53 protein-coding genes, 1 tRNA gene and 1 riboswitch (1 of these 55 cut by a window edge) are annotated in these 56,644 nt (G+C 68.0%); of the genes, 25 read left to right on the top strand and 29 right to left on the bottom strand.

What is annotated here, in order from left to right; all coding sequences use genetic code 11:
- A protein-coding gene (hppD, locus tag C4B30_RS31350; protein WP_027783289.1) for a 4-hydroxyphenylpyruvate dioxygenase crosses the window boundary here: on the top strand, positions 1-17 show its 3' portion. The gene continues 1,081 nt to the left of window position 1, outside the view; 17 of the gene's 1,098 nt are visible here — the last part of the coding sequence; its start codon lies off the left edge, out of view; the stop codon is at positions 15-17.
- Positions 18-153: 136 nt separating this feature from the next.
- Here the strand turns inward: hppD and C4B30_RS31345 are convergent, their stop codons facing one another.
- Positions 154-348 (bottom strand): hypothetical protein, encoded by a 195-nt coding sequence (locus C4B30_RS31345; RefSeq protein ID WP_027783288.1) that lies wholly within the window; start codon positions 346-348, stop codon positions 154-156.
- 330 nt (positions 349-678) lie between these two features.
- Between C4B30_RS31345 and C4B30_RS31340 the strand changes: the two genes are divergently transcribed.
- A complete protein-coding gene (locus tag C4B30_RS31340) occupies positions 679-4,269 on the top strand; it encodes an indolepyruvate ferredoxin oxidoreductase family protein (protein ID WP_027783287.1) in 3,591 nt (1,196 codons plus the stop codon).
- 152 nt (positions 4,270-4,421) lie between these two features.
- Here C4B30_RS31340 and C4B30_RS31335 read toward each other — a convergent pair whose 3' ends face one another.
- Complete coding sequence (locus C4B30_RS31335; RefSeq protein WP_027783286.1) at positions 4,422-6,692, bottom strand: NADP-dependent malic enzyme; 2,271 nt, start codon at positions 6,690-6,692, stop codon at positions 4,422-4,424.
- Between the two features lie 459 nt (positions 6,693-7,151).
- On the opposite strand from C4B30_RS31335, the gene C4B30_RS31330 reads away from it, so the two are divergent.
- The 7 genes from C4B30_RS31330 to C4B30_RS31300 all read left to right on the top strand — a co-directional run bounded on the left by C4B30_RS31330 (position 7,152) and on the right by C4B30_RS31300 (position 14,700).
- Positions 7,152-7,838 carry an orotate phosphoribosyltransferase gene (locus C4B30_RS31330; RefSeq protein ID WP_011546659.1) on the top strand — a complete coding sequence of 229 codons (687 nt, stop codon included), beginning with the start codon at positions 7,152-7,154 and terminating at the stop codon, positions 7,836-7,838.
- Between the two features lie 241 nt (positions 7,839-8,079).
- Positions 8,080-8,676, top strand: a complete 597-nt coding sequence (locus C4B30_RS31325; RefSeq protein ID WP_105133406.1) for a YbhB/YbcL family Raf kinase inhibitor-like protein — start codon at positions 8,080-8,082, stop codon at positions 8,674-8,676.
- A gap of 217 nt (positions 8,677-8,893) precedes the next feature.
- Positions 8,894-9,466 (top strand): flavodoxin family protein, encoded by a 573-nt coding sequence (locus C4B30_RS31320; protein ID WP_105133405.1) that lies wholly within the window; start codon positions 8,894-8,896, stop codon positions 9,464-9,466.
- 185 nt (positions 9,467-9,651) lie between these two features.
- Positions 9,652-10,602: an N-acetyl-gamma-glutamyl-phosphate reductase gene (gene argC / locus C4B30_RS31315; protein WP_105133404.1), complete on the top strand. Its 951-nt coding sequence runs from the start codon at positions 9,652-9,654 to the stop codon at positions 10,600-10,602.
- A gap of 434 nt (positions 10,603-11,036) precedes the next feature.
- Positions 11,037-12,458, top strand: a complete 1,422-nt coding sequence (locus tag C4B30_RS31310; protein ID WP_105133403.1) for a DUF2957 domain-containing protein — start codon at positions 11,037-11,039, stop codon at positions 12,456-12,458.
- Positions 12,459-12,603: 145 nt separating this feature from the next.
- Positions 12,604-13,845: a DUF2957 domain-containing protein gene (locus C4B30_RS31305; RefSeq protein ID WP_089499445.1), complete on the top strand. Its 1,242-nt coding sequence runs from the start codon at positions 12,604-12,606 to the stop codon at positions 13,843-13,845.
- A gap of 18 nt (positions 13,846-13,863) precedes the next feature.
- Positions 13,864-14,700, top strand: coding sequence for an OmpW/AlkL family protein (locus C4B30_RS31300; protein WP_105133402.1), 837 nt, complete (start codon positions 13,864-13,866; stop codon positions 14,698-14,700).
- Positions 14,701-14,884: 184 nt separating this feature from the next.
- Here the strand turns inward: C4B30_RS31300 and C4B30_RS31295 are convergent, their stop codons facing one another.
- Complete coding sequence (locus tag C4B30_RS31295) at positions 14,885-15,814, bottom strand: LysR family transcriptional regulator (RefSeq protein ID WP_105133401.1); 930 nt, start codon at positions 15,812-15,814, stop codon at positions 14,885-14,887.
- A 97-nt stretch (positions 15,815-15,911) separates the two neighbouring features.
- Here C4B30_RS31295 and C4B30_RS31290 point away from each other — a divergent pair, with 97 nt between their 5' ends.
- Positions 15,912-17,195, top strand: coding sequence for an MFS transporter (locus C4B30_RS31290; RefSeq protein ID WP_105133400.1), 1,284 nt, complete (start codon positions 15,912-15,914; stop codon positions 17,193-17,195).
- A 94-nt stretch (positions 17,196-17,289) separates the two neighbouring features.
- Here the strand turns inward: C4B30_RS31290 and C4B30_RS31285 are convergent, their stop codons facing one another.
- Positions 17,290-17,925: a LysE family translocator gene (locus C4B30_RS31285; RefSeq protein ID WP_027783277.1), complete on the bottom strand. Its 636-nt coding sequence runs from the start codon at positions 17,923-17,925 to the stop codon at positions 17,290-17,292.
- Between the two features lie 76 nt (positions 17,926-18,001).
- A complete protein-coding gene (locus C4B30_RS31280; protein WP_267896662.1) occupies positions 18,002-19,078 on the bottom strand; it encodes an NAD(P)-dependent oxidoreductase in 1,077 nt (358 codons plus the stop codon).
- Here C4B30_RS31280 and C4B30_RS31275 point away from each other — a divergent pair.
- Entirely contained in the window at positions 18,968-19,738 is a 771-nt protein-coding gene (locus C4B30_RS31275; RefSeq protein WP_105133399.1) for a Mut7-C RNAse domain-containing protein, read from the top strand. The two genes, C4B30_RS31280 and C4B30_RS31275, sit on opposite strands and share 111 nt — an antisense overlap.
- A gap of 79 nt (positions 19,739-19,817) precedes the next feature.
- Here the strand turns inward: C4B30_RS31275 and C4B30_RS31270 are convergent, their stop codons facing one another.
- On the bottom strand, positions 19,818-20,054 hold the full coding sequence (locus tag C4B30_RS31270) for a hypothetical protein (protein WP_027783274.1): 237 nt from the start codon (positions 20,052-20,054) through the stop codon (positions 19,818-19,820).
- A gap of 358 nt (positions 20,055-20,412) precedes the next feature.
- On the opposite strand from C4B30_RS31270, the gene C4B30_RS31265 reads away from it, so the two are divergent.
- The 4 genes from C4B30_RS31265 to C4B30_RS31250 are packed head-to-tail and all read left to right on the top strand — an operon-like array spanning position 20,413 to position 24,673.
- A complete protein-coding gene (locus tag C4B30_RS31265; RefSeq protein ID WP_105133398.1) occupies positions 20,413-21,618 on the top strand; it encodes an efflux RND transporter periplasmic adaptor subunit in 1,206 nt (401 codons plus the stop codon).
- A 5-nt stretch (positions 21,619-21,623) separates the two neighbouring features.
- Positions 21,624-22,322 carry an ABC transporter ATP-binding protein gene (locus C4B30_RS31260; protein ID WP_105133397.1) on the top strand — a complete coding sequence of 233 codons (699 nt, stop codon included), beginning with the start codon at positions 21,624-21,626 and terminating at the stop codon, positions 22,320-22,322.
- A 21-nt stretch (positions 22,323-22,343) separates the two neighbouring features.
- Positions 22,344-23,498, top strand: a complete 1,155-nt coding sequence (locus C4B30_RS31255; protein ID WP_105133396.1) for an ABC transporter permease — start codon at positions 22,344-22,346, stop codon at positions 23,496-23,498.
- Positions 23,499-23,506: 8 nt separating this feature from the next.
- The gene (locus C4B30_RS31250; RefSeq protein ID WP_089499437.1) at positions 23,507-24,673 is read left to right on the top strand and encodes an ABC transporter permease; all 1,167 of its coding nucleotides are present in this window, start codon (positions 23,507-23,509) and stop codon (positions 24,671-24,673) included.
- Positions 24,674-24,689: 16 nt separating this feature from the next.
- Here the strand turns inward: C4B30_RS31250 and C4B30_RS31245 are convergent, their stop codons facing one another.
- The 3 genes from C4B30_RS31245 to C4B30_RS35980 are packed head-to-tail and all read right to left on the bottom strand — an operon-like array spanning position 24,690 to position 26,918.
- Positions 24,690-26,021 (bottom strand): carotenoid oxygenase family protein, encoded by a 1,332-nt coding sequence (locus C4B30_RS31245; protein WP_105133395.1) that lies wholly within the window; start codon positions 26,019-26,021, stop codon positions 24,690-24,692.
- Positions 26,022-26,036: 15 nt separating this feature from the next.
- On the bottom strand, positions 26,037-26,663 hold the full coding sequence (locus C4B30_RS31240; RefSeq protein WP_105133394.1) for a DUF2239 family protein: 627 nt from the start codon (positions 26,661-26,663) through the stop codon (positions 26,037-26,039).
- 39 nt (positions 26,664-26,702) lie between these two features.
- On the bottom strand, positions 26,703-26,918 hold the full coding sequence (locus C4B30_RS35980) for a hypothetical protein (RefSeq protein WP_234015473.1): 216 nt from the start codon (positions 26,916-26,918) through the stop codon (positions 26,703-26,705).
- A gap of 334 nt (positions 26,919-27,252) precedes the next feature.
- On the opposite strand from C4B30_RS35980, the gene C4B30_RS31230 reads away from it, so the two are divergent.
- Together C4B30_RS31230 and C4B30_RS31225 are read left to right on the top strand one after the other, a co-directional pair.
- Positions 27,253-28,593, top strand: a complete 1,341-nt coding sequence (locus C4B30_RS31230) for an MFS transporter (protein ID WP_105133393.1) — start codon at positions 27,253-27,255, stop codon at positions 28,591-28,593.
- 62 nt (positions 28,594-28,655) lie between these two features.
- Positions 28,656-30,047 carry an enolase C-terminal domain-like protein gene (locus C4B30_RS31225; RefSeq protein ID WP_105133411.1) on the top strand — a complete coding sequence of 464 codons (1,392 nt, stop codon included), beginning with the start codon at positions 28,656-28,658 and terminating at the stop codon, positions 30,045-30,047.
- 278 nt (positions 30,048-30,325) lie between these two features.
- On the opposite strand, the gene C4B30_RS35450 is transcribed toward C4B30_RS31225, so the two are convergent.
- The 6 genes from C4B30_RS35450 to C4B30_RS31195 form a co-directional block, all read right to left on the bottom strand.
- On the bottom strand, positions 30,326-30,508 hold the full coding sequence (locus C4B30_RS35450; RefSeq protein ID WP_158683552.1) for a hypothetical protein: 183 nt from the start codon (positions 30,506-30,508) through the stop codon (positions 30,326-30,328).
- Between the two features lie 105 nt (positions 30,509-30,613).
- Positions 30,614-30,689: transfer RNA gene (locus C4B30_RS31215), tRNA-Ala, on the bottom strand.
- A 64-nt stretch (positions 30,690-30,753) separates the two neighbouring features.
- On the bottom strand, positions 30,754-31,116 hold the full coding sequence (locus C4B30_RS31210) for a c-type cytochrome (protein ID WP_105133392.1): 363 nt from the start codon (positions 31,114-31,116) through the stop codon (positions 30,754-30,756).
- Positions 31,113-31,913, bottom strand: coding sequence for a BON domain-containing protein (locus C4B30_RS31205; protein ID WP_105133410.1), 801 nt, complete (start codon positions 31,911-31,913; stop codon positions 31,113-31,115). The genes C4B30_RS31210 and C4B30_RS31205 overlap by 4 nt, the downstream gene beginning before the upstream one ends.
- 17 nt (positions 31,914-31,930) lie before the next feature.
- On the bottom strand, positions 31,931-32,512 hold the full coding sequence (locus C4B30_RS31200) for an SIS domain-containing protein (RefSeq protein ID WP_105133391.1): 582 nt from the start codon (positions 32,510-32,512) through the stop codon (positions 31,931-31,933).
- A gap of 126 nt (positions 32,513-32,638) precedes the next feature.
- The gene (locus tag C4B30_RS31195) at positions 32,639-33,067 is read right to left on the bottom strand and encodes a YraN family protein (protein ID WP_199779098.1); all 429 of its coding nucleotides are present in this window, start codon (positions 33,065-33,067) and stop codon (positions 32,639-32,641) included.
- Between the two features lie 46 nt (positions 33,068-33,113).
- On the opposite strand from C4B30_RS31195, the gene rsmI reads away from it, so the two are divergent.
- On the top strand, positions 33,114-33,992 hold the full coding sequence (gene rsmI / locus C4B30_RS31190) for a 16S rRNA (cytidine(1402)-2'-O)-methyltransferase (RefSeq protein WP_105133389.1): 879 nt from the start codon (positions 33,114-33,116) through the stop codon (positions 33,990-33,992).
- Between the two features lie 78 nt (positions 33,993-34,070).
- Here rsmI and C4B30_RS31185 read toward each other — a convergent pair whose 3' ends face one another.
- Positions 34,071-34,682 (bottom strand): septal ring lytic transglycosylase RlpA family protein, encoded by a 612-nt coding sequence (locus C4B30_RS31185; protein ID WP_027783259.1) that lies wholly within the window; start codon positions 34,680-34,682, stop codon positions 34,071-34,073.
- Between the two features lie 655 nt (positions 34,683-35,337).
- Here C4B30_RS31185 and C4B30_RS31175 point away from each other — a divergent pair.
- From C4B30_RS31175 to C4B30_RS31165, 3 genes are all read left to right on the top strand, one after another.
- A complete protein-coding gene (locus C4B30_RS31175; RefSeq protein WP_027783258.1) occupies positions 35,338-35,982 on the top strand; it encodes an MBL fold metallo-hydrolase in 645 nt (214 codons plus the stop codon).
- Positions 35,979-36,638, top strand: coding sequence for an exonuclease (locus tag C4B30_RS31170; protein WP_027783257.1), 660 nt, complete (start codon positions 35,979-35,981; stop codon positions 36,636-36,638). The genes C4B30_RS31175 and C4B30_RS31170 overlap by 4 nt, the downstream gene beginning before the upstream one ends.
- A 79-nt stretch (positions 36,639-36,717) precedes the next feature.
- Positions 36,718-37,188, top strand: a complete 471-nt coding sequence (locus C4B30_RS31165; RefSeq protein WP_006477376.1) for an Lrp/AsnC family transcriptional regulator — start codon at positions 36,718-36,720, stop codon at positions 37,186-37,188.
- A 59-nt stretch (positions 37,189-37,247) separates the two neighbouring features.
- Here C4B30_RS31165 and C4B30_RS31160 read toward each other — a convergent pair whose 3' ends face one another.
- The 3 genes from C4B30_RS31160 to C4B30_RS31150 form a co-directional block, all read right to left on the bottom strand.
- A complete protein-coding gene (locus C4B30_RS31160) occupies positions 37,248-38,405 on the bottom strand; it encodes a cation diffusion facilitator family transporter (protein ID WP_027783256.1) in 1,158 nt (385 codons plus the stop codon).
- A gap of 242 nt (positions 38,406-38,647) precedes the next feature.
- A complete protein-coding gene (locus C4B30_RS31155; protein WP_006491875.1) occupies positions 38,648-38,941 on the bottom strand; it encodes an H-NS histone family protein in 294 nt (97 codons plus the stop codon).
- A 358-nt stretch (positions 38,942-39,299) separates the two neighbouring features.
- On the bottom strand, positions 39,300-39,959 hold the full coding sequence (locus tag C4B30_RS31150; RefSeq protein ID WP_105133387.1) for a HugZ family pyridoxamine 5'-phosphate oxidase: 660 nt from the start codon (positions 39,957-39,959) through the stop codon (positions 39,300-39,302).
- Positions 39,960-40,139: 180 nt separating this feature from the next.
- On the opposite strand from C4B30_RS31150, the gene C4B30_RS31145 reads away from it, so the two are divergent.
- A complete protein-coding gene (locus C4B30_RS31145; RefSeq protein ID WP_105133386.1) occupies positions 40,140-41,357 on the top strand; it encodes an MFS transporter in 1,218 nt (405 codons plus the stop codon).
- Between the two features lie 88 nt (positions 41,358-41,445).
- Here C4B30_RS31145 and C4B30_RS31140 read toward each other — a convergent pair whose 3' ends face one another.
- Complete coding sequence (locus tag C4B30_RS31140; RefSeq protein ID WP_027783253.1) at positions 41,446-42,588, bottom strand: branched-chain amino acid ABC transporter substrate-binding protein; 1,143 nt, start codon at positions 42,586-42,588, stop codon at positions 41,446-41,448.
- A gap of 437 nt (positions 42,589-43,025) precedes the next feature.
- Positions 43,026-44,105, bottom strand: a complete 1,080-nt coding sequence (locus C4B30_RS31135; protein ID WP_027783252.1) for an NAD(P)H-dependent flavin oxidoreductase — start codon at positions 44,103-44,105, stop codon at positions 43,026-43,028.
- A gap of 223 nt (positions 44,106-44,328) precedes the next feature.
- Between C4B30_RS31135 and C4B30_RS31130 the strand changes: the two genes are divergently transcribed.
- Positions 44,329-45,021 (top strand): dienelactone hydrolase family protein, encoded by a 693-nt coding sequence (locus C4B30_RS31130; RefSeq protein WP_027783251.1) that lies wholly within the window; start codon positions 44,329-44,331, stop codon positions 45,019-45,021.
- An 80-nt stretch (positions 45,022-45,101) separates the two neighbouring features.
- A complete protein-coding gene (locus tag C4B30_RS31125) occupies positions 45,102-46,580 on the top strand; it encodes an amidase (protein ID WP_105133409.1) in 1,479 nt (492 codons plus the stop codon).
- A 97-nt stretch (positions 46,581-46,677) separates the two neighbouring features.
- Here C4B30_RS31125 and metF read toward each other — a convergent pair whose 3' ends face one another.
- From metF to flhB, 8 genes are all read right to left on the bottom strand, one after another.
- Entirely contained in the window at positions 46,678-47,508 is an 831-nt protein-coding gene (metF, locus tag C4B30_RS31120) for a methylenetetrahydrofolate reductase [NAD(P)H] (protein WP_027783249.1), read from the bottom strand.
- 34 nt (positions 47,509-47,542) lie between these two features.
- The gene (locus C4B30_RS31115) at positions 47,543-47,896 is read right to left on the bottom strand and encodes a phage holin family protein (RefSeq protein WP_027783248.1); all 354 of its coding nucleotides are present in this window, start codon (positions 47,894-47,896) and stop codon (positions 47,543-47,545) included.
- 96 nt (positions 47,897-47,992) lie between these two features.
- On the bottom strand, positions 47,993-49,411 hold the full coding sequence (gene ahcY / locus C4B30_RS31110) for an adenosylhomocysteinase (protein ID WP_027783247.1): 1,419 nt from the start codon (positions 49,409-49,411) through the stop codon (positions 47,993-47,995).
- A gap of 32 nt (positions 49,412-49,443) precedes the next feature.
- Positions 49,444-49,562, bottom strand: a riboswitch (S-adenosyl-L-homocysteine riboswitch).
- 97 nt (positions 49,563-49,659) lie between these two features.
- A complete protein-coding gene (locus tag C4B30_RS31105) occupies positions 49,660-50,394 on the bottom strand; it encodes an RNA polymerase sigma factor FliA (protein WP_027783246.1) in 735 nt (244 codons plus the stop codon).
- A gap of 22 nt (positions 50,395-50,416) precedes the next feature.
- Positions 50,417-51,235 carry a nucleotide-binding protein gene (locus tag C4B30_RS31100; RefSeq protein ID WP_027783245.1) on the bottom strand — a complete coding sequence of 273 codons (819 nt, stop codon included), beginning with the start codon at positions 51,233-51,235 and terminating at the stop codon, positions 50,417-50,419.
- On the bottom strand, positions 51,228-53,012 hold the full coding sequence (gene flhF, locus C4B30_RS31095) for a flagellar biosynthesis protein FlhF (protein ID WP_027783244.1): 1,785 nt from the start codon (positions 53,010-53,012) through the stop codon (positions 51,228-51,230). The genes C4B30_RS31100 and flhF overlap by 8 nt, the downstream gene beginning before the upstream one ends.
- Positions 53,009-55,108 (bottom strand): flagellar biosynthesis protein FlhA, encoded by a 2,100-nt coding sequence (flhA, locus tag C4B30_RS31090; RefSeq protein ID WP_027783243.1) that lies wholly within the window; start codon positions 55,106-55,108, stop codon positions 53,009-53,011. Before flhA ends, flhF begins: the two co-directional genes overlap by 4 nt.
- On the bottom strand, positions 55,105-56,313 hold the full coding sequence (gene flhB / locus C4B30_RS31085) for a flagellar biosynthesis protein FlhB (RefSeq protein ID WP_105133385.1): 1,209 nt from the start codon (positions 56,311-56,313) through the stop codon (positions 55,105-55,107). Before flhB ends, flhA begins: the two co-directional genes overlap by 4 nt.
- Before the next feature lie 54 nt (positions 56,314-56,367).
- Here flhB and C4B30_RS35975 point away from each other — a divergent pair.
- Positions 56,368-56,644, top strand: a 277-nt coding sequence (locus C4B30_RS35975) for a hypothetical protein (protein WP_234015472.1), incomplete at its 3' end; no start/stop codon positions are given.

Below are 56,644 nucleotides of genomic sequence, written 5' to 3'. Positions count from 1 at the left end.
TGCAGGACAAGGCCTGACGCTTGCGCCGCGCGGCGGTAGCCCCGGGCAATCGGGGTGGCCGCGCGATCCGGCGGCACAAAGAAAAAGGGCGGGAATCCTCTGATTCCCGCCCTTTTTGTATTCTGGCGCAGCCTGCGAGGCCGCGCGATCGCGTCAACGCACGTTCGCCTTCGATACGGCGGCGCGCTCGGCCGACGGCTGTGCCGCGGCGTCCGGGGCCGGCACGATCTGACGCATCTGCGCGCCGGCTGCCGCCAGTGCGCTCGCGCCTTGCGCGCGCACCGGGCCGGTCATCGCGAAAAACGCGGCGGACACGATCAGGAAACTCTGGATATGACGTGTGTTCATTGCACCTCCTGTAAAACTGCCGGCGCCTCCCCGACTGCGTCGGAACGAACCCACGCGGCCGGGCACCTCCGGCAGGCCGACAAGATTAACGGCATTTGCCCGCAGATCAACACGGCTTTACATGCTTTTACATGATGTAACGCATGGTCTCGCCCTGTTTCGTGGCGCGCCGCCCGCCGTTCCCCCGCGTTGCGGCCGATGGGCGGCGGGTTTGCCCCAGTGCTACCATCCCTTAAAACCGGCGAACATGCCGGCCACTGCAGACGCATCCAAAAGATGCCGACGCAACCGAAGTTTTGGTGATCCCAGACCGGGTGGAGGAGACAGTTAATGAATGCCCCGCTAGACGCAGGCCAACGCGCGTCGCTAGAAGCCGCGCTGAAGTCCGTCACGCTTGACGACAAATACACGCTGGAACGCGGCCGCGCGTACATGAGCGGCATCCAGGCCCTCGTGCGCCTGCCGATGCTCCAGCAGGAACGCGACCGCGCCGCCGGTCTCAATACGGCCGGCTTCATTTCCGGCTACCGCGGCTCGCCGCTCGGCGGCCTCGATCTGTCGCTCTGGAAAGCCAAGCAGCACCTGGCCGCCCACCAGATCGTCTTCCAGCCCGGCCTCAACGAAGATCTCGCCGCCACCGCCGTGTGGGGCTCCCAGCAGGTGAACCTGTACCCCGGCGCGAAGCACGACGGCGTGTTCGGCATGTGGTACGGCAAGGGACCGGGCGTCGATCGCACCGGCGACGTCTTCAAGCACGCGAACTCGGCCGGCTCGTCGCGGCACGGCGGCGTGCTGGTGCTGGCCGGCGACGACCACGCGGCGAAATCGTCGACGCTCGCGCACCAGTCCGAGCACATCTTCAAGGCCTGCGGGCTGCCGGTGCTGTTCCCGTCCAACGTGCAGGAATATCTCGATTTCGGCCTGCACGGCTGGGCGATGAGCCGTTACTCGGGCCTGTGGGTCGCGCTCAAGTGCGTGACGGACGTCGTCGAATCGTCGGCATCGGTCGACATCGACCCGCATCGCACCGAGATCGTGCTGCCGACCGATTTCATCCTGCCGGAAGGCGGGCTGAACATCCGCTGGCCCGATCCGCCGCTCGTGCAGGAAGCGCGGCTGCTCGACTACAAGTGGTACGCGGCGCTTGCCTACGTCCGGGCGAACAAGCTCGACCGGATCGAGATCGATTCGCCGCATGCGCGCTTCGGGATCATGACCGGCGGCAAGGCGTACCTCGACGTGCGCCAGGCGCTGGTCGACCTCGGTCTCGACGACGAAACCTGCGCGCGGATCGGCATCCGGCTCTACAAGGTCGGCTGCGTGTGGCCGCTCGAAGCGCAGGGCGCGCAGGCGTTCGCGCGCGGCCTCGACGAAATCCTGGTCGTCGAGGAAAAGCGCCAGATCCTCGAATACGCGATCAAGGAAGAGCTGTACAACTGGCCCGATGCGCAGCGTCCGCGCGTATTCGGCAAGTTCGACGAGAAGGACGGCGCCGGCGGCGAATGGTCGGTGCCGATGGGCAACTGGCTGCTGCCCGCGCACTACGAGCTGTCGCCGGCGATCATCGCGAAGGCGATCGCGACGCGGCTCGAGAAGTTCGAATTGCCGTCCGACGTGCGCGCGCGCATCGCCGCGCGGCTCGCGGTGATCAACGCGAAGGAAATGGCGCTCGCGAAGCCGCACGTGCAGACCGAGCGCAAGCCGTGGTTCTGCTCGGGCTGCCCGCACAACACGTCGACCACCGTGCCGGAAGGATCGCGCGCGATCGCCGGGATCGGCTGCCACTACATGACCGTGTGGATGGACCGCAGCACGAGCACCTTCAGCCAGATGGGCGGCGAAGGCGTGCCGTGGATCGGCCAGGCGCCGTTCACGGACGAAAAGCACGTGTTCGCGAACCTCGGCGACGGCACCTATTTCCATTCGGGCCTGCTCGCGGTGCGCGCGGCGATCTCGTCGAAGGCGAACATCACCTACAAGATCCTCTACAACGACGCGGTGGCGATGACGGGCGGCCAGCCGGTCGACGGCGTGCTGACGGTGCCGCAGATCACGCACCAGCTCGCATCCGAAGGCGCGAAGAAGATCGTGATCGTCACCGACGAGCCGGAGAAGTACGACAGCCAGAAGGCGCTGCTCGCACCGGGCGTGACGATCCATCACCGCGACCAGCTCGACGACGTGCAGCGCGAGCTGCGCGAGATCGAAGGCACGACGATCCTGATCTACGACCAGACCTGCGCGACCGAGAAGCGCCGCCGTCGCAAACGCGGCACATATCCGGACCCGGCCAAGCGCGTCGTGATCAACGAAGCGGTGTGCGAAGGCTGCGGCGACTGCTCGGTGCAGTCGAACTGCCTGTCGGTCGAGCCGCTGGAAACCGAATTCGGTACGAAGCGCCAGATCAACCAGTCGAGCTGCAACAAGGACTTTTCGTGCGTGAAGGGCTTCTGCCCGAGCTTCGTCACGGTCGAGGGCGGCCAGTTGAAGAAGCCGAAGGCCGTGTCGGTCGACGGCAGCGCATTGCCGCCGATCCCCGAGCCGACGCTGCCCGACATCGACCGCGCGTACGGCGTGCTCGTCACCGGCGTGGGCGGCACGGGCGTCGTCACGATCGGCGCGCTGCTCGGGATGGCCGCGCACCTGGAAAACAAGGGGGTGACCGTGCTCGACGTCACCGGCCTCGCGCAGAAAGGCGGCGCCGTGATGAGCCACGTGCAGATCTCGCACGCGCCGACCGACATCCACGCCACGCGGATCGCGATGGGCGAAGCCGACCTCGTGATCGGCTGCGATGCGATCGTCACGGCCGGCGACGAATGCACGTCGCGGATGCGGCACGACACGACGCGGGTCGTCGTCAACAGTGCGCAGACGCCGACCGCCGAGTTCATCAAGAACCCGAACTGGGCGTTCCCCGGCGTGTCGGCCGAGAACGACATCCGCGCGGCGGCCGGGGAAGCGGTCGACTTCATCGACGCGAACCGCTTCGCGGTCGCGCTGCTCGGCGACGCGATCTACACGAACCCGTTCGTGCTCGGCTACGCATGGCAGAAGGGCTGGCTGCCGCTGACGCTCGCGTCGCTCGAACGCGCGATCGAGCTGAACGCGGTGTCGGTCGAGAAGAACCGCGCGGCGTTCGACTGGGGTCGCCGCGCCGCGTACGACCTGGCGAGCGTGAAGCAGGCCGCGGCCGGCGACGCCCGCCCCGCGCAAGGCGCCACGGTGATCTCGCTGCACACGAAGAAGGCGGTCGACGCGCTGATCGCGAAGCGCGTGGAATTCCTCACCGCGTACCAGAACGCCGCGTACGCGTCGCGTTATGCGGCCTTCGTCGACAAGGTGCGTGCCAGCGAGCGTGCGCTGGCGGACGGCGACACCGTGCAGGAGCCGCTGACCGAAGCGGTCGCGCGCAACCTGTTCAAGCTGATGGCGTACAAGGACGAATACGAGGTCGCGCGACTGCAGTCCGATCCTGCGTTCCTCGCGCGCCTGACCGCGCAGTTCGAAGGCGACTGGAAGCTGAAATTCCACCTCGCGCCGCCGCTGTTCGCGAAGACGGATGCGCACGGCCATCTCGTGAAGAAGGCGTACGGCCCGTGGATGATGTCGGCGTTCCGGCTGCTCGCGAAGGCGAAGTTCCTGCGCGGCACGGGGCTCGATCCGTTCGGCCGCACCGCGGAGCGCCGCACCGAGCGCGCGCTGATCGGCGAGTACGAAGCGCTGATCGACGAGGTGCTGGCCAAGCTGAACGCGGCCAACCGCCCGCTCGCGCTCGAGCTCGCGGCGCTGCCGGACGGCATTCGCGGCTACGGTCACGTGAAGGAGAACAACCTGCGCGCGGTGCGCCAGAAGTGGCAAACGCTGCTGGCGACGTGGCGTTCGCCGGCAGGCGGCCAGTCGCACCAGCAGGTCGCGTAACGGTACGCGGCGGGCGAGGCGTTCGCGTTCGGGCGCCCCGCCCGCGCCGCTGTCTTCATTTACGGTTTACGCAAAAAAAACGCCACGGAACGCAGGTTCCGTGGCGTTTTTCATTGCGCCGCGCGTGACGCGCGGCACACGCGGGCGTGGCCTTACTTCGTGTTCACGTTCGCGGCGGCAACGGCCGTCATGTTGATGATCCGGCGCACGGTCGCGGCCGGCGTCAGGATGTGGACCGGCTTTGCCGCGCCGAGCAGGAACGGGCCGACCGTCACGCCTTCGCCGCCGACCATCTTCAGCAGGTTGTACGCGATGTTCGCGGCTTCGACGTTCGGCATGATCAGCAGGTTCGCTTCGCCCGACAGCGTCGTGCCCGGGAACGCCTGCTTGCGGATCAGTTCCGACAGCGCCGCGTCGCCGTGCATTTCGCCGTCGACTTCGAGGTTCGGCGCACGTTCGACGATCAGCTTGCGGGCCTCGGCCATCCGGCGCGACGACGCCGACGGCGCGCTGCCGAAGTTCGAGTTCGACAGCAGCGCGGCCTTCGGCGCGATGCCGAAGCGCTCGATCTCGGCCGCGGCCTGGATCGTCATGTCGGCGAGCTGGTCGGCGCTCGGCAGTTCGTTCACGTACGTGTCGCACACGAACAGGTTGCGCCCCGGCAGCATCAGCAGGTTCATCGCGGCGAAGTGCTCGGCGCCCTTCGCACGGCCCAGCACCTGCTCGATGAACTTCAGGTGGCTGTGGAACGTGTCGATCATCCCGCAGATCATCCCGTCCGCATCGCCCAGATGCACGAGCATCGCGCCGATCAGCGTATTGAACTTGCGCATCGCGGCCTTCGCGACTTCCGGCGTCACGCCGTCGCGCGCGCCGATCTCCTGATACGCCTGCCAATAGCGGTGGTAGCGCGCATCGTCTTCCGGATCGACGATTTCGAAATCGGTGCCGGCCTTCAGCTTCGAACCGATCTTCGCGAGGCGCATGTCGACGACCGACGGACGGCCGATGATGATCGGCTTCGCGATCTTTTCCAGCAGCACGAACTGCGCGGCACGCAGCACGCGCTCGTCTTCACCTTCGGCGAACACGATGCGGGCTTGCTTCTGCTTCGCGGTCGCGAACACCGGGCGCATCACCATGCCGGTGCGGTAGACGGTCGCGCCGAGCTGCTCGCGGTACGCGTCCATGTCCTGGATCGGGCGCGTGGCGACGCCCGAATCCATCGCGGCCTGTGCGACGGCCGGCGCGATCTTGATGATCAGGCGCGGGTCGAACGGCTTCGGAATCAGGTAGTCCGGCCCGAATTCGAGCGAATGGCCTTCATACGCCTTCGCGACTTCCTCGCTCTGGTCGGTTTCCTCGGCCAGCTCGGCGATCGCGCGCACGCACGCGAGCTTCATTTCTTCGGTGATCGTCGTCGCGCCGACGTCGAGCGCGCCGCGGAAGATGAACGGGAAGCACAGGACGTTGTTGACCTGGTTCGGGTAGTCCGAACGGCCAGTCGCGACGATCGCGTCCGGGCGCACGGCCTTCGCGTCTTCCGGGCGGATTTCCGGTTCCGGATTCGCGAGCGCCAGGATCAGCGGGCGGTCGCCCATCGTCTTGACCATGTCCTGCTTCAGCACGCCCGCGCTCGAGCAGCCGAGGAACACGTCCGCGCCGACGATCGCGTCGGCGAGCGTGCGCGCGTCGGTGTTCGCCGCATAGCGCTGCTTCGACGGATCGAGGTTGCCGCGCCCTTCGTAGATCACGCCCTTTGAATCGGCGACGAGGATGTTCGACTTCGTGAGGCCGAGGTTCACCAGCAGGTCCAGACACGCGATCGCTGCCGCGCCGGCGCCCGAGCATACGAGCTTCACTTCGGCAAGCTTCTTGCCGACGACCTTCAGGCCGTTCAGGATCGCGGCCGACGCGATGATCGCGGTGCCGTGCTGGTCGTCGTGGAAGACGGGGATCTTCATGCGCTCGCGCAGCTTCTGCTCGATGTAGAAGCATTCCGGCGCCTTGATGTCCTCGAGGTTGATGCCGCCGAGCGTCGGCTCGAGCATCGCGATCGCCTCGACGAGCTTGTCGGGGTCGGACTCCGACAATTCGATGTCGAACACGTCGATGCCCGCGAATTTCTTGAAGAGGCAGCCCTTGCCTTCCATCACCGGCTTCGCGGCGAGCGGGCCGATGTTGCCCAGACCGAGCACGGCCGTGCCGTTCGTGATGACGCCGACGAGGTTGCCACGCGACGTGTACTTCTGCGCGTCGAGCGGATCGGCGTGGATCGCCTCGCACGCGGCGGCGACGCCGGGCGAATACGCGAGCGACAGATCGAGCTGGTTCGACAGCGGCTTGGTCGGGGTGACCGAAATCTTGCCGGGTTTCGGATTCAGGTGATAAGCGAGAGCGGCCTGCTTCAGTTGTTCGTCCATGATTGACCTGCGAGAGACATGCGAAATATTGACGACTCAGTACACAGCACCTTCGGCCGCGTCTGCTTGAATCGAGGGGATGGTCGACTGCGAGACGGCCCGCGACGCGCCGGATCGGCACGCCAACGAACCTTGGCGGATGGCAAGAAGAAAGTACAAAGTACTGAACGATTTCCAAGGGTCGCCTAGTGTACACCCCCTAAATGACCTCTGTTGGTGCAGCGCCGCATCCCCGGCATCAGCATCGAACTGATCGCGCCCCGTTTGTTTCGCGGGTGGTGAGCGGCATCGCGAACCCGCGCGAATTCCGCCGAAAACCGGCCTGAATCGGGTAAAATAGCCGGCTACGCGCGCAGCGATGCGATTGGTTCGCCGATCGCGCCCCGGCCCCCCGGGCGGGTTCCCTTGCTGCGCCACCGGGCCCGCGCCCGATCCTCGCTCATCACCCAAGGAATGCCCATGACAGGCTACGATCGTCAGTCGATCTCGGATACGACCGCCAAAATCCTGCTCGAAGTGCAGGCGGTGCACTTCAATGCCGAAAAACCGTTCATCTTCACGTCCGGCTGGGCAAGCCCCGTCTATATCGACTGCCGCAAGCTGATCTCGTATCCGCGCGTGCGCCGTGCGCTGATGGAAATGGCTGAAACGACGATCACGCGCGACATCGGCTTCGAGCAGATCGACGCGGTGGCGGGCGGCGAGACGGCCGGCATCCCGTTCGCGGCCTGGATCGCGGACCGGATGATGGTGCCGATGCAGTACGTGCGCAAAAAGCCGAAGGGTTTCGGCCGCAACGCGCAGATCGAAGGCCATCTCGAGGAAGGCTCGCGCGTGCTGCTGGTGGAAGACCTGACGACCGACAGCCGCAGCAAGATCAACTTCGTCAACGCGCTGCGCACCGCGGGCGCGACGGTGAACCACTGCTTCGTGCTGTTCCACTACGACATCTTCAAGGAAAGCGTGTCGGTCCTGAAGGACATCGACGTCGACCTGCACGCGCTCGCCACGTGGTGGGACGTGCTGCGCGTCGCGAAGGCCTCGGGCTACTTCGAGACGAAGACGCTCGACGAAGTCGAGAAATTCCTGCATGCACCGGCCGAGTGGTCGGCCGCGCACGGCGGCGCGACGGCCCCGAAGGAATGACGCCACGCCGGCACGCATGCCGGCGCGCTGGCCGAGAAAGCCGCCTGCTTCATCGCAGGCGGCTTTTTTTTCGTCCATCGACCGGCGCCCTGACCGATCGCAATCGCGCTCGCCGATGTGCGTCGCTCATCGAACCCTAATGCTAGACTTGATTCATCGCCGCCGTCGGCGGCGCGGGCAACACACAATGCCAACAATGCCGGGAGCCTCGGCCCGGCCCACGTGACGGGAGAAGCGCCATATGCGTGTGGATCGCCGGATCACTCCGCCTGCGCCATCGGGTCGCCCGTCTCCGTTCCTCCTCCCCGTTCTCCTGTGCGCCGCCGTTTTCGCGGCGCTGCCCGCCCATGCGGAAGGCCCGTTCACCGTGACGAGCGACGACCTGACGCCCGGCGCCCGCGTGCGGGCCGCGAACGTGTTCGACCGCGGCGACTGCAAGGGCGCGAACCGCTCGCCGCAACTCGCGTGGCACAACCCGCCGCCCGGCACGCGCGGCTACGCCGTCACGATCTTCGATCCCGACGCGCCCGGGCACGGCTGGTGGCACTGGGCCGTCGCGGGCATCCCGGCGACCGTCACGAGCCTGCCGGCCGACGCGAGCGCATCCGGCTTCCTGCGCCGCATCGGCGCGAGCGAGGCGCGCAACGATTTCGGGATCGACGGCTACGGCGGCCCGTGCCCGCCGCCCGGCAAGCCGCATCGCTACGTGATCACCGTCTATGCGCTGAAGGGCACCGACTTGCGCATCTCGCAGGGCCGCCCGGCGCCGATGTTCGAGCATGAGATCGGCACGCTCGCGATCGGCACCGCGCAACTCACGGTCACTTACGGGCAGTAAGCGCTCGCGCGCCGCCGCCCGTTGCAGCTCGCGATTGCCTGCCCGCGCCCGCGAATCTCCGAGCGCGGCCCGCGTGCTTTTTCCCGTCATTTCGGCTTGCTAGACTCGGCGGCACCGGTCGCGGCACCCGCCGCCCATCCGTCGCGCCGCCCGAGTGCGGCGCGTGACGCGGCGAGCCTGCGGTTCGCCGTTCCCATTCCTTTCCGGAGAACGCTTCATGTCGAACATCGTCATCGTCTATCACAGCGGCTACGGTCACACGCAGAAGCTGGCCGAGGCCGTGCACGCGGGCGCGCAGGATGCCGGCGCCACCACACGCCTCATCGCCGTCGGCGAGCTCGACGACACGGGCTGGGCCGCGCTCGACGCGGCGGACGCGATCGTGTTCGGCGCGCCGACCTACATGGGCGGCCCGTCCGCGCAGTTCAAGCAGTTTGCCGACGCCACGTCGAAACCGTGGTTTACGCAGAAATGGAAGGACAAGATCGCCGCGGGCTTCACGAACTCGGCGACGATGAACGGCGACAAGTTCTCGACGATTCAGTATTTCGTCACGCTGGCGATGCAACATGGGATGGTGTGGATCGGCACGGGCATGATGCCGGCCAACTCGAAGGCGGCCACGCGCAACGACATCAACTACGTCGGCGGCTTCACGGGCCTGCTCGCGCAGTCGCCGGCGGACGCGACACCCGACGAGGGCCCGCTGCCCGGCGACCTCGACACCGCGAAAGCGTTCGGCCGGCGCGTCGCCGACGCGACGGCGCGCTGGGTGGCCGGCGGTCGCTGAGCACACCCGGGCGCCCGACCTCGCGTGCAGCCGTTCGCGGCCACGCGGCGCCGGGCGCGTCAAAGGGACACAAGACGGCCCGCCGGCCGTCTTTTTTCGCCCCGCGCGGTGCAGTGCCGCCGGATGACGTCTTAAAATGGCGGTTTCAGGGCGCCGCGGCTCCCGTTTCATTCAGTGAGAGCGAAATGAGCACCAAAGTTTTTGTCGACGGCCAGGAAGGCACGACCGGCCTCAAGATCTTCGAATACCTGTCGGCACGCAGCGACATCGAGATCCTGCGCATCGATGAAGCGAAGCGCAAGGACGTCGACGAGCGCCGCCGCCTGATCAACGCGTCGGACGTCACGTTCCTGTGCCTGCCGGATGTCGCATCGCGCGAATCCGCATCGCTCGTCGAGAACCCGAACACCACGCTGATCGACGCGAGCACCGCGTTCCGCACCAGCGCCGACTGGGCCTACGGCCTGCCCGAGCTGACCCGCGCGCAGCGCGAGAAGATTCGTACGTCGAAGCGCATCGCGGTGCCGGGCTGCCACGCATCGGCATTCGTGCTCGCGATGCGTCCGCTCGTCGATGCGGGCATCGTCGCGCCGACGTTCGCCGCGCACAGCTACTCGATCACCGGCTACAGCGGCGGCGGCAAGTCGATGATCGCCGAGTACGAAAGCGCCGCGCCGGGCGGCAAGCTCGCGAGCCCGCGCCCGTACGCACTGGGCCTTGCTCACAAGCACCTGCCGGAAATGGCCGCGCATACCGGCCTCGCGAACGCGCCGATCTTCACGCCGATCGTCGGCCCGTTCCTGAAGGGCCTCGCGGTGACGACCTACTTCACGCCCGAGCAGCTCGCGAAACGCGCGACGCCGCAGGACGTGCAGCGCGTGTTCGCCGAGTACTACGCGGACGAAGCGTTCGTGCGCGTCGCACCGTTCGACGCGGATGCGAACCTCGACAGCGGCTTCTTCGACGTGCAGGCGAACAACGACACGAACCGTGTCGACCTGTTCGTGTTCGGCAACGCGGAGCGCTTCATCACGGTCGCGCGCCTCGACAACCTCGGCAAGGGCGCGTCGGGCGCCGCGATCCAGTGCATGAACCTCAACATCGGCGCGGCCGAGGACGCGGGCCTCAAACGCTGATTCAGCATCGCATGCCATGCAAAGCCGGCCACTGGCCGGCTTTTTATTTACCCGTATCAGGCAATATACAAAAACACCGGATCGCGCATTTACAAATATTTACAAGCTTTCCATTGCGCGATTACCAGTGAATTAATCCCGCCCCTCCCTTATCCAGTCAATCCCGAATAGGGATAAACCGGATACCGTCGATTTAAACGCTGCCGTTATACGCGAGAAGGCGCTGCGAGAACGCGCCGGGCGTCGCGGATCCCCCACTGCCGCAGCTTTCGACAGCCCGCCTCGCGTTTAAATTCTTACCAATTGCCTTATCGGGCAAGGATTCAAATCGCCGATCCCGTTTCAATCGCCTTTTTTAGACGGGTTCATCAATTGACAGCAAAAATCCAGGCAGCGACATTAGCTCGCACAATTAAACGATTGGAGACAGCGGCATGTCGCACGCCTTATCGAAGGGGGTGGCAACGGCCTTTGCCATTGCCCCTTTCCTGGTTGCATGTGGTGGGGGGGACTCCGGCGGCGCGCCCGCGCCGATCAATGCGCCCCAATGTTCCGGCTCGAGCTGCGGCACGCAAGGGCCGCCGCCTTCGCAGCCCATCAACGGCGCACTCTGCCCGGCCGACGCGGATATCGTGAAGAGCACGTATCTCGGCGGCGCAGGTAGCGGCGAGATCATCAGCGTCAACATCGACGCGGTCGCGATGACGTACACGCTCAAGTGGCTCGAATCGCCGATTCCGCTGAAGACGGGCACCGTCACGCCGAGCCGCGTCGGCACGACCATCACCGGCAAGGTCATCCACCCGCCGACCGGCACGCTGCCGACCGCCGAGCAAACGCGCTGCGCGTTCGTCCTCACGCCGGGCACCGGCCCCGCGCCGGACGGCTCGACCTATTCGACGGCCGCCGACTTCAACCAGGCGAACCCGCCGATGCTGCTGGTCGGCATGGGCGTGGCGGGCGGCGGCATTCCCGGCGCGACGATCCAGTACGACGGGCTGACGATCATCCCGGGCATCGTGCAGAACGTCGGCCAGGTGCCGAACCGTCACTTCGACTTCTATCCGTTCCTCGGCTTCGCGAACACGACGACCGACCTCTCGAAACTGCCGGGCACGTACAACGCGCTGCTCTACCACCTCGTGCCGTCGGGCAACTACGCGACGAAGGGCTCGAATTCGAGCGAGACGTTCGACGCGAACGGCGCGTGCACGTCGAGCGGTTCGGGCGGCTGCCAGACGACCGGCGATCCGTGGAAGACGAGCGCGAAGGGCGGCTACTTCGACAGCGCCAAGGCACCGCAGACGCTGCCGCAGACGCAGCTGCCGATCGTCGGCGCGACCGGCAAGTCGGCGACCGCGCACATGGTGATCGGCCAGCTCAACGGCGCGACGGTGCCGGTGATCGTGCGCACGGGCAACGTGAACCTCGGCACGCCGCCGCTGCACACCGACGCGCAGGTCGACGACGAATCGGGCATCGCGGTGCTCGGCGCGGCGACGGCGATCACGTCGGGCGCGATCGACGGCGGCTATGCGGGCGCGGACTCGAACTTCAAGTACACGGCCGCGCTGATCCGCGGCGGCAACGCGTCGTTCATCAATCCGTCCACGCAGGCCGAGGAAGACGGCTTCACGCTCGACTACGGCCAGACGACGCCGGGCCTCCTGAACGCGAAGACCGCCCCGCCGAGCGGCGCGAGCTACCCGTCCGCGTCGGGTGTGGTAATCGCGACGGGCGGGCTGTATGCGGCGCTCGTGCAGGGCACGGTGAACGGCGGCGTCACGGCGACGTCGGCGAATTCGACGACGTCGTCGACCCCGTACTTTGGCGTGGGCGCGCAGATCAGCAAGTAGCGATCGAGGACGCGGCGGCCGGCCCGCCGCCGCGTGACGCAGGGAAGGCACGAAGGCGCTCGGCTCGGCGCAAGCAGGACGAGCACACAACAGAAGCGGCCGACAGGGAGCTGGCCGCCGCACAAGACAAATCTGGAGGAGCAACATGAAGCGCAACCTCATTCTGGCGGCGGCCCTTGCCGCCCCCCTTCTTTCCGCATGCGGCGGCGGCAGCGACAATCCGCCCCCGCTCGTCGAGGACCGGCTCTGCCCTGCGTCGCTCGACTACACCACCGTGTTCACGGGCGGCGCGGGCAGCGGCGAACTCGCGAAGGTCCAGCTCGACACGACCAAGATGACCTGGCAGGTCACCTATGTCGAATCGGCGGTGCCGCAAAAGACCGGCACGGTCACGCCGACCCGTGCGGGCACCGTCGACAGCGGCACGCTCACGCAGGAAACGCTGCTGCCGACCAACAAGCTGAACCAGTGCGCGTTCCGCCTGAACGGCGCGAGCCTCGACGCGTCGCGTCCGGCGCGCATCTTCGTCGGCTTCGGCGTTGCGGGCGGCACGATTCCCGGCAAGGAGATCCAGTTCGACGGCGTGCTCGGCCAGGCCGCGGTGCCCGACACGAAATTCCCGTACTACCCGTTCATCGGCTTCTCGTCGATCGAGACCGACATCACGAAGGTCGCGGGCACGTACAGCCATGTCGGCTTCGGCGAAGTGCCGTCGCAGAAATTCGCGCCGGCATCGATCGACGCGAAGGTGACGATCAACGCGGACGGCACGTGGACCAAGTGCGACACGACCGGCCAGTTCGCCGGCGGCGCGTGCACGCAGCAGGGCACGAACTTCGTGCCGTCGGCCGACGGCAGCGGCGCGTTCCAGTCGAACAACTACGCGAGCCAGCTGAAGCCGACGCTGTCGGCCACGCCGCAGGGCAAGGGCTTCATGATCGTCGGCAAGCTGCGCAACCAGCTCGTGCCGATCCTCGTGCGCACGGGGGTCGCGAACCCGAACCCGACGCCCGACAGCAACGGCGTGCCGGGCCTGACCGCCGACGACGAATCGAGCATCTCGATCCTCGCGCCGCAGACGGCCGTGGCGGCCGGCTCGCAGAACGGGGAGTACATCGGCGTCGACAGCCAGTTCGATTACCGGACCACCGCGCTGATCGACAAGCAGGCCACGCTGCTGGACCCGTTCCAGCCGTCGCAGGCGTCGCTCGCGACCGCGCTCGACCTCGACTACACGCAGAAGGTGCCGGGCACGGTCACGACGATCCACACGGGTTCGGGCAGCACGTCGCCGACCGGCAAGTTCATCTTCACGGGTGGCGTGTTCGGTTTCCTCGACAACGCCGGATCGACGCCGTATTTCACGATCGGCGCATTCGTCCAGTAAGCGGAGGGAGAAGCCGTGATGAAGAAAACCCTTCTCTGCGCGGCGGCCGGCGTCGCCGCCGCCGCGGCGCCGCTCGCGGCGCACGCGCAGAGCGCCGGCAGCAACGTCGTCACGCTGGGCTGGTTCCACATCATGCCGCAGCAGAGCAGCACGCCGATGACGACCAACGTCGCGCCAACGCCGATCAACACGCCGCTGCGGCTGCCGCCGTCGTTCACGTCGCCGGGCACCGGGCTGCGTACGAACGGCGCCGACACCGTCGGCCTGACGGTCAGCCACTTCCTGACCGATCACATCGCGGTCACGTCGGTGGCGGGCGTGCCGCCGGTGTTCAAGGTATCGGGCCAGGGCACGATCAAGCCGCCCGGCCCTGCCGGCGCGCTCGGCACGCAGAACATCGGGCTGGGATCGGTCAACCCGATCGTGAAGAGCGTGCGGCAGTGGAGCCCGGCGGTGATCCTGCAGTACTACTTCGGGCAGGCCACCGCGAAGTTCCGGCCGTTCCTCGGCCTCGGCGTGTCGTACAACTGGTTCAGCGACCTGCAGCTCAACACGAACTTCATCAAGCAGACGCAGGACAACCTCGGTGCGATCCTCGCGGCGGGCGCGGGCAAGCCGGGGACGACCTCGGTGGAAGCGAAGGCGTCGTCGTCCTGGCAGCCGGTGTTCAACGCGGGCCTGCAGTACAACCTGACGGAACACTTCGGGCTGGTCGCGTCGGTGACCTACATCCCGCTGAAGACGACGTCGACGGTGACGATCAAGGCGGCCGACGGCTCGGTGCTCGCCGAGTCGAAATCGGACCTGAAGGCGGATCCGATCATCAGCTACGTCGGGATGACGTACAAGTTCTGAGCGCGGCGACCGCCGGCAAATGGAGCGCCGCGACAAAATCGCAGGCAAAAAAAAGCCCGCCTAAGTGGCGGGCTGAATCCATATCAGAGGAGACATGGAGGAGACAGGTGCAACTATAGCGAATCGGTTTCCGCAATGCAACATTTCCGTAGAGAAAATAAGGACTTTCCCTCGAATGCGGCCTCTAGTTCGTTGTTACGGCACCTGACCCCTTTCCATTCTCCCGTTCGAGCACCTCGCCCAGCGCGTCGCGCAGCAGCGCGACCGGCCGCACCAGCCGGCCCGGCAGCGTGCCGTGCACGATCCATACGTTGATCCGCGTTTCCAGCCCCACCGTTTCCACGATCCTCAGCGCATCGCGATGCGCGCTGCGCGCCAGCGCGTTCGGCGGCGCGATCCCGATGCCGGCGCCGCGCGCGACGAGCGACAACTGCAGCTCCGAGCCGAATGCCTCGACCGCGACGTCGAACGGCAGCCCGGCCGCGCCGAGCGCTCGGCTCAGCGCCGAACGCATCCCGCAGCCGTCCTGGCTCAGCACCCACGGAAAACCCGACAGCGTGTCGAGCGACAGCGGACCGTCCGGCAGCGGGAAATCGCGCGCGGCGACGAGCACCGTCGGCTGCGTGGCGAGCAGCGTCGCCGTCAACGTGTCCGGTAGCACGGCGCTCGCCGGCACCATCACGGCTGCGACGTCGAGCGCGCCGCGCTCCATGCCCTGCATCAGCGCCGGCGACCAGCCGGCCGTCACGCGCAGCGTGAGGCGCGGGAACGCGTCGCGCAGCCGGTCGATCGGCCGCTCCAGCGCGAGCTCGGACAGAAACGGCGGCACGCCGATGCGCAGCTCGCCCGACGGCTCGCTGTCCGGCGCGCCCGCCGCCATCAGTTCGTCGACTGCGCCGAGGACGTTGCGCGCGAGCGCGTAGACGTCGCGCCCGGCCGCGGTCGGCTTCAGCGGCTTGCTCTGCCGTTCGAGGAGCGGCACGCCGAGCAGCGTTTCGAGGTTCTGCACGCGCCGCGTCAGGCCCGGCTGCGTCAGGTGGAGCTTCGCGGCCGCGGCGACCATCGACCCGCTGTCGACGACCGCGACGAACGCCTGGAGATCACGCGTATTCAAAACAAACTCGCATAATCATATTAGACATATTTCAATTGTCGCATAAACATCGGACACCTACGATGGGAATTCCTTCGACCTCCACGCCAGGCTTCCGATGAACTGCCCTGCCAATCGTTGCTCCGCCCCCGTTTCCCCGTCCGTCGCGGCGCCCCCCGCGTTGAGCACGGGCATGACGCTGTTCTTCGCCGCGACGGTCGGCGTGATCGTGATGGACCTGTTCGCCGCGCAACCGTTGACCGGCCCGATCAGCACGGATCTGCATCTGCCGCCCGGTCTCACCGGCCTCGTCGCGATGCTGCCGCAGCTCGGCTACGCGGCCGGGCTCGCGTTGCTCGTGCCGCTGGTCGACCTGCTCGAGAACCGCCGCCTGATCGTCGCGACGCTCGCCGTCTGCGCGGCCGCGCTCGCGCTGCCCGCCTTCACGCGCTCGGGCACCGTGTTCCTGCTCGCGACGCTCGCGGCCGGCGCCGCGTCGAGCGTGATCCAGATGCTCGTGCCGATGGCCGCGTCGATGGCGCCCGAAGCGCAACGCGGCCGCGCGGTCGGCAACGTGATGAGCGGGCTGATGCTCGGGATCCTGCTGTCGCGGCCGCTCGCGAGCCTGATCGCGGGGTCGGCCGGCTGGCGCACGTTCTATTTGCTGGCCGCGCTCGCGAACGCGGCGATCGCCATCGTGCTCGCGCTGCGCCTGCCGGCGCGTACGCCGTCGATCACGGCCGGCTACCGCGCGTTGCTCGCGTCGATGGGACGCCTGCTCGCCGACGAACCGGTGCTGCGCCGGCATGCGCTGTCGGCCGCGCTCGCGATGGCCGCGTTCAGCGCGTTCTGGACCGCCGTCGGGCTGCGGCTCGCGCAACCGCCGTTCGCGCTCGACCTGCACGGGATCGCGCTGTTCGCGTTCGCCGGCGCCAGCGGCGCGATCGTCACGCCGCTCGCCGGCCGCGCGGGCGACCGCGGCCACGGCCCGGCCGCGCAGCGGCTCGCGCACGGCACGATGCTCGCGGCGCTCGCCGTGCTCGGGACCGCCGGCGCCGGCTGGTTCGGCTTCGACGCGCATGCGCATCGCGGCATCGCGCTCGCGCTGCTGGCCGGCGGCGCGGCGCTGCTCGATGCGGGCGTCATCGTCGACCAGACGATCGGCCGCCGCGAGATCAATCTGCTGAACCCGGCCGCGCGCGGACGCCTGAACGGGCTGTTCGTCGGACTGTTCTTCGTCGGCGGCGCGCTCGGCGCGGTGCTCGCGGGCAGCGCATGGGCGTGGGGCGGATGGAGCGCGGTGTGCGGTGTCGGGTTCGCGTTCGCCGGCGCGGCGGCCGTGTTCGGGCTGGCGGCTGGACGCGGAGCTGGCGCGGCGGCGCTGGATCGCCCGAGGGCGTGAGCGGGCATAAGCGATGGGGCGCGGCGCCCAAAAGCCGAACGCCCCGCCCTCTTGCGAGGGACGGGGCGTTCGGTACGCCGGTGTCGGCCGGGAATCAGTGACGAACCAGCGCCATCATCGCGCCGAAGCCGACGAACAGCCCGCCGGTCAGCCGGTTGAACACCTTCGCGACGCTCTGGCTCTTCAGCGTGGCGCCGATGCGCGTGCCGAATGCCGCGTAGACGAGATACCAGCTCACCTCGATCACCGCGAACGTGACGACGAGGATGCCGAACTGCGGCAGCGTAGGCTCGGCCGCGTTGATGAACTGCGGCAGCAGCGCGGCCGCGAACAGGATCGCCTTCGGGTTGCTGCCCGCGACCAGGAAGCCATTGCGGAACAGCGCCACGCGCGATGCCGACGCCGCTTGCGACACGGCCTCGACGTCGGCCGCCGACGTGTCGTCCACGCGTGCGCGCCACGCCTTCACGCCGAGATAGATCAGGTAGGCCGCGCCCGCGAAGCGCAACGCATTGAACATCGCCGGCCATGCCTCGAGCACCGCGCCGAGCCCCGCCGCGGATACCGCGAGCATCAGCACCAGCGCGCTCAGGCAGCCGGCCATCGTCGCGGACGAGCGCCGCAGCCCGTGTCGCGCGCCGTGCGTCATCACGAGCAGCATGTTCGGGCCCGGAATCGCCGACACGACGAACACCGTCGCCACGAAAAGCCACCACGTATGCAAGTTCATGACTGCCTCTGCCTGAAATAAATGTAGGGAAAACGGACTGCCGATTATGCCGTGCGCACGGTGCTTCTGTCGCGTGTCAGCGGCCGGCACGGCGCAGCGCGGCCTCGCCGAGCACCGCGAAATCCTGGTCGCCGCCGCCGTGCGCGAGCGCGTCGAGCAGGCTGTCGCGCACGACGCTCGCCACCGGCAGCGGCACCGACGTCGCGTCGCCGGCCTCCAGCGCGAGCCGGACGTCCTTCAGCCCGAGCCGCGCCTTGAAACGCGCGGGCTCGTAGCGCCGCTCCGCGATCATCGCGCCGTAGCCTTCGTAGACGGGCCCCGGAAACACGCTGCTGGTGATCACGTCGAGGAAATCGCGCATCGCGACGCCATGTGCGCCCAGCAGCGCGGACGCCTCGCCGAGCGTCTCGATCGCCGACGCGAGCGTGAAATTCGCGGCGATCTTCGCGACGTTCGCGTGCTGCGGCAGCGAGCCGAAGCGCCAGGTCTTCTGGCCGATCGCGTCGAACAGCGGCTGCACGCGGTCGATCGCCTCGGCCGGGCCGCCCGCCATGATCGTCAGGCGCGCAGCGGCCGCGACGTCGGGGCGCCCCATCACCGGCGCGGCGACATAGTCGATGCCGCGCGACGCATGCGCGTGCGCGAGCGATTCGGCGAGCGCGACCGATACCGTCGCCATGTTCACGTGGATCAGCCCGCGCGGCGCCTGGGCCAGCAGCGCGTCGTCGAATACCGCGCGCGCGGCCGCATCGTCGCCGAGCATCGAGAACACGGCGTCGCCGCGAAACGCGTCGGCCGGCGTGTCGACGACCCGCGCGCCGAATGCCGCCAGCGGCTCGGCCCGCTCTCGCGACCGGTTCCAGACCCGCACCGTGTGGCCCGCCTTCAGCAGGTTCGTCGCGATCGCCTGCCCCATTTCGCCCAGCCCGATAAACCCGAGATCCATTGCCCGCTCCTTCGCTCCGTGAAGCCGCGAGTTAAACACAGATGCCGGCGCTCTGCAGCGCCTGCCGCCGGCCGGGCGCGGTGCGATACTGCACGGATGGCGACCGCGACCTTCCGCTTTCACGGCGAACTGAACGCCTTTCTCGCGCGCCCGCAGCGCGACCGGGCGTTCGCGCACGCGTGCGCCCGCGATGCGACGGTCAAGCATGCGATCGAGGCGCTCGGCGTCCCGCATACCGAAATCGGCCGGCTGTGCGTGAACAACGCGCCGGCCGCGCTCGACCGGCCGCTCGACGACGGCGACCGCGTCGACGTTTTTCCCGAGCGCGCACGGCCGGCGGCCGACGGCGCACCCGCGCTGCAACCGGCGTCATGGCGCTTCGTCGCCGACGCGCATCTCGGCGGCCTCGCGCAACTGCTGCGCCTCGCCGGCTTCGACACCTGCTACGACAACCACTACCGCGACGACGAACTCGCGGCGCTTGCCGAACGGGAGAACCGGATCGTGCTGACGCGCGACCGCGAGCTGCTCAAGCGGCGCGCGGTGGTGCGCGGCTGCTATCTCCATGCGCTGCAGCCGGCCGACCAGTTGCGCGAACTGTTCGAGCGGCTCGATCTCGCGCCGCACATGCGGCCGTTCCGGCTGTGCCTGCGCTGCAACGCGCCGCTGCATCCGCTCGATGCGGCAGCCGCCGCGCCGCGCGTGCCGGCCGGCGTCCGGCAGCGGCACCGGCGCTTCGCCGCATGCGACGTGTGCCGGCGCGTGTTCTGGGAAGGCTCGCACTGGCGGCGCATGCGCGCGGTGGTGGACGCGATGCGCATGCCGCCGCCCGCCCGGCTCGACGAACCGGGCAAATCCGACGCCTGAAAAAACAAAACCCCGCATGCCGGAGCATGCGGGGTTGGCCGACCGATGACCGGCAACGCCCGCCGTGGCGGCGAACCGCTTAGTTCTGCGTGCCTGCGTCGTTCGTGCCGGCGGCCGAAGCGGCCGAAGCCTTCGCCTGGCCCTTCTTCGAACCGTGGTGCTTCAGCTGGTGCTTCGGCTTGCTGTGATCCTTCTTCATCGGCGCGGAAGCGGGAGCCATCGCGCCTGCCGGCGCCGACGCCGCCTCCTGGGCGAATGCCGAAACCGATGCGAGAGCGAATGCTGCGGCGATGATCGAAGCGAGCGTCTTCTTCATTGTTCTTCCTTTAGCGGAGAAAAAATCAAACGTACCGGTAATCAAAGATGCGAGGCATTCGCACCGGAGCCCCAGGCCGCGAGGCCGGCTTGCGCCGTTCCGTCGCGACAAAACCTGACGCACTGGTTCCATAACGCATCGCGTTCGCGGCAAGTTGACACGTTGCTTGCGTCCTCGGGTTTCCCCGGGGGCGGGTGCGTTCCCCGGCGCCGGCGACCGGCCAGCCGGCCGCCGAGGCGGCGCCGCAAACCGGCTCGCGCGGCACCGGGGCGACGCTTATACTGGCGTCCATCCGTCCCTTTCCCCGGAAACCGGATCGCGCCGGTCGCATGGCCGCCGCCGTCTCGAGGCGCTCAAATTGCCCGATCACAATCTGGATAAACTGAAAATCGACCGGCGTCCGATCGCACCGGTGCCGCGCCGGCGCCGGTGGGCCCGCTACGCGGTCGCCGCCGCGCTGATCGTCATCGCGATCGTCGCCGGCCTCGCCCTCACCGGTCGGCCGACCGTCGACACCACCTCCGTCACGTCCGCCTACCCGTACCAGAACGACACGCAGCTCAATGCGACCGGCTACGTCGTGCCGCAGCGCAAGGCCGCGGTCGCGTCGAAGGCTCAGGGGCGCGTCGAATGGCTCGGCGTGCTCGAGGGCACGCGCGTGAAGCAGGACGAGATCATCGCGCGGCTCGAAAGCAGCGACGTGCGGGCGTCGCTCGCCCAGGCGCGCGCGCAGGTGCAGGTCTCCCGCGCGAACCTCGGCGTCGCGCAGGCGGAACTCAAGGATGCGGAGATCGCGTTGCACCGCACCGCCGCGCTCGCGCCGCGCGGCGCCGTGCCGGCCGCGCAGCTCGACACCGACACGGCCCGCGTGAACAAGGCGCGCGCGACGCTCGCCAGCGACCAGGCAGCGATCACGTCCGCCGAAGCGAACGCGCAAGCCGCGCAGGTCGCCGTCGACCAGACGGTGATCCGCGCGCCGTTCGACGGCATCGTGCTCGCCAAGCACGCGAACGTCGGCGACAACATCACGCCGTTCTCGTCCGCGTCGGACAGCAAGGGCGCGGTCGTGACGATCGCCGACATGGAGACGCTCGAGGTCGAGGCCGACGTCGCCGAATCGAACATCGCGAAGATCCGCGCCGAGCAGCCGTGCGAGATCCAGCTCGACGCGCTGCCCGACATGCGCTTCGCCGGCCGCGTGTCGCGGATCGTGCCGACCGTCGACCGCTCGAAGGCCACCGTGCTCGTGAAGGTGCGCTTCGTCGACCGCGACGAGCGCGTGCTGCCCGACATGAGCGCGAAGATCGCGTTCCTGTCGAAGCCGGCGTCGCCGCAGGACCGGCAGCCCGTGACCGCCGTGCAGGCGAGCGCCGTGGTCGAGCGCGACGGCCGGCCGGTCGTGTTCGTCGTGAAGGACGACGCCGTGCATGCGGTGGCCGTGACGCGCGGCATGCGGATCGGCGAGCTGGTGGCGATCCGTGGCGTGAAACCCGGCGACACGGTCGTGCTCGCGCCGGGCGCGAAGCTCAAGGACGGCGCGAAAGTGACCGTCGCGAAGAAGTAGCGCGCGTGAACGACGCCCCGCCGCCCCTCGTCGAGCTCAGCCACGTCGCGAAGTCGTACCGGCGCGGCAACCAGATCGTGCCCGTGCTGACCGACATCACGCTCGACATCGGCGAAGGCGACTTCGTCGCGCTGATGGGGCCGTCCGGCTCCGGCAAGAGCACGCTGCTGAACCTCGTGGCCGGCATCGACCGGCCCGACAGCGGCGAGCTGCGCGTCGGCGGCCTCGACATTTCGCAACTCGCCGAGGCGCAACTGGCCGAATGGCGCGCCGCGAACGTCGGCTTCATCTTCCAGTTCTACAACCTGATGCCCGTGCTCACCGCGTTCGAGAACGTCGAGCTGCCGCTGATGCTCACGCACCTGCCGCGCCGCGAGCGGCGCGAGCGCGTCGAGCTCGTGCTCGACATGGTGAATCTCGGCGATCGCACGAGCCATTACCCGTCCGAGCTGTCGGGCGGCCAGCAGCAGCGCGTCGCGATCGCGCGCGCGCTGATCACCGATCCCGTGCTGATCGTCGCCGACGAGCCGACCGGCGACCTCGACCGCGCGTCGGCGACCGACGTGCTCGCGATGCTGCAGCGGATGAACGCCGAACTCGGCAAGACGATCATCATGGTGACGCACGACGCGCACGCGGCCGGCGCCGCGCGCGCGCTCGTCCATCTGGAAAAAGGGGAGCTGATCGATGGGCACGCCGGCTGACCGGCAGCGGGAGCGCGCGCGATGTACGTGCTGAAGCTGATCGCGCGCAACGCGCTGCGGCACCGGCTGCGCACGCTCCTGACCGTGTTGGGGCTGACCATCGCCGTGCTCGCGTTCGGGCTGCTGCATACGGTGGTCGACGCGTGGTACGCGGGCGCGGCGGCCGCGTCCAGCGGCCGGCTCGTCACGCGCAACGCGATCTCGCTGGTGTTTCCGCTGCCGGTGAGCTACGAGAACCGCATCCGCGGCGTCGACGGCGTGACGGCCGTGGTCCGCTCGAACTGGTTCGGCGGCATCTATCGCGACCCGAAGAATTTCTTCGCGAGCTTCGCGGTGTCGGACAACTATCTCGACCTGTATCCCGAATACATCCTGTCGGCGCAGCAGCGCGCCGACTACGCCCGCGACCGCCGCGGCTGCCTCGTGGGCCGCCAGCTCGCGACGCAGTTCGGCTTCAAGGTCGGCGACGTGATCCCGCTGAAGGGCACGATCTATCCGGGCACGTGGGATTTCGTCGTGCGCGGGATTCTCGACGGCCGCGACGATTCGACGATCACGCGCCAGTTGGTGTTCCACTGGGATTACCTGAACGAGACGGTGCGCAAGCGCACGCCGAAACAGGCCGACCAGGTCGGCGTGTTCGTGCTCGGCGTCGCGAACCCCGATGACGGCGCGTCGATCGCGCGCAACGTCGACGCGGTGTTCAAGAACTCGCTCGCCGAAACGCTGACCGAGACCGAACAGGCGTTCCAGCTCGGCTTCGTCGCGATGTCGAACCAGATCATCGCGGCGATCCGCCTCGTGTCGTACGTGGTGATCCTGATCATCATGGCCGTGATGGCCAACGCGATGGCGATGAGCGCGCGCGAGCGCACGGCCGAATACGCGACGCTGAAGGCGCTCGGCTTCGGCCCCGGGTTCCTCGCGCTGATCGTGTTCGGCGAATCGGTCGTGATCGCGGTGGCCGGCGGCGGGCTCGGCATCCTCGCGACGCCGCCCGCCGCGAGCCTGTTCAAGCAGGCGGCCGGCGGCATCTTCCCGGTGTTCAAGGTGTCGACCGAGACGGTCGTGCTGCAGGCCGCGTGCTCGGTCGCGGTCGGCCTCGCGGCCGCACTGGTGCCGGCGTGGCAGGCGGCGCGCGTGCGCGTCGTCGAAGGCCTGCGGGCGATCGGTTAAAGACGCGCATGGCGATCCCGCTCACCTACATCGCGCGCAACCTGTGGACCCGGCGCCTCACCACCGCGCTCACCGCGGGCGGGATGGCGCTCGTGATCTTCGTGTTCGCGACGGTGCAGATGCTCGACGCGGGGCTCACGAAAACGCTCGTGTCGACCGGCGAACCGGACAACGCGGTGGTGATCCGCAAGGGCGCCGAGACCGAGATCCAGAGTTCGATCGACCATCAGCAGGCCAACGCGCTCGAGATGCACCCGGCCGTCGCGCTCGGCCCCGACGGCCGGCCGCTCGTGTCGAAGGAAGCCGTCGTGCTGATCTCGCTCGTCAAGACGTCGACCGGCAAGCCGTCGAACGTCGTGATCCGCGGCGTGTCGCCGGCCGGCCTCGCGCTGCGGCCGCACGTGAAGCTCGTCGCCGGCCGCCCGTTCGCGCCCGGCTCGTCGGAGATCGTCGTCGGCAGCGCGATCGCGAAAGGCTTCAGCGGCACGCAGCTCGGCGACAGCCTGCATTTCGCGCAGCGCGACTGGACCATCGTCGGCATCTTCGATGCGGGCGGCAGCGGCTTCGACTCGGAGATCTGGGGCGACGTCGACCAGTTGATGCAGTCGTTCCGGCGCACCAGCTATTCGTCGATGGTGCTGCGCATCCCGAGCGCCGACGGCTTCGCGCGCTTCAAGGCCGACATCGACGTCGACCCGCGGCTGACCGACGAGGCGAAGCGCGAACAGACCTTCTACGGCGACCAGTCGAAGGCGCTGTCGACGTTCATCAACATCCTCGGCATCACGCTGTCGACGATCTTCTCGATCGCCGCGATGATCGGCGCGATGATCACGATGTATGCGTCGGTCGCGAACCGCGTGGCCGAGATCGGCACGCTGCGCGCGCTCGGCTTCAAGCGCACCAACGTGCTCGCCGCGTTCCTGCTGGAGGCGCTGCTGCTCGGCTTCGTCGGCGGCGTGATGGGGCTCGCGTGTGCGTCGCTGATGCAGTTCGCGTCGTTCTCGACGACCAACTTCCAGACCTTCTCGGACCTATCGTTCCGCTTCCTGCTGACGCCCGCGATCGTCGTGAAGACGCTCGTGTTCTCGCTCGTGATGGGGCTCGTCGGCGGATTCCTGCCGGCGATGCGCGCCGCGCGGCTGAAGATCGTCGACGCGCTGCGCGCGCAGTGACGCGCGCCGCCGCCGCTCAGCGCTCGCGGGGCACCCACGCGCCGTGGAACCCGGCCGGCACGCGGCGCGGCAGATGCACGGTCGCGACCGGCCCCGCGTCGATCGCGCGCGCATCGAGGATCACGACGTCGCTCGAATCCGTCGCCGCGCGGTAGACCATCACCAGCAGCCAGCCATCGTCCTCGTCGGCGCCCCCCGGACGCGGCACGAACACCGGCTCGCCGTTCTGGTCGCCGGGCGGCACCGCGTAGTGCATCGTCGTGCCGCGCACGTGATCGAAACGCATCACGCCGCGCATTTCGGCGGGGTTCGGCTGCTCGGCCGCATACAGATGGCGGTAGCGGCGCCCGGTCCGGCTTTCGTTGATGCGCGGCAACTCGATGCCGCCGTCGGCGAGCGGCCCTTCGTCGATCAGCCCGTTCGCCGTATCGATCACGTAGCGCCACAGCTCGCCGACCGGGTTGTCGGCGAAGCGGCCCGTGCGCGCGTCGAGCCGCAGGAAGGACGGATAGCGCACCGCGTCGAGCACGATGCACGACGCATCGCAGTCGTACGCGTTCACGACGTGCTGGATGAAGCACGGCTCGACGTCGAACCAGCGCACGGCGCCGCCGTGGCGCGCGATCACGCCGATGCGCGCGGGCCGGCCGTCGTGCCAGCGCAGCGGCATCCGGTGGCCCTGCTTCAGCAGCGAGAAGTCGTAACCGACGTTCAGGTCGAGCAGCAGGCTGCGGGTTTCGGTGATCGCGAAGTCGTGCATCATCGACGGCGCGTTCAGCTCGATCTCGAGATCGACGCGCGGCACGCCTTGCGCATCCACGACGCCGTAGCGCAGCCACGGCGCACGCCAGTCCGCGCGGAACATGATCAGCTCGCCGGTCACCGGATCGACTTTCGGATGCGCGGTCATCCCGCCGTCGAAGCCCGCGTGCCGCGCCGGCATGCCGAACGAATCGAGCGCGGCGGTGATCGCGAGCGGCGCGCCGCCCTCGGCCAGCGCGAGCAATTCGCCCGCATGCTGCAACACGTTCACGTTCGGATTGGTGTCGGGCAGATGCGGCACTTGCCCGGGCGCATGCACGGCGGCCCAGCGCTGCGTGCGCGCCCAGCGGTTCCGGTAGCCGGCCGCGCGGCCGTCGTCGAACGCGATCGCATGCAGCATCGCGGCCTCCGGCCACCACGACAGCATGTCGTTGCCGTCGAAGCGGCCGCCCGGCGGGTTCGGGCCGTTGCGCAGCAACGTGCCGTCCAGTTCGCGCGGAATGGCGCCCGTCACGCGCAGGTCGACGATGTCGACTTCGTCGGCGACCGGCGCGATCGCGCCGCGGTTCAGGTCGAATACGGTCATCGCGTCGGCGCTCCGTCAGCAGCCTTCGGCGGACGGCGGCAGGTCGACGCGCGCCAGCGCGAGCGCATGGTCGCGCACGTCGGCCGGCCAGCCGGCAACCTGTTCGGCCAGCCGCGCCGGATCGTTCGCATACAGCGCCCGCGCGGCTTCCTCGAAACCGGGCAGGTCGCCCGCCATCGCCGACATGAAGTGGTAGGCGCGGGCCTGAGCGTCGCGGTGCAGGTCGGCCGCCGCATGCGTGCGCCGCGCGTCCTCGACGAGCTTGCGCAGCGCGACCGACGCGCCGCCCGGCTGCGCGCCGAGCCATTCCCAGTGACGCGGCAGCAGCGTGACCTCGCGCGACACGACGCCGAGCTTCGGCCGGCCCCGGCCGCGCTGTTCGCCCGCGCCTGCCGGCTCGCCGGCGCCGCCGGATACATCGCCCGACGGCACCGCATAGCGCGCGCGAATGTCGTCCGCCGTGCCGCGCAGGTCGAGGTCAATAGAGCGGCCCGTCGCGTCGTCGAAGACCAGAATCGAACCGGGCATCGCGTCGCCGGCCGCCTGCCGGACCGCCAGCGCGACCGTCGCGAGCGGGCCCGATGCGAGCCGCCGGTGACCGTCGAAGGCCGTGTACGAAGGAAGGAGCGTGGAAGTCGTCATGGGAGTCGCCCGCAGGCTGGAATCGGAATGACGCTATTTTTATCCGGGTATTAATTGGATGTCAATATTATCCGGGTAATAATATTGCGAATGGACTCCACTCTGTCGGGCGACCGGCGTGGCCCAGCAGAGCGCCCGCGCCGGCGCCACGATGCCGCGCCCGCTCGCCGGCACGTCGTCGAGCGATATATGCCCTTCGAACGCGCAGAATGCCCGCAGCGGCAGCTTCTCCTCGATCGTGTGCGCGAACTGCACGCCGGCATCGTCGGCGAGCCGCGTGCGCAGTGCGGCGGCACGCGGACGCGCCGCCGTCGCGTTTCTCGCGCAGCACGTGGCGCGCCACCCCCGGCAGCGACACGGACGACGCGCGCGTGACCATGCACCCGTTCGATCGATTCAAATACTGAATCGATCAAGTCAGCAATTGGCATGAAAGCGCAAATTTCGACATGACAGAATGGGCCGGGACGCTCTGTCTGAATCGGCGTCCGGTGCCCGGCCTCCCGCCGGCGGCATCTACACATACAACGCGCGCACCCGACGCGCCTGCCGCACGACGGCACCTTCCGCCCTTCGGAGGAGACAAGTCATGAATCCGCTTCACGCGCTGCCGGCGTCCGCGTCGGCAACGGCCCGGCGCACCCGCGTACGCTGGCTGGTGCTGGCCGTCCTGTTCGCGATCACGACGATCAACTACGCGGATCGCGCCGCCATCGCGATCGCGGGCCCGGCGCTCGCCCGCTCGATGCACTTGAGCCACGTGCAGATGGGCTTCATCTTTTCCGCATTCGGCTGGTCGTACGTGATCGCGCAATTGCCGGGCGGCTGGCTGCTCGACCGCTACGGCTCGCGCATCGTCTACGCATTCAGCATCTTCTTCTGGTCGCTGTTCACGCTGCTGCAAGGCGGGATCGGCTTCTTCGGCGGCGCGGCCGCGTTCGCGCTGCTGTTCGGGCTGCGTTTCCTGGTCGGCGCGGCCGAGGCGCCGTCGTTCCCCGCCAACAGCCGGATCGTGTCCACGTGGTTCCCGGCGCCCGAGCGCGGCACCGCGTCGGCGATCTTCAACGCCGCGCAGTACGCGGCGACCGTCGTGTTCGCGCCGCTGATGGGCTGGCTCGTGCACGCGTTCGGCTGGCAGTCGGTGTTCGCGGTGATGGGCGTGCTCGGCTTCGCGTTCGTGCTGGTGTGGAACCGCACGATGTACGACCCGAAGGACCACCCGAACATCAACCGCGCGGAACTCGACTACCTCGCCGAAGGCGGTGCGCTCGTCAACATCGACCAGGCGACGGGCGCGCGCGACGGCGGCCCGTCGATGCGCCACGTGAAGGCGCTGCTGAGAAACCGGATGCTGGTCGGCGTGTACGTCGCGCAGTACTGCATCAACGCGCTCACCTACTTCTTCATCACGTGGTTCCCCGTCTATCTCGTGCAGGCGCGCGGGATGTCGATCCTCAACGCGGGACTCGTCGCGTCGATCCCCGCCGTATGCGGGTTCCTCGGCGGAATTCTCGGCGGCGTCGTGTCCGATGCGCTGCTCAAGCAGGGGCGGTCGCTGTCGGTCGCGCGCAAGGTGCCGATCGTGATCGGCATGCTGCTGTCGATGTCGATGATCGTCTGCAATTACACCGATTCGCACGTGCTCGTCGTGGTGTTCATGGCGCTGTCGTTCTTCGGCAAGGGGCTCGGCGCGCTCGGCTGGGCCGTCAACGCCGACACCGCGCCGCGCCAGATCGCAGGCCTGAGCGGCGCGCTGCTCAACACGTGCGGCAATCTTTCCAGCATCACGACGCCGATCGCGATCGGCTATATCGTCGACCGCAGCGGCTCGTTCAACGGTGCGCTCGTCTATGTCGTCGCGCATGCGCTCGTCGCCGTGATCTGCTACCTGTTCGTCGTCGGCGAGATCCGCCGCGTCGAGCTTCAATGAACGGCGCGGGCCGCGCCGGCGCGTCCGGCGGCCCGCACGCCACCGGAACCAGGAGCGAACCGATGTCCGAACCCAGCCGTGCCGGCACCCCGCGCGTCACGCGCATGCAGGTGATTCCCGTCGCCGGCCGCGACAGCATGCTGCTCAACCTGTGCGGCGCGCACGCGCCGTACTTCACGCGCAACCTCGTGATCCTCGACGACAGCAGCGGGCATACGGGCGTCGGCGAAGTGCCGGGCGGCGAAGGCATCCGCCACGCGCTCGAGCGCATGACGGATCTCGTGGTCGGGCAGTCGATCGGACGCTATCAGGCAACGCTCAACGCGGTGCGCGCGGCGCTGTCCGGCGCGGGCGCCGGGCGCACGATCCGCCACGAAGTGACGTCGGCCGGCGAGGCGGCCGTGCTGCGCCAGCCGCACGAGATCAACCTGCGGCTCGACAACGTGATCACCGCGATCGAGGCCGCGCTGCTCGACCTGCTCGGCCAGCACCTCGACGTGCCGGTCGCGGCGCTGCTCGGCGAAGGCCAGCAGCGCGACGCGGTGCCGATGCTCGCGTATTTGTTCTATATCGGCGACCGGCGCCGCACCGATCTGCCGTATCGCGACGAAGCCTCTGCGTCGGACGCCTGGTTCCGGCTGCGCAACGAAGCGGCGATGACGCCGGCCGCGATCGCGCAGCAGGCCGAAGCCGCGGTCGAGCGCTACGGTTTCGCCGATTTCAAGCTGAAGGGCGGCGTGATGGCCGGCGCCGACGAGATGGAAGCGATCGCGGCGATCAAGGCGCGCTTTCCCGACGCGCGCGCGACGCTCGACCCGAACGGCGCGTGGTCGCTCGACGAAGCCGTCGCGCTGTGCCGCGGGCAAGGCCACCTGCTCGCGTATGCGGAAGATCCGTGCGGGCCGGAAGGCGGCTATTCGGGCCGCGAGACGATGGCCGAATTCCGCCGCGCGACGGGGATCCCGACCGCGACCAACATGATCGCGACCGACTGGCGGCAGATGGATCATGCGGTGCGGCTGCAGGCGGTCGACATCCCGCTCGCCGACCCGCATTTCTGGACGATGCAGGGCTCGGTGCGGCTCGCGCAGCTGTGCCGCGACTGGGGGCTCACGTGGGGCTCGCACTCGAACAACCACTTCGACGTGTCGCTCGCGATGTTCACGCATGCGGCGGCGGCCGCCCCCGGCACGATCACCGCGATCGATACGCACTGGATCTGGCAGGAAGGCGATGCGCGGCTTACGCGCGAGCCGCTCAGGATCGTCGGCGGCAAGGTGGCCGTGCCGGAACGGCCGGGGCTCGGGATCGAGCTGGACATGGCGCAGGTCGAGGCCGCGCATGCGCTGTACAAAGAGGTGGGTGGCACGGCGCGCGATGACGCGGTCGCGATGCGCTATCTGGTGCCGGAGTGGACGTACGATCCGAAGCGGCCGAGTTTCGGGAGGGTTTAGGGCGGGGTGACGGGAGGCGGGCTGATGGGCGGCGGTTGTCAAACGCGGAAAACGGCCGCATCCTGCCGGCTACCCGGATCGGTCCGCGCGGCGGACGGTCGGGCGCCGTCGTCCACCCGCAAAGAACGCTCTCCATGACGTCATCCGATCCGACACCGCGGCAAATCATCGTCTTCGTGCTGTATTCGGCGCTCTGTCTGCCCGCGAGCATGACCGTCGCTGGCTATGTCGCGACCCGGATCACGCGGAACGTATCGAATTTTCGAAGGCGGTGCGGGTTATGCGACGCTCTGGTGGCTGATCCTGCTGACCGGCGCGTTTTGCGCGCTGTCGATCGTCGTCTGCGCGCTGCTGCGGAGGAGAACGGCGGTTCTCGCGGCCATCACGGTGGGGCTCGCCGCGCTGTCGGTGCCGACGTTCAGGTTTGTGCAGGGGCTGGTGACGTAGTCACTGTCGATCATCGCGCCGTGCCGTGCCGAGCGCAGCGTGCTGGCGCTGCCTGTCGTCACCGGACCCCGCAAAAACAAAAAGGGCTCGACCTAGCGATCGAGCCCTTCGAATCCCGTTGGTGGAGCGGAGGAGGATCGAACTCCCGACCTTCGCATTGCGAACGCGACGCTCTCCCAGCTGAGCTACCGCCCCAACAGTCGACCATCATACACACGCATTTCCACGCCTGGCAATAGGGTTCCCCCTAGCTCACGCATCACTTCGACGGCGCCCCCGCCAGCACCCATTCGACCACCGAACGGACGTCGGCGTCGCTCATGCGCGGATGCGCAGGCATCGGAATCGCGCCCCAGACACCCGAGCCGCCGTCCTTCACCTTCTTCGACAGCTTCGCGACGGCCTGCGGATCCGACTTGTAGCGCGCGGCGATATCCTTGAACGACGGGCCGACGAGCTTGCGGTCGACCGCGTGGCAGCCCATGCACGCGTTGCTGCGCGCAACTTTCAGGCCGTCGCCCACGTCCGCATGCGCGACGCCCAGCGTGCCGGCCACGAGCGCCGCAACAGCGGCGCCCTGCACCGTCCATCGTTTCATCTGCTTCATCCACATGCCCGTCATTGCGCCTTCGCCTTCGGATTGCCCGGATGCACGTTCGACGAATTCGAGATCGGTGCGGGCGGCTGCAGCGGCGCGGACTGCACCGACGCGTCGGGTACCGCACCGACCGTCGCGCTGTCCGCCGGTGCGGCAGCCGCCTGCGCGGCGGATGCGCCGCTCGCGGGCGCTGCGTCCTGCAGCGCCTGCGCGTCCTGCGGCTTCACGTACTGGAACACCTTCACGACCTTCTCGACGCCCGGCACCTGGCTCGCGGCTTCCGCACCGCGATTGCCTTCATCCACCGTCACGAGGCCCATCAGATAAAGATTGCCGCGTTCGCTGACGACCTTGTAGTAGTTCGCCGAGATGCCCTTCGTCGCGATCAGCTCCGACTTCACGCGCCCTTCGAGGTACGAATCGTTCGCACGCGACGACAGCGACGACGCCGGCTCGACCGACAGCTCGTTGACAATGCCGTTCACGTTGTTGATGCCGCGCACGATTTCCTCGGCGCGCTGCTTCGACGCATCGTTCGGCACTTCACCCGTCAGCAGCACGCGACGGTTGAACACCGTCACGTTCACGTGCGACTGGTCCGGCAGCCCGTTGTTGATCTGCGTGAGCGACTTGACCTGGATCTCGCGATCCTCGGTCTGCGCACCGAGCGTACGGCGATCGGTCGCGATCAGCGCGCCGCCGCCGGCCGCTGCGCCCACGACCCCGAGCACACAACCCTGCAGCGACACGGCGAGGCCCGCCGTCAGCGCGGCGAGCAGCGTGGTTCTGACGAGCGTCTGTTTGACGCGGCTTTGATTCATCGACGGCTCTCCTTCGTTCAATCCTCACCCAGCAGCATCGCGTCGATGCCGTCGCACAGGCAGTGGATGGTCAGCAGATGGACTTCGTGGATGCGCGCCGCGCGAACGGCGGGCACGCTGATCGGAATATCGGTGTCGGACAGCGCGGCCGCGACCGTGTGGTCGCTGCCGCCCGTCAAGGCGACGACGGTCATCTCGCGCTCGTGCGCCTCGTCGATCGCCGCGAGCACGCGCGGCGACGCGCCGCCCGCGTCGAGCACCAGCAGGATGTCGCCCGTCTGGCCCAGCACGCGCACCTGCTGCGCGAACAACTGCTCGACGGCCGCGCCCGCGAGGCCGGCCTGCGACGCGTCGGTGGCCAGCGCGATCGCGGGCAGGCCCGGACGCTCGCGCTCGAAACCGCCGACCAGCGACGCGGCGAGATACTGCGCGGCGGCGGCCGATGGGCCGTCACCGCAAGCGATGATCTTGTTGCCGTTCGCCAGTGCGGCGAACATCGCATCGACCGCGGCTGCGATCGGCAGCGACAGCGCGTCGGCCGCTTCGGCATGAAGCGCGGCGCTGTCGCGGAATTGTTGCTGAATACGTTCGACTGACATCGATTCCTGGTGAACTGGGCGCGCGGCACAACTCGCGCGACATCGTGGGTGCGGCGAGTTTACCGTACTCCGGCGCCCTCTCCGGGGGTCCGGCAAGAACTCTTTACATCTCGTCACAGCTCGCGGCTACGCATCGTCGGTACGAAATGCGTCACGCAGCCACGCAAGCCGCCCGGCCTCGAACGCGACGACGTCGAAACGGCACGCGGCGCCGCCGCCGTGTCGCGCCCAGAACTGCAACGCGGCCGCGACCAGACGGCGCCGCTTGCGCCAGCCGACGCTCGCGGCCGCGCCGCCATGCCGGGTGCTGCGCCGTGCGCGCACCTCGACGAAGACGAGCATGCCGTCGGGCTCGCGCATCACGAGATCGAGCTCGCCGCCGCGCATCGTCACGTTCGCGGCGACGAACCCGAGGCCACGGCGCTCGAGAAACTGCCGCGCGCGCTGCTCGAACGCCGCGCCGACCGGTTTGGATCGCGCCGCGCCCGAAAAGTTGTCGCCCGAACGCGGCCGGCCGCGCGCGCCATCCGGCCGGGCCGGCGCCGCGTGGCACAATGCCGTCCTTGTTCCGTTCGCGCCGCGATTGCGTGCATTGCCTGCCATGACTGCCCTCCTCGAACTCGCGCATACGCAGCACTACCCGGACGCCGCGCTCTACGTGGTCGCCACGCCGATCGGCAATACGGCCGACATCACGCTGCGCGCGCTGCACGTGCTCGGCCTCGCCGACCGCATCGCGGCCGAAGACACCCGCAACACAGGCCAGCTGCTCGCCCGCTACGGGATCTCGAAACCGCTCGTCGCCGTGCACGAGCACAACGAACGCGAAGCCGCGCAGCGCGTGATCGAACTGCTGCGCGGAGGCGAACGCGTGGCCTACGTGTCGGACGCCGGCACGCCCGGCATCTCGGACCCCGGCGCGCGGCTCGTCGACGCCGTGCGTGCCGCCGGCTTCACGGTGGTTCCGCTGCCCGGCCCGAGCGCGGCCGTGACCGCGCTGAGCGTGGCCGGCGACTGGGCAGGCGCGTTCACGTTCGCGGGCTTCCTGCCGCCGAAGGCGAAGCAGCGCGCGACCGCGCTGCAGGCGCTGGCGTCGCACCCGTACGCGCTGGTGTTCTACGAAGCGCCGCACCGGATCACCGAAACCGTCGCCGCACTCGCCGACGCGTTCGGCCCCGCGCGCCGGCTGCTGATCGCGCGCGAACTCACCAAGCTACACGAGCAGTTGTTCCAGGGCACCCTGGCCGAAGGACAGAGCTGGCTCGCCGGCGATCCGAACCGGCAGCGCGGCGAGTTCGTGCTGGTCGTCGAAGGCGCGCCGGCGGCAAGCGGCGAAGCCGACGACACCGCACACGACGCGCTGCTCAGGCTGCTGCTGGAGGAAGTGCCGGTGAAGAGCGCGGCCAAGCTCGCGGCCGCGCTGACGGGCGCGTCGCGCAACACGCTGTATGCACGTGCGCTCGCGCTGAAGGAAGGCTGACGCGCGCCGCCGGCGCGCGGAAACGACAAAGGGCTGCCGGAAGGCAGCCCTTTGTGCATGAGCGGACGATCCGCCGCGTTACTTCGCCGAGATCGACGCGAACATTTCGTCGCGCGCCTCGCGCGCTTCCTGCGGCGACAACCCTTCGATCTTCACGCGGCCCGTGCCGGCGTGCACGAGGCCGATCACCTTGGCCGCCGCATACGACAGGTCGAGCACGCGGCCGCGCTTGAACGGCCCGCGATCGTTGACCTTCACGACGACCCACTTGCCGGTCGATGCGTTCGTCACCTTGATGTACGACGACAGCGGCAGCGTGCGGTGCGCGGCGGTGAACGCGTTCATGTTGAAGCGCTCGCCGTTCGCGGTGCGGCGGCCGTGGAAATCCCGCCCGTACCACGATGCGCGGCCGGTCTGGCGGAAATCGGACACATCCTTGCCGTCGATCGGCTCGGCGTCCGCCAGCGACGACTTCTTCGCGTCCTTGCTGTCGGCAGCCGGCATCGATGCCAGCGCGGAATCGAAGCTGAGCGGCTGCTTGTCGTCGTCCGCCTTCGCGGCAGCGGCCGTCTTGTCGACCGCCTTCTTCTGGCTCACGCTGCCGGTGGTCTGGCTGGGTGGCACCGCACAGCCCGTCAGCGCAAAAAACAATGCAATGGTTCCGAATCGGCTCGGAAAACGTAAATTCATCGACGTGTCGCCTTCTGGTTCGGGCCGCATCGATACAACGCTGCTTCACAACGCAGAGATGCGCCCCGGACGGCAAATGCGTGCACGCCCGGCTCGAGTGCGAGCAGGCGGCTAGCATGGGCGCGGCATTCGTCTAGGCCGCAACCGTCCTGATTAGCTTTCACGTCTGGCGCAACCTGTCCCCAACAGCCTGACCAGACCCCACATGCCGCCATCGAACATGGCTTCACGTTCGCGCGCGTCGATACGACCAACGCACAGGAACGGCGGCACAGGCCTCATCCGGCGGCGCGGCAGCAGGGCCGCAGGCGGGCGCGCAGCGCCCGGCCGGACAAGACGTGAGCACCGAATGCTCGGTGCTGGATACACCGCCGGACTTCCCGGCGGCCGATGCTTGACGGTGAATCGGATGCCTCGTTTAACGGGGCCGAAACACCAGCGAATTGCGTGAAATTCACGCGCAATGGGGCGCATTATACATAAATCAAAACCTTGTCTCGAAAAGCGCCCCTGGCGGACCATTGATTCTCGCTATGGCTGTAACAATCGGTATGCTCGGGGAAAGCCCTCATCGGCGCGCCGCGCCATGCATCGCACGCACGGCAGGCCGCGCGCTCGACCGGTACAATCGCTCCTTTTAGCCGCCGGTGCTCCCATGAAAGTCACGCTCATTCCGGTCACGCCGTTCCAGCAGAACTGCTCGCTGCTCGTCTGCGAAAAGACGGGCCGCGCCGCCGTCGTCGATCCGGGCGGCGATCTCGACCGGATCGAACAGGAAGTCGCGCGGCAGAACGTGCAGGTCGAGAAGGTGCTGCTCACGCATGGGCACATCGATCACTGCGCGGGCGCGAAGACGCTCGCGACGCGCTACGGCGTGCCGATCGAGGGGCCTCAGGAAGAGGAACGCTTCTGGATCGAGAAGCTGCCGACGCAGAGCGAACGCTTCGGCTTTCCGGCCGCCGACATCTTCGAGCCCGACCAGTGGCTGAACGACGGCGACACCGTGCAGTTCGGCGACGAGACGCTCGAGGTCTATCACTGCCCGGGCCACACGCCCGGCCACGTCGTGTTCTTCAGCCGTGCACATCGCGTCGCGATCGTGGGCGACGTCCTGTTCGCGGGCTCCATCGGCCGGACCGATTTCCCGCGCGGCAATCACGAGGATCTCGTCCGTTCGATCAAGGAAAAGCTGTGGCCGCTCGGCGACGACGTCACGTTCGTGCCCGGTCACGGCCCGGTGTCGACGTTCGGCGACGAGCGCCGCACGAACCCGTTCGTGTCCGACAAGGTATTTGGATGAACCAGACCGCCATCCCCGAAATCTACGTCAGCACCGACGTCGAGGCCGATGGCCCGATTCCCGGCCCGCACTCGATGCTGAGCTTCGCCTCGGCGGCCTATACCGAGGACAAGCAACTGATCGCGACGTTTTCGGCAAACCTCGAGACCCTGCCCGGCGCGCACGCCCACCCGGTGCAGGAAGCCTGGTGGAAGACCGAACCCGAAGCCTGGGCCGCATGCCGGCGCGACCTGCAGACGCCCGAGGCGGCGCTGGTCGCCTACGTCGAATGGGTCGAGGCGCTGCCCGGCAAGCCGGTGTTCGTCGCGATGCCGGCCGGCTTCGATTTCACCTTCATGTTCTGGTACATGATGCATTTCGCGGGGCGCTGCCCGTTCTCGTGGTCGGCGCTCGACATCAAGACGCTCGCGTTCGCGATGACGGGCCTGCCGTACCGCAAGGCGATCAAGCCGCGCTTTCCGAAGCATTGGTTCGACGACCATCCGCACACGCACGTCGCGCTCGACGATGCGATCGAGCAAGGCGCGCTGTTCTGCAACATGCTCGCCGACCTGCGCCGTCAGCAGGCCGCGCTCGCGGGCCTGGCCGTGTCGGATACCGATCGGTCGGAAAGCGCGGGGGCGGGACAAAATCCCACGGATCCGCGAGCAAATTAGCGAATCCCGCTCACCAGCGCGTCGCCAGATTGCCTTTCCTTCCCCGGCCCTCTAACATTCAGCGTGTTGTAGCTGCCGCATGGAGGCGCAGGTGACGCTCGATTCCTTTTCGCAAAAAATCCTTCGCCTGTTGCAGCTCGACGCGCGCCGTTCCGTTCAGGAAATCTCCGACCAGGTCGGGCTGTCGAGCACACCGTGCTGGCGCCGCATCAAGGACATGGAACAGTCGGGCGTGATCCAGCGCTACACGGCGCTGCTCGATCGCGAGAAGCTCGGTCTGCACGTCTGCGCGCTCGCGCACGTGCACCTGACGCGTCACAACGAAGGCGGCGTCGAGCAGTTCGAGCGCGAGATCGCGACCTGCCCGGAAGTCACCGAGTGCTACAGCACGACCGGCGAAGCCGATTACATCCTCAAGATCGTCGCGCCGGACATCAAGGCCTACGACGTGTTCCTGCACGAACGCATCTTCAAGATCCCGGCCGTGTCGCAGGTGCGCACGAGCGTCGTGCTGCGCGAAATCAAGTTCGACACGCAACTGCCGCTGTAACGCGCGGGCCTGCCGCCTGAGGCCGGCCGCGTTCGCGGTTGCCGGCTGCCGGCTGCCGGTCACGTCTGCACGGGCAATGTGCGCGTGAAGCCGATCCGGCGCGCGCCGAACTCGCGCTTCAGCGTCTCGACGTCGAGCCGGCCGGCCAGCGCCGCATCGGTGTCGCGCGGGTCGCTGTCGAGCGTCACGTCGACCTCGAGCCCCGTACTCAGGTAATGCAGATTGATCGCCGCGGCGCGCAGCCCGCGCTGCGCGAGCGCGGCCTCGAGCCGGGCCACGAGTTCGTCGCGCGGCGGCAGCGCGAGCGCCGGACGGCGCGCCGCGTCGTTCTCCGGGTCGACATGGATCAGCGCATCGAGCACGCGCGGGTCGGACAGCACGCGCGCCCGCGCGGTCTCGGCGATGTAATGCCCTTCGGAGACGGAGATCTTCGGATCGACGAGGATGTGCGCGTCGACGAGCGCGGCATCGCCCATCTTGCGCGTGCGCAGGTCGTGCACGTCGCGTACGCCGGGCGTCGCGGCGAGCAGCGCGCGGATCTCGGCCGTGTCGGCCGTATCGAGCGCGCGGTCGGAGAGGTCCTGCAATGCGTCATAGCCGAACGTCCAGCCCATGCGCGCGACCATGAAGCCGACGATCGCCGCGGCGATCGGGTCGAGCAGCCGCACACCGGCCAGGCTGCCGACGATGCCGATCGCGACGACGAGCGACGACGCGGCATCCGAACGCGCATGCCATGCGTTGGCGACGAGCATCGCCGAGCGCACGCGCCGCGCTTCGCGCAGCATGTAGCGAAACAGCGCTTCCTTCGACACGAGCACCGTCAGCGCAACGATCAGCGCGGAAAAATGCACGGCCGGAATGTTTTCGAGATTAACGAGGCGGTCGCCGGCGCGCCAGAGCATGCCGATACCGACCGCAATCAGGATCGCGCCGAGAAACAGCGACGCGACCGTCTCGTAGCGGCTATGGCCGTAATTGTGGTCGGCATCCGGCGATGCGCCGCTATGCCGATTCGCAACCAGCACGACAAAATCCGAGATCAAATCGGAAATCGAATGCACACCGTCAGCAATCAATGCCTGCGAATGCGCAATCACGCCGACGGCGATCTGAAATGTCGCAAGCACGACATTCAGGACAATACTGACGAGCGTGCTCTTGCGCGCAACTGCGTGCTTATCTGCGCTCTGCGCGTCGCCGGAAAACGTGGACATGAAATATGAGATATCGGTGTGCGGAACGTAATTCTATCAAAGGCGCCCCGCGCGCCCTTCCAGTACCCACAAATTTCTCATTTAAATCAATCGCTTATGCGAACGTGTCGCATTTTCATTCACACGACACACTTACATTTTCATGACGGCACAGCGGCCTTGCCGGCGTCCGGAAAACAAAAAAGCCGCGCTCCTCGACGGACACGCGGCTCTTCTGAAGAGCGGACAACCTAAACGAACGTTTAAATCGCAAACTGTTCGCGGTTCTTGCCGGCGATCCAGCGCGGCGGCTTGCCACGACCCGACCACGTCGCGCCCGTTTCCGGATCGCGGTATTTTGCCGCCACGCCTGCGCGCGGGCGACCGACCTTGCCGGCCTTCGCGCGGCTGAGACCGAGTTCGGCGAGCGAAAAGCCGTAGTCGGCAATTTTCTGCTTCACGTCATTCAGCACTTCAGCGTATTCACGCGACTTCGCTTCTTCGATTTGCTTCTCCAGCTTCTCCCGCTGGGCCAGCAGGTCCTTGTAAGAAGACATAGTTTCCCTTTCTATCTATCTGACCAATGGCGCCGGTCTGAGCCAGCTCACCATTCATGAAATATATGTGCCTCGGATTTTCGAAGGCAGAGATTAGCACAAAAAAGATTTGATAGAAGCGAGATTCACGAAAATCCCGAGACCAATTGTAATTCGCACATGTCATTTTGACCGGCCGCGGCCTTTTCTCAAATTTTTACGCTCCTGCATAGAGATTAGGACATTAGCGATTGGCTATTAGGTCTATCAATATACGCAATTACCCTGCATTCAAAAAATCAAAGCTTTCATCGCACGACAGTTTTGCGAAAACCACATGACGCGGTTTGCTAAACGGACAAATCACTGACCCGCGACGTCACGTCACATTCTTCGCGCAGGCGATCAGCCGCTCGCGCAGCACACCGATATCGGCCGACGGCGACTCGAACGGCGTGCGCACGCGGCGCCCGTCGCATCGCCAGTCCGCGCCATGGCGGTCGACGCCGAGCAGGTCGAGCCCGTCGCGGCGTGCGTGGCCCGCTTCGTAGGCACGCCACAGCGCCTGTTCGTCGTCGAACGCGAGCGGCGGCAGCGCATCGAGATGCGTGCCGTCGACCCAGCCCATCCGTCCGAACCCGCCGATATAGCGCAGCCGCTCGATCTCGAGCGCCCAGAACGCGAAATCGCCGAGCGCGAGATAGCGCGCGGCGTCCGGTTCGTAGCGCAGGTAACGCGCGGTAACGTGCGGATCGTCGCCGAGCGGCACGAACCGGCCCAGCAGCGTCGCGCGCTCGGCGTTCAGGACATCGCCGTCATTGGCATCGACGACGAGGAAACCCGCACGCGGATCGGCGGCGAGATTGCGCGTGTGCTCGGCCAGGCCGCTCACCAGGATCACGGGCCGATGGCTTGCATCCGGTGCAAACGGCACGACCGTCGGATACGGGAACCCCTGCGGTTCGCGCGCATGGGTGGCGAGCGTGCCGAGCGCGCAGCGGTGCAGCAGATGCAGGGCGAAGGCGGGATCGATGTTCAAGAGGAACTCCTGCGGTCGAAAGGCGGTGCCTCGGGCATGGCTTCGATGTTACCCGCGCTCGCCGCACGCGTCGCATCGACCGAACGGCCATCGCCCGGCAGAAACGTAAGCGGTTCGATAGAATCGGACAAATCCGCCGGGCGCCGTGTGCGCCCACGCATTTTCCCGACGAGCCTTCCCGTGTCCGAATCCTCCTCCCCCGAATCGTCGTCCCCGTTCGCCGCGCCGCCCGACGCGCATCGCGTGCTGCCGCTGCCGGCCCGCCAGCGTGCGCGCACGGCGTCGATGGCGCTGTTCTTCGTCGCCGGCATGATGTACGCGTCGTGGGGCGTGCACGTGCCGACCGTGCGCGACAAGTTCGCGCTGAGCCCCGGGCTGCTGTCGATCGCGCTGTTCGCGGTCGCCGGCGGGTCGATCGCCGCGATGCTGACCATCGCGCGCTGGATCGCGCGCGTCGGCTCGCGCACCGCGTGCCTCGCCGGCGGGCTCGTGATGTCCGCGTGCGCGGCGCTGATCCTCGTCGTGCCCGACTACTGGATGCTGCTCGCGGTGCTCGCGCTGTTCGGCTTCTCGATGGCGACGCTCGACGTCGCGATGAACGCCGAGGCCAGCGCGGTCGAAATCGCGCTCGGCAAGCCGATCATGTCGTCGCTGCACGGGATGTTCAGCATCGGCGGGATGGCCGGCGCGGCGGCCGGCGGCGCACTGCTGTCGGCCGGCATGGCGCCGGTCGCGCATCTCGCGCTCGCGGCGGCGGTGTGCGCCACGGTGCTCGTGGTCGCGAGCCCGGCCGTGCTGCCGCACGTGCCGCATCACGAACAGGCGCACGGCGGCGGCAACCGCTGGCGCTCGCCCGCGCTCTGGATGCTCGGCGGCATCGCGCTCGTCGCGCTGATCGCCGAAGGCGCGATGTACGACTGGGCGACGGTCTACATGCGCGACGTGGTCGCGGCGAGCCCCGCGCTCGCGAGCGCCGCGTACGCGGCGTTCTCGGGCGGGATGGCCATCGCGCGCTTCGCGGGCGACGCCGTGCGCGCCCGCTTCGGCGCGCCGCAGCTCGTGTTCGCGAGCGCGTCGCTCGCCTGCGGGGGGATGATCGGCGCGCTGCTGCTGCCGAATCCGGTCGCGGTGCTGACCGGTTTCACGCTGATGGGCCTCGGGCTGGCCAACATGATGCCCGTGCTGTTCGCGGCCGCCGCGCGCGTGAAAGGCATCCACGCGGCCGAAGGGCTCGCGCACGTGGCCGGGCTCGCGTATTTCGGACTGCTGTTCGGTCCGGTCGTGATCGGCGCGGTCGCGCAGGCCGCGAACCTGACGATCGGCCTGTCGGTCGTCGCCCTGTGCGCGGCGCTCGTCGCGCTCGTCGCACCGAAGGTGCTCGCGCACCTGAAGATCTGACGGCGCGGCGGCACACGCCGGCCCAAAAAGAAAGCGCGCATGCGTTGCCGCATGCGCGCTTTCACCCTCCTGTCGACCGCTCGTTGCGTTACATCTTCACTTCGTCGAGCAGGGACTTCTTGCCGCTCTTGTAGTTGTACAGCGAAATCACGCCGTGCTGCAGGTCGCCCTTCGAATCGAAGGTCGTCGTGCCGATCACGCCCGTGTATTTCGTCGCCGGCATCGCCGCGAGGATCTTCGCCGGGTCCGTCGAGTTCGCGCGCTTCATCGCGTCGGCGATGATGTACACGGCGTCATACGTGAACGGCGCGTAGATCTGGATCGGCTGGCCGAAGCGCTTCTCGTACTTCGCCTTGAACGCGCTGCCGCCCGGCATCTTCTCGAGCGAAGCACCGGCTTCCGAGCACACGATGTTGTCGGTCGCGTCGCCGGCCAGGTCGGCCAGTTTCTCCGTGCACACGCCGTCGCCCGCGAAGATCTTCGCGCGCAGGCCAAGCTGCTTCGCCTGCTTCGCGAACGGGCCGCCGGTGGCGTCCATGCCGCCGTACATGATCGCGTCCGGGTTCTCGCCCTTGATCTTCGTCAGAATCGCGCGGAAGTCGACCGCCTTGTCGTTCGTCGCGTCATGCGACATCACCTTCAGGCCGAGCGCCTTCGCCTTCTTCTCGAATTCGTTCGCGAGACCCTGGCCGTAAGCGGTCGAATCGTCGACCACCGCCACGCTCTTGATGCCCTTCGAATGCGCATAGTTCGCCAGTGCCGGGCCCTGCTGCGCATCGGTCGCCACCACGCGGTACGTGGTCTTGAACCCTTGCTGCGTGTACACCGGGTTGGTCGCCGACGGCGAAATCTGCACGATGCCCGCATCGCTGTAGATCTTCGAGGCCGGGATCGACGTGCCCGAGTTCAGGTGGCCGACCACCGCGACGACCTTGTCGTCGACGAGCTTCTGCGCAACCTGCGTCGCCTGCCGCGGGTCGGCGGCGTCATCCTGCGGGTCGAGTTGCAGCGTGATCTTCTGGCCGCCGATCGTGAGACCCTTCGCGTTGATTTCCTCGACCGCGAGACGTGCGCCGTTTTCGTTGTCCTTGCCCAGGTGTGCAATGCCGCCCGTCAACGGCGCGACGTGGCCGATCTTGACGACTTGATCGGCGGACGCGTTGCTTGCAGCTGCAGCACACAGCATCGCCGCTGCGGTGATCGGCAACAGCTTTTGCATCTTGATATTCATGTAAGTCTCCAGTTCGGTCCCAAAAAACGCCATCGCCCGGTGCCCCGCTGCCATCCCCGTGTTTGCCATCACTGGACGATTCGCCGGTTGCATCGTTCATGCACTTGGCCTCAAGTACGTGAAAACCGCCGCTTTTAGCAGCTGCCCGCCCGTACTTGCGCGCAAGTGTAGGTGATCAAATTAATTTGTGGGACTTTTTTGGGGTAGTGGTAACACTACCGATATGCACGCTTTGGAAGGATGACTCGAATAACGCTGCAAGCCCCGGCGGATAAGGGTTTCCGCTAATTCCCGGCATACTTTCGAAAGGTCGTTTCGACCTATTCACGGGGCATTTCGATTCGGTATTTTATGCCCGTGATCATTGAATGAAACGCGCGTGACACCACGCGCGTTTCGCCGCCCGATATCGACGGTTGCGGCGGATGAAGCAGCGTTCAGGCGGCCGATGCACGCCATTCCGCGTCGAGCGCGGCGACCAGCTGCGACGTCGTCAGCGCATCGCCGCGCCGCCGCGCGAGCGGCGCGCCCTGTCCGGCCCACAGCGACAGGTAGTCGCCGTCGTTCGCGCGCGCGGCGGCCTGGCGCAGCGGCTGGGTCAGCGCATTCTGCACCGGATACGGTGCGGCGTCGGCCACGTGCTCGCCGAGCCGCGCCATCAGCGTGTTGCGCAGCCCTCGTGCATGACGGCCGGTGATCGCACGCGTGACCTGCGTCGACGTATCGGCGCTCGCGAGCAGCCGCGCCTTCCAGTCCGCCGCGATCGCGCTTTCCGCGCACGTGAGGAACGCGGTGCCGAGTTGCGCGCCCTGCGCGCCGAGCGCGAGCGCGGCCGCGATGCCACGGCCGTCCATGATCCCGCCCGCGGCGAGCACGGGCAAGCCCGTCGCGTCGGCGAGCTGGGGGACGAGCGCGAACGTGCCGATCAGCGCATCGTCAGCGCAACCGATGAAGGTGCCGCGATGGCCGCCCGCCTCGGCGCCCTGCGCGGACAGCGCGTCGGCGCCGGCCGCCTGCCACGCGAGCCCTTCGGCCACGTGCGTCGCGGTGCCGATCACATAAGTGCCGACGGCTTTCAGGCGCGCGACGTCGGCCGCGTCGAGCACGCCGAACGTGAAGCTCGCGACCGGCACGCGCAGCGCGACGAGCGCATCGAGCTGCGCGCGGAAATCGGGCGCGTAGCGCGCCGGCGCCGTGCCCGGCGGCAAGCCGAGCGTCGCGTTCAGCGGGTCGATCGCCGCCAGTGCGCGCGCGAGCGTCGCCGCATCGGGCGCGACGTCGGGCAGCACGAACAGGTTGATCGCGAACGGGCGATCGGTCGCCGCGCGAATTGCGGCGACTTCGGCCGCGAGGCGCTCGGGCGCGAGCGCGCCGGCACCGAGGCTGCCGAGCGCACCGGCATTCGACGCGGCCGTGACCATCGCGGTCGTGGTCGCGCCGACCATCGGCGCCTGCACGAGCGGCAGGCGCAAACCGAAGCGTTCGGAAAAGGGCGTGGAAAACGAGCGGGAAGACATGGCGAATCCTTCGATGACGATGCGCGAAAGCGCTTTGTAAAGGCCGACACATCGACTCTATCGAAGCGGCGCGGCGCCGAAAAATGAATAATCGAGATCGAAACGATCGCTGCGCGAGAAGCGGCCGCGCGCGCTGCACCACAGCACGATTGGTGGCACACTAAGCCGCCCTCTTTTTACCCGCGGGGCGCCTCGCGCACCCCGCACGCCAGGAGTTCAGAACGTGACTGCCCAATGGATCGACATCCCGACCGGTAACGACAGCTTCGGCGGCTATCTCGCACTGCCCAAGCGCGGCAAGGGCCCTGCCGTCATCATCATCCAGGAGATCTTCGGCGTGAACTCGCACATCCGTGCGGTCGCCGACCAGTACGCGGCCGACGGCTTCGTCGCGCTCGCGCCCGACGTGTTCTGGCGCACGCAGCCGCGCGTCGAGCTGACCTACGAGGGCGCGGATCGCGACAAGGGCATCGAGCTGATGAAGAAGACCGACGTGGGTCTCGCGGTCGCGGACATCGGCGCGGCGGCCGACGCGTTGCGCGCACGCCCCGAAGTGAGCGGCAAGCTCGCCGCGATCGGCTACTGCTTCGGCGGCCAGATCGCGTACCGCGCGGCGGCGACCGGCAAGCTCGACGCGGCGGTCGCCTATTACGGCGGCGGCATCCAGAACGCACTCGATCTCGCCGCCCAGATCACGCAGCCGATCCTGTTCCACTACGCGGAAAACGACCACGGCATTCCGCTCACCGCCGTCGACCAGGTGAAGGCCGCGTTCGCCGGCCACGGCGATGCGTCGTTCCACGTCTACCCGGGCGCCGAGCACGGCTTCAACTGCACGGACCGCGCCTCGTACAACCAGCGCGCGGCGGCGCTCGCGCACGGCCGCACGTTGACCTTCCTCGCCGAGCACCTTTAAAAAGGCACGGCCGCGGGCCCGCCACGCCGGGCCCGCGTTATGCTCGCACCATCGCCACGAGTCACACGGGGGTGACCGCGATGCACTCGGACTATCTCGCGCACGACGCAATCGGCCTCGCCGCGCTCGTGCGCGACCGCCACGCCAGCCCGCGCGAACTGCTCGACGCCGCGATCGGTCAGGCCGAAGCGGTCAACGGCGCGATCAACGCGATCGTGCTGCAGGACTACGAAGCCGCGCGCGCGCGTGCGGCGGCCGCGCCCGAGCCGGGCGCCGACGTGCCGTTCGCGGGCGTACCTTATCTCGTCAAGGATCTCGGCGCGGCGGTCGCCGGGCTGCCGCTGTCGATGGGCAGCCGGCACTACCGTTACTTCGTGCCGGCCGACGATTCGCCGGTGATCGCGCGCAGCCGCGCGGCGGGCCTCAATGTATTCGGCAAGACCAACACGTCCGAGATCGGCCAGATGCCGTACACGGAACCGGAACTGTTCGGTGCGTGCCGCAACCCGTGGAATCTCGATCACACGCCCGGCGGTTCGAGCGGGGGCGCGGCGGCCGCCGTCGCGGCCGGCATCGTGCCGCTCGCGCATGCGTCCGACGGCGGCGGCTCGATCCGCATTCCGGCGTCGTGCTGCGGGCTGTTCGGCCTGAAGCCGAGCCGCAACCCGGTGCTCGTCGACCTGCCGTCGAACGGCGAACTCGTCGTCCAGCACGCGGTGTCGCGCAGCGTGCGCGACAGCGCGCTGCTGCTCGACGTGACGACCGGCCAGACCCTGCCGCCCGGCGCGCCCGGCACCTTCCTCGGCGCGCTCGATACGCCGCCCGGCCCGCTGCGGATCGGCCTCGTCGTCGATCCGATGCTCGCGCCGGCGCTCGCCGACGACACGCGCGCGGCGCTCGACGACGCAGCCGCGCTGCTCGAATCGCTCGGCCACCACGTCGAGCCGGCGACGCTGCAAATCGACTACGCGCGCGCGGCCGAAACCTTCCTGACGCTGTGGGCGACGATCGCCGAGGAAATGGTGCTCGGCGCGCGCGAACTGACCGGCCGCACGCCGCGGCGCGGCGAATTCGAGGCCGCGACGTGGGCGATGGCCGTGGTCGGCCGCCGCCTTGCGCGCACGCGGCTGCCCGACGTGCTCGAATGGCAGCGCCAGCTCACCGTGCAGGTCGCCGGTCTCGTGTCGCGCTACGACGCGATCCTGTGCGCGTCGCTCGCCGGGCCGCCGGTGAAGATCGGCGAATTGCAGCCGACGCCGTTCGAATCCGCGCAGATGAAGCTGCTCGCCGCGCTGCCGGTAAAGCCGCTGCTGAAGGAAATGCTCGCGAAGTCGTCGGAGAAGGCGTTCGCCTGGGCCGGCTGCACCGAGCTGTTCAACCTGACCGGCCAGCCGGCGATGTCGGTGCCGCTGTACTGGAATGCGCGCGGGCTGCCGATCGGCGTGCAGTTCGCCGCGCGCCACGCCGACGAAGCGTTGCTGCTACGGCTCGCGCGGCAGCTCGAACAGGCGCGGCCGTGGTTCGACCGCCGCCCGCCGCTGATGCAGGCGCAGCGCTGACGCGCGCACGTTTTCGCCGCGCGTCACGCTTCACGATAAAAAAGCCCCGCCGGCACGAACCGGCAGGGCTTTTAAGCATACAACCGCGTGACGGCGCTTACACCGCGAGCCGTTCGCAGATCGTGCGCGTCGCGACCGCCGCGTTCAGCGTGTAGAAGTGCAGCCCCGGCACGCCCGCGTCGATCAGGCGCTGGCACAGGCTCGTGACGACGTCCGCGCCGAACGCACGGATCGACTCGCGATCGTCGCCGAAGCTCTCGAGCCGGCGCGCGACCCAGCGCGGCACTTCGGCGCCGCACATCTCGGAGAAGCGCATCAGCTGCGAGAAGTTCGTGATCGGCATGATGCCCGGCACGATCGGCACGTCCACACCCAGCTTGCGCGCATCGTCGACGAAGCGGAAATACGCGTCCGCGTTGAAGAAGTACTGCGTGATCGCGGAATTCGCGCCGGCTTTCACCTTGCGCGCGAAATTCTCGAGATCGGCTTTCGGCGAGCGCGATTGCGGGTGGTACTCCGGATAGCCCGCGACCTCGATGTGGAACCAGTCGCCATGCTCGGCGCGGATGAAGCTGACGAGCTCGGACGCATAGCGCAGCTCGCCGACCGCGCCCATCCCCGACGGCAGGTCGCCGCGCAGCGCGACGATGTGCCGGATGCCGTGCGAGCGGTACTGGTCGAGAATCGCGCGCAGGCTGTCGCGCGACGAGCCGATGCACGACAGGTGCGGGGCGGCCTCGAGGCCGTCCTTCTGCATGTCGAGCACGGTGTCGAGCGTGCCCTGCTGCGTCGATCCGCCGGCGCCGAACGTCACGGAGACGAATTTCGGCTTCAGCGGCAGCAGCTGCGCGCGCGTGGCGCGCAGCTTTTCGACGCCGTCCGCCGTCTTCGGCGGGAAGAATTCAAACGAGAGTTCGATCGGTTTCATGATTCGATGGGGTTGGGCCTCAACCCGCCCGCCCTCAGCCGATGTCGCGCTGGCCGAAGATCAGGGCGGACAGCAGCCACGACACGATGCTGTACAGGATCGAACCGAAGAACGCGGACCAGAACCCCGACACCTCGAAGCCCTTCAGCAGCGACGACGCGAACCAGAAGCACAGCGCGTTCACGACGAGGATGAACACCCCGAGCGTGACGATCGTGACGGGCAGCGTCAGCAGGATCAGCACCGGCCGGATCACCGTGTTGATCAGCCCGAGCACGACCGCGATGATCAGCGCGGTGCCGAAGCTCTTGATGTGGATCGACGGCACGAGGTACGTGATGATCAGCAACGCGAGCGCGTTGATGACCCAGGTGAGGATGAGGCTCATGGAGGGCTCCGGTTCGGTTGTCGATCGGTACGATCGGGGAGCGCCGCCGCGCCGTGCGCCCGCCACGGGCGCGCACGACACGGCGGCGGCCGCGCATCAGTAGCGGTAGTGGTTCGGCTTGAACGGGCCGTCCTTCTGCACGCCGATGTACGAAGCCTGCTCGTCCGACAGCACCGACAGGTTCGCGCCGATGCGCGCGAGGTGCAGGCGCGCGACCTTTTCATCGAGATGCTTCGGCAGCACGTACACCTTGTTCTCGTACTCGTTGCCGCGCACGAACAGCTCGATCTGCGCGAGCGTCTGGTTCGCGAACGAGTTCGACATCACGAACGACGGATGGCCGGTCGCGCAGCCGAGGTTCACGAGGCGGCCTTCCGCCAGCAGGATCACGCGCTTGCCGTCCGGGAAGATGATGTGGTCGACCTGCGGCTTGATGTTTTCCCACTGGTACTGGCGGGTCGACGCGACGTCGATTTCCGAGTCGAAGTGGCCGATGTTGCAGACGATCGCGTTGTGACGCATCGCCTTCATGTGATCGTGGTTGATCACGTGGTAGTTGCCGGTCGCCGTCACGAAGATGTCGGCCTTGTCCGCCGCGTATTCCATCGTCACGACGCGGTAGCCTTCCATCGCCGCCTGCAGCGCGCAGATCGGATCGATTTCGGTGACCCACACGGTCGCGCCCAGGCCGCGCAGCGACTGCGCGCAACCCTTGCCCACGTCGCCGTAGCCCGCGACGACCGCGACCTTGCCCGCGATCATCACGTCGGTCGCGCGCTTGATGCCGTCGACGAGCGACTCGCGGCAGCCGTACAGGTTGTCGAACTTCGACTTCGTGACCGAATCGTTCACGTTGAACGCCGGGAACGGCAGGCGGCCGTCCTTTTCCATCTGGTACAGGCGGTGCACGCCGGTCGTGGTTTCTTCGGTCACGCCCTTGATGTGCGCGAGGCGCTTCGAGTACCAGTTCGCGTCGACGTCGAGGTGCGCCGCGATCGACTTGTACAGCGCGACTTCTTCCTCGTTGGTCGGCTTCGCGATCACCGAACGGTCCTGCTCGGCCTTCGAGCCGAGGATCAGCAGCAGCGTTGCGTCGCCGCCGTCGTCGAGGATCATGTTCGCGAATTCGCCGTTCGGCCATTCGAAGATGCGGTGCGAGAACTCCCAGTATTCGTCGAGCGATTCGCCCTTGAACGCGAACACCGGCGTGCCGGCTTCGACGATCGCGGCCGCGGCGTGATCCTGGGTCGAGAAGATGTTGCACGACGCCCAGCGGACGTCCGCGCCGAGCGCCTTCAGCGTCTCGATCAGCACGCCCGTCTGGATCGTCATGTGCAGCGAACCGGCGATGCGCGCGCCCTTCAGCGGCTGCTGCGCCTTGTATTCGTCGCGGATCTGCACGAGGCCCGGCATTTCGGTCTCGGCGATGTTCAGTTCCTTGCGGCCCCAGCCGGCCAGCGCCATGTCGGCGACGACGTAATCGTGGGAAGCCTTGGAATCGATAATGGCGTTCATCACGCCCTCCTTTCTAAAAAGTTTCTAGATTGGTGACGTGAGCGCCGTTCAGGAAGCGGGGCCGGCGCGAAAAAACCGCTGCACGGCTGCTTGGTGAAGCCTTCCGAGCCTGGCGGACGCTGGATGGTCCGTCGCAACGCTCCTCGGAAAACGGAGGGGATTGTAGCAAATCGGCGCGCGAAATGCGCAAGCGCCGCGCAACCGCGGCACAGGCGCGCGGCGTCGGCGCGCGCGGCCGCGGTAAAGGGTCAGGACTCGGCGCCGACCCACGCCTGTTCGCGCAGCCGCGCACGCAGGCGCGCAACGGCCTGGCTGTGCAACTGGCACACGCGCGATTCGCTCACCTCGAGCACCGCGCCGATCTCGCGCAGATTCAGACCCCGTTCGTAGTACAGCGACATCAGCAGCTTCTCGCGCTCCGGCAGCCGCTCGATCGCCTCGACGAGCGCCTCGCGCAGATGGTCGTCGAGCAGCGCCGACAGCGGATCGGCATGATCGACGCGATAACGGTCGAGGAACGGCTCGTCGTCGGCCGCGCGGTCGAAATCCTCGTAGTAGATGAGCTGGCTGCCGTGCAGGTCCTGCAGCATCCCCTGGTATTCGTCGAGCGGCATGTTCAGGTGCTGCGCGATCTCGGTCTCGCTCGCCGAGCGGCCGAGGTGCTGCTCGACCTGGTGCACCGCGTGCTCGACCTCGCGCGACGTCTTGCGCAGGCTGCGCGGCAGCCAGTCGTTGCTGCGCAGCTCGTCGAGCATCGCGCCGCGGATGCGCTGCGTCGCGTAGGTCTCGAACTGCGCGCCCTGGTCTTCCTTGTAGCGGCCGGCCGCGTCCATCAGTCCGATCATGCCGGCCTGGATCAGGTCGTCGAGATCGACGCTCGCCGGCATCTTCGCGACGAGCTGCAGCCCGAGGCGACGCACGAGCGGCGCGTATTGCGCGAGCACGTCGGCCTGGGACATCTTTCCTTGAGCGTTGTACATCATGGCTCCCTCCTTCGGGTGGCGCTCACGCGGCGTGTGCCGCGCCCGCCTCATACGACGGCTTGCCGCCGGCGTGGACTGCGCGGCCCGCACCCGAACGCGGGCGCATCGGCCAGTACAACAGGTCGGCGGCAATCTGCCGGTAATCGCGCGCGGCAGCCGACGACGGAAACGCATCGACCACCGCATGCATCAGTTCTCGGGCGTGCTCGACGAGCGGATCGGCGCTCACGCAGCCCGCGTCGGCGATCGACACGGTCAGGTAGCGGCTCGCGACGCCTGCGAGGTTGTCGAAGGCCGTCTTCGCGTCCGCGTGGCTGCCGACCTGATTGGTCAGCACGCGGAATTGTGCGAGCGCGTGCGCGAAATGCAGCCGCTTCATGCACGCATACGCCTCGGTGATCGCCTGCGCGGCGACCCGCGTGACGATCAGCACGTCGTGGGCTTCGCGCGCGAGCGCCGAGAACGATCCGTCGGCGCCGAGCTGCGCGTCGACGAGCACGATGTCGGCCGGGCCGTCGATGAAGTCGCTCAGTTGCGCGTCGCTGTAGCCGGCACGCGCGAGCCGCGCGGCGCCGCACAGGCCGAAGCCGGCCGCCACCCGCGTGCGTTCGCCGTCGCGCAGCCACGCGCCGGCGAGCGTCGCGCTGGCCGAATGCACGTCGGCGCGTTCGTCGACGACGAGCACGTCCTTGCCGAGCGACGCGAGCGCCGCCGCGAGGTTCACCACGGTGGACGTGCAGCCGACGCCCACCGGGCCGCCCGTCACCGCGACGATGCGCGACGCGCGCCCGGCCAGCAGGCGTCGCAGCCCTTCGGCCTGGTCGATGATCCGTTTATCCAAATCGCACCTCGTGCAGCTCGGCGGTGGAACGTGCGGTCAGGGCGGAAAGCAGCGTCGGCATGTCCTCGTCTTGCGGCACGAAGGGCGAGCCGTCGCGCGGCACACAGAACGCGCTCTTCAGCAGGAATTTGGTCGACGCGACGTACAGGTTCTCCGGCACCTTCTGGCCGGTCGACACGTAGTGGACCGGCAGCTTGTAGCGGATCACCGTGTCGAGCACGCCGCCGAGGTGAGTTGCCTCGTCGAGCTTGGTGAGGATGCAGCCGGCCAGATCAGGATGCTCGCCCGCGCTGCGGTACGCCTGCACGACTTCGTTCAGCGTGTCGCCGTGGCTCGTCGCGTTGAGCAGCAGCAGGCGCTGCACCGGCGCGTTCGCGCCGTGCAGCATCGCGATCTGGTCGGACACCGCGCGGTCGCGCTGGCTCATGCCGATCGTGTCGATCAGCACGATGTGCTTGTTGCGCAGCTCGGACAGCGCGAGCGCGAGGTCGCCCGCATCCTTCACCGCGTGAACCGGCACGCCGAGAATCTTGCCGAAGATGCGCAGTTGCTCGTGGCCGCCGATCCGGTAGCTGTCGGTGGTCAGCAGCGCGACCTTGCTCGCGCCGAAGCGCATCACGCAGCGCGCCGCCAGCTTCGCGGTGGTGGTCGTCTTGCCGACTCCCGTCGGCCCCATCAGCGCGAACACGCCGCCGCGCTCCATCAGCGCGTCCTCGCTGTCGAGCACCGGCAGGTTCGACGCGAGCACCGACTGCGCCCATTCGGCGGCCTGCTCGAAGGTCTGCGCGCCGTCGCCGGACGGCAGGTTGTCGACCAGCATCCGCACGAGCTGCGCGGAGAAGCCGGCCGAGAACAGGTGCTTCGTCAGCGCACCGTGGACGGCGCTGCGACGCTGGCGATCGTGCCACATCAGGCTGTCGAACTGCTCTTCCATCATCCCGCGCAGCTCGCCGAGCTCCTGCATCACGGTGTCGTTGACGATCCGCTCGATGCGCGACTTCACCGCATCGGCCACTGCGGCGGCCGTGTCGGCGGACAGGCGCGTGCGCTCCGTCGCCTTGGCGGCGTACGCGGCGCCCGTGTCGGGGGCGCGGTTAGCGGCGGCGGCCGGCGCTCCGGCGGCTGGCGCTCCGGCGGCCGGCATCCGGCGTTCGGCGTCGCGCACGATGTCGCGCGCCCAGTCGAGCGGCGTCGCGCCGGCCGCCGCTTGCGGCGCGGGCGCGCTCGCCCGCGGCTCGGCAGATGCCTGCGCACGGGCCATCAGCGCGTCGCGCTGCTGCATCAGGCGCTTCGCGTGCTCGACCAGCCACGGCGCGGGTTCGGAAGGGGCGGCCGGCGCCCCGGCGGCCGGCGTACCAGCGGCAGGCGCGGCGATCGACGACGCTGCTGCCGGCTCGTCCGCATCGATCGACGAAGCATGCACGTCGAGCTCTTGCGCGTCGGCGCTCGCGCCGAACACGGACGAGAACACGTCCGGCAGGCCGCCCGCGCCCGCCGCATACGGATTGACGGCCGGGCGCGGCGCACTGCCCGGGCGCGACACGATGCCCTGCACGGCGGCGGCCGGCACGGACTCCGGCAGACGCGACGTCGCGAGGCGCGGACGCGCGGCCGGCGGCGCCACCGCGGCGAGATCCGAATCGGCGAGTGCAACGATTTCCACACTGCCGTCATCGAGCGTGCGGTTCGACAGCACGACCGCGTCGGCGCCGAGCGCCTCGCGCACGAGACGAAGTGCGTCGCGGCTCGTTGCGCCGGTGAATTTGCGAATGTTCAAGCGGAACCCCCGATGACGTTAACGACTTTGATCGTGCGTGTGTCCGGCACTTCGGCATACGACAGCACTTTCAATTGCGGCAGGCTGCGGCGCAGGAAACGCGCGAGCATCGCGCGCAGCGCGTGCTGCACGAGCAGCACGGGCGGCAGCCCGAGATTCTGTTGACGCAGCATCGCTTGCTGCGTGCCGGTCAGAAGGTTGTGCGCGAGGCCAGGCTCGAGGCCCGGGTTCGCGCCGGTGGCGAGCGCCTGCGACAGCACGCGCTCCAGATTCGCGTCGAGGCCCATCACCTGCATTTCGCCGGCGCCCGGATACCACTGCTGCGTGATCGCGCGGCCGAGCGAGAGCCGCACCGCGGCCGTGATCTCGTACGCGTCGCCGCGGCCCGCATGCTCGGACACGGCCTCGAGGATCGTGCGCATGTCGCGGATCGGCACGCCTTCCTCGAGCAGGTTCTGCAGCACCTTCTGCAGCGTGGTGAGCGAGATCGTCTTCGGCACGAGGTCCTCGACGAGCGACGGCGCATCCTTGCCGGTGCGCTCGACGAGCGCCTGCACTTCCTGGCGGCCGAGCAGCTCGGCCGCGTGCTGGACGACCAGATGGTTCAGGTGCGTCGCGACGACCGTGCTCGCGTCGACCACCGTGTAGCCGTACACCTGCGCCTGCTCGCGCATCGCGACGTCGATCCACACGGCCGGCAGCCCGAACGCGGGATCCTGCGTGACGGCGCCCGGCAGCGCGGCCGTGACCTGGCCCGGGTTGATCGCGAGCCACTGGCCCGGGAACACTTCGCCGACGCCGATCTCGACGCCCTTCAGCGCGATCCGGTACGCGTTCGGACGCAGTTCGAGGTTGTCGCGGATATGGATCACCGGCGGCAGGAAGCCGATTTCCTGCGCGAATTTCTTGCGGATGCTCTTGATGCGCTTGAGCAGCTCGCCGTCGCTGTTCTTGTCGACGAGCGGAATCAGCCGGTAGCCGACTTCCAGGCCGAGCGGATCGATCAGCTGCACGTCGTCCCAGGTCGCTTCGTGGCTGTCGGCCGGCAGCACGGCGGGCGGGGCGATGTCGGTCACGTCGCCGGCCGCCTTGCGGGCCGCCGCGCGCTGGGTCAGCGTGCGCGCCAGCCAGATCGCGCCGCCGCCGAGCGCGAGGAACGCGAAGTGCGGCATCCCGGGGATCAGCCCCATCAGCACGATGATCGCGCCGGTGATGTTCAGCACGCGCGGGTTCGTGAACAACTGGCCGGTGATCTGCGTGCCGATGTCCTCGTCGGTCGCGACGCGCGACACGATCACGCCGGCCGCGGTCGAGATCACGAGCGACGGGATCTGCGCGACCAGGCCGTCGCCGATCGTCAGCAACGTGTAGTTGGTGCCGGCCGCCGCGAAGCTCATGTCGTGCTGGACCATCCCGACGATCAGCCCGCCGATCACGTTGATCGCCATGATGATCAGGCCGGCGATCGCGTCGCCGCGCACGAACTTCGACGCGCCGTCCATCGACCCGTAGAACTCGGCTTCCTGCGATACCGCAAGGCGCCGCTTGCGCGCCTGTTCCTCGTTGATGAGGCCCGCGTTCAGGTCGGCGTCGATCGCCATCTGTTTGCCGGGCATCGCGTCGAGCGTGAAGCGCGCGGATACTTCGGCGATCCGCCCCGCGCCCTTCGTGATCACCATGAAGTTGATGATCATCAGGATCACGAACACCACGATGCCGACCGCGAAGTTGCCGCCGACGAGGAAGTGGCCGAACGCCTCGATCACCTGGCCGGCCGCGTCCGGGCCGGTGTGCCCTTCGAGCAGCACGACGCGCGTCGACGCGACGTTCAGCGACAGGCGCAACAGCGTCGAGAACAGCAGCACGCTCGGGAACGCCGCGAAATCGAGCGGCTTCATCGTGTACATGCTGACGAGCAGCACCATCACGGACAGCGCGATGTTGAACGTGAACAGCAGATCCAGCAGCATCGGCGGCAGCGGCAGGATCATCATCCCCAGGATCATGCAGATGAGGATCGGGCCCGCGAGCGCGCGCAGATTCGTGCCCGCGAACGGGTTCGGGCGCTTCGCGAACAGGCCGGTCGGGGTGCTCATGCGGAAGCTCCTTGCGTGCCTTGCGTGCCGAGCGTGTCCTCGGCTTCCTCGCGTTCATCGTCGGCGGCCACCGACGTGCCCTTGTCGAGATCGGCCGGCACGTCGAGATCGACCGGCACCGCGGGGAACGCGCCGCCTTCCGAACGGAAGCGCTTGAGCTGGTACACCCATGCGAGCACTTCGGCGACGGCCGAGTACAGCGAGCCGGGAATCTCGCGTTCGATTTCGACGTTGTGATACAGCGCACGCGCGAGCGGCGGCGCCTCGAGCAGCGGCACGTTGTGCTCGGCCGCGAGTTCGCGGATGCGCGCGGCGACGAGGTTCACGCCCTTGGCGACGACCTTCGGCGCCCGCATCTCGCCGTCCGTGTATTGCAGCGCGACCGCGAAGTGCGTCGGGTTCGTGACGACCACGTCGGCCTTCGGCACGGCCGCCATCATCCGGCGGCGCGCGATCGCGCGCTGCTGCTGGCGGATTCGTCCCTTCACGTGCGGATCGCCTTCGTTCTCGCGATGCTCGCGCTTCACTTCTTCCTTCGTCATGCGCAACTTCTTGTTGTACTGCCAGAGTTGGTAAGGCACGTCGAGCCCGGCGACCACCAGCATCCCGGCGACCGTCGTGCCGCAGCACACGGCGACCAGATGCAGCGCATCGGGCAGCGCGGCGCCGAGCGGCTGCGTCGCGAGACCGAGCAGTTCGTCCTTGCTGCGCCAGATCGCGATGCCGCCGATCCCGCCGACGACCAGCGTCTTCGCGACCGACATCCCGAGCTGGATCGGCCCCTGGATCGAGAAGATCCGGCCGAGGCCCGAGATCGGGTTCAGGCGGTCGAACTTCAGCTCGAACGTCTTTTGCGAAATCAGCCAGCCGCCGAGCGCCATCGGCGCGAGCAGCGCGGCGACGCCGGTGAGCGCGAGCAGCGGCAGCAGCGCGGCGAAGCCTTCGAGGCTCGCGCTGCCGGCCGCCGACAGCATCCGGTTGGTGTCGAACGCGGTCGCGCGATCGAACGTGAACGCGCCGCGCAGCATCGCTTGCAGATGCCCGCCCGACGGGCCCGCGAGCAGCCATGCGCCGTAGAACCCCGCCGCGAGCAGTGCGAACGAAGCCAGTTCGCGCGAACGCGCGACCTGCCCCTCCTCGCGCGCCTTCTCGCGGCGCCTGGGAGTGGCGGCTTCGGTCTTGTCGAGATCGCTCTCGTCTGCCACGGGGCCTCCGGTCGGGTACGGCGGAATGCCGCTTTCCAGTGACACCGATTATTCATGGAGGCATCAAACGCCGATCGGTCGAGCAAAGCCGGGAAAGGGGGGTATTTCGGGGAATCGGGCGAGCGCCGCAAACCAAGCCGGATCGGGGGGCGGAACGATGCACGGCGCGGCGAAAAAACGGTCCGGGCGGCGCATGCGCGAAGCGGCGGCGGCAAGCAGGACGGCAGCGGCGTCATGCGGGGGAACGGCGAAACGACGGGCGCGGAAGACGCGGGAAATCGGCCCGACGCAACGGCGTCGTGCGTCGTGCGTCGTGCGGCGAGCGGCGGGC

Origin of the sequence: Burkholderia sp. BE12, assembly GCF_002959955.1 — a bacterium.
GTDB lineage: Bacteria > Pseudomonadota > Gammaproteobacteria > Burkholderiales > Burkholderiaceae > Burkholderia.
Note: the sequence above shows the minus strand (reverse complement) of the source record. Positions and strands in the feature narration are given on the sequence as shown.

Excerpts from the sequence above, each read along its gene's own strand:
- C4B30_RS31270 (WP_027783274.1), bottom strand. The coding sequence starts at position 20,054 with ATGAAGAAGACGCTCGCTTCGATCATCGCCGCAGCATTCGCTCTCGCA.
- C4B30_RS35450 (WP_158683552.1), bottom strand. The coding sequence starts at position 30,508 with ATGATCGACAGTGACTACGTCACCAGCCCCTGCACAAACCTGAACGTC.
- C4B30_RS31160 (WP_027783256.1), bottom strand. The coding sequence starts at position 38,405 with ATGTCCACGTTTTCCGGCGACGCGCAGAGCGCAGATAAGCACGCAGTT.
- C4B30_RS31205 (WP_105133410.1), bottom strand. The coding sequence starts at position 31,913 with ATGAATCAAAGCCGCGTCAAACAGACGCTCGTCAGAACCACGCTGCTC.
- C4B30_RS31285 (WP_027783277.1), bottom strand. The coding sequence starts at position 17,925 with ATGAACTTGCATACGTGGTGGCTTTTCGTGGCGACGGTGTTCGTCGTG.
- C4B30_RS31290 (WP_105133400.1), top strand. The coding sequence starts at position 15,912 with ATGAACTGCCCTGCCAATCGTTGCTCCGCCCCCGTTTCCCCGTCCGTC.
- C4B30_RS31245 (WP_105133395.1), bottom strand. The coding sequence starts at position 26,021 with ATGACCGTATTCGACCTGAACCGCGGCGCGATCGCGCCGGTCGCCGAC.
- C4B30_RS31170 (WP_027783257.1), top strand. The coding sequence starts at position 35,979 with ATGAACCAGACCGCCATCCCCGAAATCTACGTCAGCACCGACGTCGAG.
- C4B30_RS31155 (WP_006491875.1), bottom strand. The coding sequence starts at position 38,941 with ATGTCTTCTTACAAGGACCTGCTGGCCCAGCGGGAGAAGCTGGAGAAG.
- C4B30_RS31200 (WP_105133391.1), bottom strand. The coding sequence starts at position 32,512 with ATGTCAGTCGAACGTATTCAGCAACAATTCCGCGACAGCGCCGCGCTT.
- C4B30_RS31140 (WP_027783253.1), bottom strand. The coding sequence starts at position 42,588 with ATGAATATCAAGATGCAAAAGCTGTTGCCGATCACCGCAGCGGCGATG.
- C4B30_RS31115 (WP_027783248.1), bottom strand. The coding sequence starts at position 47,896 with ATGAGCCTCATCCTCACCTGGGTCATCAACGCGCTCGCGTTGCTGATC.
- C4B30_RS31255 (WP_105133396.1), top strand. The coding sequence starts at position 22,344 with ATGTACGTGCTGAAGCTGATCGCGCGCAACGCGCTGCGGCACCGGCTG.
- C4B30_RS31305 (WP_089499445.1), top strand. The coding sequence starts at position 12,604 with ATGAAGCGCAACCTCATTCTGGCGGCGGCCCTTGCCGCCCCCCTTCTT.
- C4B30_RS31250 (WP_089499437.1), top strand. The coding sequence starts at position 23,507 with ATGGCGATCCCGCTCACCTACATCGCGCGCAACCTGTGGACCCGGCGC.
- C4B30_RS31310 (WP_105133403.1), top strand. The coding sequence starts at position 11,037 with ATGTCGCACGCCTTATCGAAGGGGGTGGCAACGGCCTTTGCCATTGCC.
- C4B30_RS31175 (WP_027783258.1), top strand. The coding sequence starts at position 35,338 with ATGAAAGTCACGCTCATTCCGGTCACGCCGTTCCAGCAGAACTGCTCG.
- C4B30_RS31165 (WP_006477376.1), top strand. The coding sequence starts at position 36,718 with ATGGAGGCGCAGGTGACGCTCGATTCCTTTTCGCAAAAAATCCTTCGC.
- C4B30_RS31225 (WP_105133411.1), top strand. The coding sequence starts at position 28,656 with ATGTCCGAACCCAGCCGTGCCGGCACCCCGCGCGTCACGCGCATGCAG.
- C4B30_RS31330 (WP_011546659.1), top strand. The coding sequence starts at position 7,152 with ATGACAGGCTACGATCGTCAGTCGATCTCGGATACGACCGCCAAAATC.
- C4B30_RS31230 (WP_105133393.1), top strand. The coding sequence starts at position 27,253 with ATGAATCCGCTTCACGCGCTGCCGGCGTCCGCGTCGGCAACGGCCCGG.
- C4B30_RS31335 (WP_027783286.1), bottom strand. The coding sequence starts at position 6,692 with ATGGACGAACAACTGAAGCAGGCCGCTCTCGCTTATCACCTGAATCCG.
- C4B30_RS31125 (WP_105133409.1), top strand. The coding sequence starts at position 45,102 with ATGCACTCGGACTATCTCGCGCACGACGCAATCGGCCTCGCCGCGCTC.
- metF (WP_027783249.1), bottom strand. The coding sequence starts at position 47,508 with ATGAAACCGATCGAACTCTCGTTTGAATTCTTCCCGCCGAAGACGGCG.
- ahcY (WP_027783247.1), bottom strand. The coding sequence starts at position 49,411 with ATGAACGCCATTATCGATTCCAAGGCTTCCCACGATTACGTCGTCGCC.
- C4B30_RS31210 (WP_105133392.1), bottom strand. The coding sequence starts at position 31,116 with ATGACGGGCATGTGGATGAAGCAGATGAAACGATGGACGGTGCAGGGC.
- C4B30_RS31300 (WP_105133402.1), top strand. The coding sequence starts at position 13,864 with ATGAAGAAAACCCTTCTCTGCGCGGCGGCCGGCGTCGCCGCCGCCGCG.
- C4B30_RS31185 (WP_027783259.1), bottom strand. The coding sequence starts at position 34,682 with ATGAATTTACGTTTTCCGAGCCGATTCGGAACCATTGCATTGTTTTTT.
- rsmI (WP_105133389.1), top strand. The coding sequence starts at position 33,114 with ATGACTGCCCTCCTCGAACTCGCGCATACGCAGCACTACCCGGACGCC.
- C4B30_RS31345 (WP_027783288.1), bottom strand. The coding sequence starts at position 348 with ATGAACACACGTCATATCCAGAGTTTCCTGATCGTGTCCGCCGCGTTT.
- C4B30_RS31320 (WP_105133405.1), top strand. The coding sequence starts at position 8,894 with ATGTCGAACATCGTCATCGTCTATCACAGCGGCTACGGTCACACGCAG.
- C4B30_RS31275 (WP_105133399.1), top strand. The coding sequence starts at position 18,968 with ATGGCGACCGCGACCTTCCGCTTTCACGGCGAACTGAACGCCTTTCTC.
- C4B30_RS31105 (WP_027783246.1), bottom strand. The coding sequence starts at position 50,394 with ATGATGTACAACGCTCAAGGAAAGATGTCCCAGGCCGACGTGCTCGCG.
- flhA (WP_027783243.1), bottom strand. The coding sequence starts at position 55,108 with ATGAGCACCCCGACCGGCCTGTTCGCGAAGCGCCCGAACCCGTTCGCG.
- C4B30_RS31135 (WP_027783252.1), bottom strand. The coding sequence starts at position 44,105 with ATGTCTTCCCGCTCGTTTTCCACGCCCTTTTCCGAACGCTTCGGTTTG.
- C4B30_RS31325 (WP_105133406.1), top strand. The coding sequence starts at position 8,080 with ATGCGTGTGGATCGCCGGATCACTCCGCCTGCGCCATCGGGTCGCCCG.
- argC (WP_105133404.1), top strand. The coding sequence starts at position 9,652 with ATGAGCACCAAAGTTTTTGTCGACGGCCAGGAAGGCACGACCGGCCTC.
- C4B30_RS31340 (WP_027783287.1), top strand. The coding sequence starts at position 679 with ATGAATGCCCCGCTAGACGCAGGCCAACGCGCGTCGCTAGAAGCCGCG.
- C4B30_RS31240 (WP_105133394.1), bottom strand. The coding sequence starts at position 26,663 with ATGACGACTTCCACGCTCCTTCCTTCGTACACGGCCTTCGACGGTCAC.
- C4B30_RS31280 (WP_267896662.1), bottom strand. The coding sequence starts at position 19,078 with ATGCTTGACCGTCGCATCGCGGGCGCACGCGTGCGCGAACGCCCGGTC.